The organism is Hymenobacter nivis (assembly GCF_003149515.1).
GTDB classification, from domain to species: domain Bacteria; phylum Bacteroidota; class Bacteroidia; order Cytophagales; family Hymenobacteraceae; genus Hymenobacter; species Hymenobacter nivis.
On the sequence record NZ_CP029145.1, the window covers coordinates 4,272,966 to 4,330,636 of the forward strand.

48 protein-coding genes and 1 pseudogene (2 of these 49 cut by a window edge) are annotated in these 57,671 nt (G+C 61.3%); 37 read left to right on the forward strand and 12 right to left on the reverse strand.

All coding sequences use genetic code 11. The annotated features are described in order from the left end of the window. From ccsA to DDQ68_RS19045, 7 genes are all read left to right on the forward strand, one after another. Positions 1–2,370, forward strand: the 3' portion of a protein-coding gene (ccsA, locus tag DDQ68_RS19015; RefSeq protein WP_109658519.1) for a cytochrome c biogenesis protein CcsA. It extends 222 nt beyond the left edge of the window; 2,370 of the gene's 2,592 nt are visible here — the last part of the coding sequence; its start codon lies off the left edge, out of view; the stop codon is at positions 2,368–2,370. A 98-nt stretch (positions 2,371–2,468) separates the two neighbouring features. Further along, complete coding sequence (locus tag DDQ68_RS19020) at positions 2,469–3,314, forward strand: Rossmann-like and DUF2520 domain-containing protein (RefSeq protein WP_109657714.1); 846 nt, start codon at positions 2,469–2,471, stop codon at positions 3,312–3,314. A gap of 173 nt (positions 3,315–3,487) precedes the next feature. Beyond that, positions 3,488–3,817, forward strand: coding sequence for a 2Fe-2S iron-sulfur cluster-binding protein (locus DDQ68_RS19025; RefSeq protein WP_245897114.1), 330 nt, complete (start codon positions 3,488–3,490; stop codon positions 3,815–3,817). A gap of 111 nt (positions 3,818–3,928) precedes the next feature. Then, positions 3,929–4,165, forward strand: a complete 237-nt coding sequence (gene iscX / locus DDQ68_RS19030) for a Fe-S cluster assembly protein IscX (RefSeq protein ID WP_245897115.1) — start codon at positions 3,929–3,931, stop codon at positions 4,163–4,165. A gap of 131 nt (positions 4,166–4,296) precedes the next feature. Next, on the forward strand, positions 4,297–4,491 hold the full coding sequence (locus DDQ68_RS19035) for a cold-shock protein (protein WP_068228568.1): 195 nt from the start codon (positions 4,297–4,299) through the stop codon (positions 4,489–4,491). Between the two features lie 116 nt (positions 4,492–4,607). After that, complete coding sequence (locus DDQ68_RS19040; protein WP_109658522.1) at positions 4,608–5,540, forward strand: geranylgeranylglycerol-phosphate geranylgeranyltransferase; 933 nt, start codon at positions 4,608–4,610, stop codon at positions 5,538–5,540. A gap of 76 nt (positions 5,541–5,616) precedes the next feature. Next, positions 5,617–6,816 (forward strand): BamA/TamA family outer membrane protein, encoded by a 1,200-nt coding sequence (locus tag DDQ68_RS19045; protein ID WP_109657715.1) that lies wholly within the window; start codon positions 5,617–5,619, stop codon positions 6,814–6,816. Positions 6,817–7,082: 266 nt separating this feature from the next. Here the strand turns inward: DDQ68_RS19045 and DDQ68_RS19050 are convergent, their stop codons facing one another. Both DDQ68_RS19050 and DDQ68_RS19055 read right to left on the reverse strand, forming a co-directional pair. Continuing rightward, positions 7,083–7,352 (reverse strand): hypothetical protein, encoded by a 270-nt coding sequence (locus DDQ68_RS19050; RefSeq protein WP_109657716.1) that lies wholly within the window; start codon positions 7,350–7,352, stop codon positions 7,083–7,085. Positions 7,353–7,489: 137 nt separating this feature from the next. Beyond that, positions 7,490–7,738 carry a hypothetical protein gene (locus DDQ68_RS19055; protein WP_109657717.1) on the reverse strand — a complete coding sequence of 83 codons (249 nt, stop codon included), beginning with the start codon at positions 7,736–7,738 and terminating at the stop codon, positions 7,490–7,492. Positions 7,739–7,911: 173 nt separating this feature from the next. Here DDQ68_RS19055 and purH point away from each other — a divergent pair, with 173 nt between their 5' ends. From purH to DDQ68_RS19085, 7 genes are all read left to right on the forward strand, one after another. Then, complete coding sequence (gene purH, locus DDQ68_RS19060; RefSeq protein WP_109657718.1) at positions 7,912–9,459, forward strand: bifunctional phosphoribosylaminoimidazolecarboxamide formyltransferase/IMP cyclohydrolase; 1,548 nt, start codon at positions 7,912–7,914, stop codon at positions 9,457–9,459. A 158-nt stretch (positions 9,460–9,617) separates the two neighbouring features. Then, on the forward strand, positions 9,618–9,779 hold the full coding sequence (locus DDQ68_RS23090) for a hypothetical protein (protein ID WP_162550252.1): 162 nt from the start codon (positions 9,618–9,620) through the stop codon (positions 9,777–9,779). A 179-nt stretch (positions 9,780–9,958) separates the two neighbouring features. After that, positions 9,959–10,984: a rod shape-determining protein gene (locus DDQ68_RS19065; protein ID WP_068228591.1), complete on the forward strand. Its 1,026-nt coding sequence runs from the start codon at positions 9,959–9,961 to the stop codon at positions 10,982–10,984. 102 nt (positions 10,985–11,086) lie between these two features. After that, positions 11,087–12,025 (forward strand): rod shape-determining protein MreC, encoded by a 939-nt coding sequence (gene mreC / locus DDQ68_RS19070; RefSeq protein WP_109657719.1) that lies wholly within the window; start codon positions 11,087–11,089, stop codon positions 12,023–12,025. Further along, entirely contained in the window at positions 12,022–12,549 is a 528-nt protein-coding gene (locus DDQ68_RS19075) for a hypothetical protein (RefSeq protein WP_109657720.1), read from the forward strand. The genes mreC and DDQ68_RS19075 overlap by 4 nt, the downstream gene beginning before the upstream one ends. Positions 12,550–12,605: 56 nt before the next feature. Continuing rightward, positions 12,606–14,441, forward strand: coding sequence for a penicillin-binding transpeptidase domain-containing protein (locus DDQ68_RS19080; protein ID WP_109657721.1), 1,836 nt, complete (start codon positions 12,606–12,608; stop codon positions 14,439–14,441). 244 nt (positions 14,442–14,685) lie between these two features. Further along, positions 14,686–14,853, forward strand: coding sequence for a type II toxin-antitoxin system YoeB family toxin (locus DDQ68_RS19085; protein ID WP_109657722.1), 168 nt, complete (start codon positions 14,686–14,688; stop codon positions 14,851–14,853). A 188-nt stretch (positions 14,854–15,041) separates the two neighbouring features. On the opposite strand, the gene DDQ68_RS19090 is transcribed toward DDQ68_RS19085, so the two are convergent. Both DDQ68_RS19090 and DDQ68_RS19095 read right to left on the reverse strand, forming a co-directional pair. Further along, complete coding sequence (locus DDQ68_RS19090; RefSeq protein ID WP_109657723.1) at positions 15,042–16,445, reverse strand: NADH-quinone oxidoreductase subunit N; 1,404 nt, start codon at positions 16,443–16,445, stop codon at positions 15,042–15,044. 99 nt (positions 16,446–16,544) lie between these two features. Continuing rightward, entirely contained in the window at positions 16,545–18,011 is a 1,467-nt protein-coding gene (locus tag DDQ68_RS19095) for a complex I subunit 4 family protein (RefSeq protein WP_109657724.1), read from the reverse strand. Positions 18,012–18,189: 178 nt separating this feature from the next. Here DDQ68_RS19095 and mnmH point away from each other — a divergent pair, with 178 nt between their 5' ends. The 5 genes and pseudogenes from mnmH to DDQ68_RS23095 all read left to right on the forward strand — a co-directional run bounded on the left by mnmH (position 18,190) and on the right by DDQ68_RS23095 (position 21,634). Then, complete coding sequence (gene mnmH / locus DDQ68_RS19100; protein WP_109657725.1) at positions 18,190–19,230, forward strand: tRNA 2-selenouridine(34) synthase MnmH; 1,041 nt, start codon at positions 18,190–18,192, stop codon at positions 19,228–19,230. Between the two features lie 2 nt (positions 19,231–19,232). Next, positions 19,233–19,319: pseudogene (locus DDQ68_RS25040) on the forward strand (hypothetical protein); the annotation flags it as partial. 101 nt (positions 19,320–19,420) lie between these two features. Beyond that, the gene (locus tag DDQ68_RS23555) at positions 19,421–19,624 is read left to right on the forward strand and encodes a VOC family protein (protein ID WP_211320177.1); all 204 of its coding nucleotides are present in this window, start codon (positions 19,421–19,423) and stop codon (positions 19,622–19,624) included. A gap of 58 nt (positions 19,625–19,682) precedes the next feature. After that, a complete protein-coding gene (gene selD, locus DDQ68_RS23560; RefSeq protein ID WP_109657726.1) occupies positions 19,683–20,747 on the forward strand; it encodes a selenide, water dikinase SelD in 1,065 nt (354 codons plus the stop codon). Further along, complete coding sequence (locus DDQ68_RS23095) at positions 20,729–21,634, forward strand: glutamate--tRNA ligase family protein (protein ID WP_211320178.1); 906 nt, start codon at positions 20,729–20,731, stop codon at positions 21,632–21,634. The genes selD and DDQ68_RS23095 overlap by 19 nt, the downstream gene beginning before the upstream one ends. An 11-nt stretch (positions 21,635–21,645) precedes the next feature. On the opposite strand, the gene nfi is transcribed toward DDQ68_RS23095, so the two are convergent. After that, positions 21,646–22,335 carry a deoxyribonuclease V gene (nfi, locus tag DDQ68_RS19120; protein ID WP_109657727.1) on the reverse strand — a complete coding sequence of 230 codons (690 nt, stop codon included), beginning with the start codon at positions 22,333–22,335 and terminating at the stop codon, positions 21,646–21,648. A 263-nt stretch (positions 22,336–22,598) separates the two neighbouring features. Between nfi and DDQ68_RS19125 the strand changes: the two genes are divergently transcribed. The 3 genes from DDQ68_RS19125 (at position 22,599) to DDQ68_RS19135 (ending at position 24,874) form a co-directional block, all read left to right on the forward strand. After that, a complete protein-coding gene (locus DDQ68_RS19125; protein ID WP_109657728.1) occupies positions 22,599–22,979 on the forward strand; it encodes a hypothetical protein in 381 nt (126 codons plus the stop codon). An 85-nt stretch (positions 22,980–23,064) separates the two neighbouring features. After that, complete coding sequence (locus DDQ68_RS19130) at positions 23,065–23,754, forward strand: DUF1990 family protein (RefSeq protein WP_109657729.1); 690 nt, start codon at positions 23,065–23,067, stop codon at positions 23,752–23,754. A 70-nt stretch (positions 23,755–23,824) separates the two neighbouring features. Continuing rightward, the gene (locus DDQ68_RS19135; RefSeq protein WP_109657730.1) at positions 23,825–24,874 is read left to right on the forward strand and encodes an NAD(P)-dependent alcohol dehydrogenase; all 1,050 of its coding nucleotides are present in this window, start codon (positions 23,825–23,827) and stop codon (positions 24,872–24,874) included. A gap of 100 nt (positions 24,875–24,974) precedes the next feature. Here the strand turns inward: DDQ68_RS19135 and DDQ68_RS19140 are convergent, their stop codons facing one another. From DDQ68_RS19140 to DDQ68_RS19150, 3 genes are all read right to left on the reverse strand, one after another. Then, complete coding sequence (locus DDQ68_RS19140; RefSeq protein WP_109657731.1) at positions 24,975–26,528, reverse strand: serine hydrolase; 1,554 nt, start codon at positions 26,526–26,528, stop codon at positions 24,975–24,977. Between the two features lie 162 nt (positions 26,529–26,690). Further along, the gene (locus DDQ68_RS19145; protein ID WP_211320179.1) at positions 26,691–28,781 is read right to left on the reverse strand and encodes a T9SS type A sorting domain-containing protein; all 2,091 of its coding nucleotides are present in this window, start codon (positions 28,779–28,781) and stop codon (positions 26,691–26,693) included. A gap of 474 nt (positions 28,782–29,255) precedes the next feature. After that, entirely contained in the window at positions 29,256–30,278 is a 1,023-nt protein-coding gene (locus DDQ68_RS19150; protein ID WP_109657733.1) for a T9SS type A sorting domain-containing protein, read from the reverse strand. A 1,018-nt stretch (positions 30,279–31,296) separates the two neighbouring features. Between DDQ68_RS19150 and DDQ68_RS19155 the strand changes: the two genes are divergently transcribed. Together DDQ68_RS19155 and DDQ68_RS19160 are read left to right on the forward strand one after the other, a co-directional pair. Then, positions 31,297–32,580 (forward strand): helix-turn-helix domain-containing protein, encoded by a 1,284-nt coding sequence (locus DDQ68_RS19155; protein ID WP_109657734.1) that lies wholly within the window; start codon positions 31,297–31,299, stop codon positions 32,578–32,580. Between the two features lie 284 nt (positions 32,581–32,864). Further along, the gene (locus DDQ68_RS19160) at positions 32,865–35,381 is read left to right on the forward strand and encodes a TonB-dependent receptor (protein WP_109657735.1); all 2,517 of its coding nucleotides are present in this window, start codon (positions 32,865–32,867) and stop codon (positions 35,379–35,381) included. A gap of 13 nt (positions 35,382–35,394) precedes the next feature. Here DDQ68_RS19160 and DDQ68_RS19165 read toward each other — a convergent pair whose 3' ends face one another. Further along, positions 35,395–35,901 (reverse strand): carboxypeptidase regulatory-like domain-containing protein, encoded by a 507-nt coding sequence (locus DDQ68_RS19165; protein WP_109657736.1) that lies wholly within the window; start codon positions 35,899–35,901, stop codon positions 35,395–35,397. Between the two features lie 397 nt (positions 35,902–36,298). On the opposite strand from DDQ68_RS19165, the gene DDQ68_RS19170 reads away from it, so the two are divergent. The 4 genes from DDQ68_RS19170 to DDQ68_RS19185 all read left to right on the forward strand — a co-directional run bounded on the left by DDQ68_RS19170 (position 36,299) and on the right by DDQ68_RS19185 (position 42,477). Continuing rightward, positions 36,299–36,634 carry a hypothetical protein gene (locus tag DDQ68_RS19170; protein ID WP_109657737.1) on the forward strand — a complete coding sequence of 112 codons (336 nt, stop codon included), beginning with the start codon at positions 36,299–36,301 and terminating at the stop codon, positions 36,632–36,634. Between the two features lie 97 nt (positions 36,635–36,731). Continuing rightward, complete coding sequence (locus DDQ68_RS19175) at positions 36,732–37,607, forward strand: zinc metalloprotease (RefSeq protein WP_109657738.1); 876 nt, start codon at positions 36,732–36,734, stop codon at positions 37,605–37,607. Positions 37,608–37,777: 170 nt separating this feature from the next. Beyond that, the gene (locus tag DDQ68_RS19180) at positions 37,778–38,683 is read left to right on the forward strand and encodes an ABC transporter ATP-binding protein (RefSeq protein ID WP_109657739.1); all 906 of its coding nucleotides are present in this window, start codon (positions 37,778–37,780) and stop codon (positions 38,681–38,683) included. A gap of 140 nt (positions 38,684–38,823) precedes the next feature. Continuing rightward, the gene (locus tag DDQ68_RS19185; RefSeq protein ID WP_109657740.1) at positions 38,824–42,477 is read left to right on the forward strand and encodes a M1 family aminopeptidase; all 3,654 of its coding nucleotides are present in this window, start codon (positions 38,824–38,826) and stop codon (positions 42,475–42,477) included. A gap of 257 nt (positions 42,478–42,734) precedes the next feature. Here the strand turns inward: DDQ68_RS19185 and DDQ68_RS19190 are convergent, their stop codons facing one another. Continuing rightward, complete coding sequence (locus tag DDQ68_RS19190; protein ID WP_109657741.1) at positions 42,735–43,109, reverse strand: hypothetical protein; 375 nt, start codon at positions 43,107–43,109, stop codon at positions 42,735–42,737. Positions 43,110–43,166: 57 nt separating this feature from the next. Beyond that, positions 43,167–43,778, reverse strand: a complete 612-nt coding sequence (locus DDQ68_RS19195) for an RNA polymerase sigma factor (protein WP_109657742.1) — start codon at positions 43,776–43,778, stop codon at positions 43,167–43,169. Positions 43,779–43,905: 127 nt separating this feature from the next. Between DDQ68_RS19195 and nuoK the strand changes: the two genes are divergently transcribed. The 5 genes from nuoK to DDQ68_RS24480 all read left to right on the forward strand — a co-directional run bounded on the left by nuoK (position 43,906) and on the right by DDQ68_RS24480 (position 49,251). Continuing rightward, positions 43,906–44,238 (forward strand): NADH-quinone oxidoreductase subunit NuoK, encoded by a 333-nt coding sequence (gene nuoK / locus DDQ68_RS19200; protein WP_109657743.1) that lies wholly within the window; start codon positions 43,906–43,908, stop codon positions 44,236–44,238. A gap of 95 nt (positions 44,239–44,333) precedes the next feature. After that, entirely contained in the window at positions 44,334–46,322 is a 1,989-nt protein-coding gene (gene nuoL / locus DDQ68_RS19205; protein ID WP_109657744.1) for an NADH-quinone oxidoreductase subunit L, read from the forward strand. Positions 46,323–46,425: 103 nt separating this feature from the next. Further along, on the forward strand, positions 46,426–48,024 hold the full coding sequence (locus tag DDQ68_RS24320) for an OmpA family protein (RefSeq protein WP_109657745.1): 1,599 nt from the start codon (positions 46,426–46,428) through the stop codon (positions 48,022–48,024). Positions 48,025–48,225: 201 nt separating this feature from the next. Further along, the gene (locus tag DDQ68_RS24475; RefSeq protein ID WP_342767416.1) at positions 48,226–48,471 is read left to right on the forward strand and encodes a hypothetical protein; all 246 of its coding nucleotides are present in this window, start codon (positions 48,226–48,228) and stop codon (positions 48,469–48,471) included. 159 nt (positions 48,472–48,630) lie between these two features. Next, complete coding sequence (locus tag DDQ68_RS24480) at positions 48,631–49,251, forward strand: PQQ-dependent sugar dehydrogenase (RefSeq protein WP_342767455.1); 621 nt, start codon at positions 48,631–48,633, stop codon at positions 49,249–49,251. Between the two features lie 216 nt (positions 49,252–49,467). Here the strand turns inward: DDQ68_RS24480 and DDQ68_RS19220 are convergent, their stop codons facing one another. After that, positions 49,468–51,168 (reverse strand): DUF6600 domain-containing protein, encoded by a 1,701-nt coding sequence (locus tag DDQ68_RS19220; RefSeq protein WP_162550254.1) that lies wholly within the window; start codon positions 51,166–51,168, stop codon positions 49,468–49,470. A 263-nt stretch (positions 51,169–51,431) separates the two neighbouring features. Here DDQ68_RS19220 and DDQ68_RS19225 point away from each other — a divergent pair, with 263 nt between their 5' ends. The 4 genes from DDQ68_RS19225 to clpB all read left to right on the forward strand — a co-directional run. After that, a complete protein-coding gene (locus tag DDQ68_RS19225; protein WP_109657747.1) occupies positions 51,432–52,877 on the forward strand; it encodes an amidohydrolase family protein in 1,446 nt (481 codons plus the stop codon). Between the two features lie 357 nt (positions 52,878–53,234). Beyond that, positions 53,235–54,170 (forward strand): NmrA family NAD(P)-binding protein, encoded by a 936-nt coding sequence (locus DDQ68_RS19230; RefSeq protein ID WP_109657748.1) that lies wholly within the window; start codon positions 53,235–53,237, stop codon positions 54,168–54,170. Positions 54,171–54,337: 167 nt separating this feature from the next. Beyond that, the gene (locus DDQ68_RS19235) at positions 54,338–56,965 is read left to right on the forward strand and encodes an N-6 DNA methylase (protein ID WP_109657749.1); all 2,628 of its coding nucleotides are present in this window, start codon (positions 54,338–54,340) and stop codon (positions 56,963–56,965) included. A 147-nt stretch (positions 56,966–57,112) separates the two neighbouring features. After that, positions 57,113–57,671 carry the 5' end (the start) of an ATP-dependent chaperone ClpB gene (clpB, locus tag DDQ68_RS19240; RefSeq protein WP_109657750.1) on the forward strand. It continues 2,051 nt past the right edge of the window, so 559 of the gene's 2,610 nt are visible here — the first part of the coding sequence; the start codon lies at positions 57,113–57,115; its stop codon lies off the right edge, out of view.

Genomic DNA, 57,671 nt, shown 5'->3' on the forward strand with positions numbered 1-57,671 from the left:
GAATACTACTACGCTTGGAGCCACAGCTCCAACCACTTGCCCCTCAAGTACATGATATCGTGCTTCTGGGCCGGGCAGGAGGGTAGCTTCCTGCTTTGGATTTTCTGGCAAGTGGTGCTGGGCGGCTGCATCATGCTCTTTAACAAGAAGTGGGAGGCGCCGGTGCTGGCCGTGTTCAGCGCCGTGCAGGCCTTTTTGGTGAGCATGATTGTGGGCGTGGTGGCCGGGGGCCTCAAAATTGGCTCCTCGCCGTTCATGTTGCTACGCGACTTCCTCACCGACCTGCCGGTGTGGAAGACCAACCCCAACTTCGTGCCCAAGGATGGCACTGGCCTCAATGCCCTGCTCCAGAACTACTGGATGGTGATTCACCCACCTACGCTGTTTCTGGGCTTTGCCCTTACGCTGGTGCCGTTTGCCTTCGCCATCGCAGCACTCTGGAAAAAAGAGCTAACGGCTTGGGTGAAACCTGCCATCCCGTGGAGCCTGGTGGGTGGCGGCGTACTGGGCGTGGGCGTGGTGATGGGGGCCTATTGGGCCTACGAAACCCTGAACTTCGGCGGCTACTGGAACTGGGACCCGGTTGAAAACGCCGTGTACATTCCGTGGCTGGTGCTGGTGGCGGGCCTGCACGGGCTGGTGCTGTGGCAGCGCCGCCGCACGGGCCTGCGCACGGCCTACGCCTTGGTTATCACCACGTTTATTCTAGTGCTCTACGCCACATTCCTCACCCGGAGCGGTGTGCTGGGCAACGCTTCGGTGCACTCGTTTACCGATTTGGGCCTGTCGGGCCAGCTGCTGATCTACCTGGGCTTCTTCACCGTGCTAGCCGTGGGCCTGCTGGTGTGGCGCTGGAAAGACATTCCGGTGTCGCCCAAAGAACTGAGCATGTACAGCCCCGAGTTGTGGGTGTTCGTGGGCGCGACGGTGCTGTGTCTGGGGGCCTTCCAGGTGCTGTTCACCACCAGCATTCCGGTATATAATGCCTTCATGGGCTTCATCGGCGTCAAAACCAACGTGGCCCTGCCCGTCGACCAAGTGGCTCACTATTCCAAGCTGCAACTGTGGATGGGTGTGGGTGTGGGCCTGCTTTCGGGCGTGGGCCAGGTGATGTGGTGGCAGCGCAACGACAAGGAAACCGTGCTGAATGCCCTCACGCCATCGGTGCTGTTGGCCCTGCTGGGTACGGCCTTAGCGGTGCTGCTCATTCGCTATAATGGTCTTACGATTTCGCCTGCTTACGTGGCGTTGTTCCTGGCCGGGTTGTTCGGGGTATTGGCCAATTTGGGCACGCTCTTCACGCTGGCGCGGCGCGGCATCAAGCTCTCGGGTGGGGCCCTGGCTCACCTCGGCGTAGCGCTGATGCTGCTGGGTGTGCTGGCCTCGTCGGGCTACTCGAGCATCATCTCGCGCAACGTGTCGGGCCTGCTCTACTCGCGCGATTTTTCGGAGGATATCAACCGCGATAACGTGTTGCTGTACCGCAACGAGGCCGCGCCCATGCACGGCTACCAGCTCACGTATGCGGGCCAGTATTTTGAGGTGCCCGGCGTTCCCGGTTACGTGAACAAGCAGATGCTGTTCCGCACCGACGACGACTACAAAACCCTGGCCCGCGCCGACATTAAAGTGGGTAATAAGCTGTATTACAAGACCGGCGACACGGTAACTATCGTCCCCGAAAACACTTTTTACCGCGTCGATTACGCCAAAAAGGCCACCGGCGAGAAATTCACGCTCTACCCCCGGGCCCAAATTAACGAGGAGATGGGCGGCATTTTGGCTTCGCCGGACATCAAGCACTTCTGGGGCCACGACATTTATACCCATATTGGCGGGGCCCCCGACACACGCAAGGACAAGCAGTGGAGCGAGCCCAAGGAACACACGCTCAGCGTGGGCGATACGATCTTCCTGAACGACTACTTCGCCGTGTTCCGCGCTATCGAGCCGGCCCGCGAAACGGTGGGCTTGGACCTGAAAAAAGGCGACTTGGCCTTGCAGGCCGACATGATTGTATCGGGCGAGCAGCGGCAGTACCACGCCCACCCGCTGTTTATTGTGCGCAACCGCTCGGTGGGCCGCGTGCCTGATGAGGTAGATGACCTCGGCATTCGCCTCAGCCTCAACAGTGTTGACCCGCAGAAAGGTAAGTTCACCTTTGGCGTGAGCACGGCCCAGAAGGATTACATCATCCTGAAAGCGATGGAGAAACCTTTCATCAACCTGCTTTGGAGCGGCACGCTTCTCATGGCCTTGGGCTTCGCCCTGAGCCTTCGCCAGCGCAACACCAAACGCAACGCGGCCCCCGAGGCCCCGGAAACCGACGCTTTGCCCACGCCCCGCACCCGCCTGGCGCCGGTAGCCTGATGAATTAAAAATTAAAAGTGAAGAATTAAAAATGCGCCGAGGGACACTTCGCAGCACTTTTAGTTCTTCACTTTTAATTTTTAATTAAATCCCAACGCATGGCCGTCGCGCACCTTACTGATACTACCGCCCCAGCCTATTCGCTGCGCGTGGGCCTGTTCGGAGCCGGGCGCGTGGCCGGGCAGTTGGGCCCCGCCCTGGTGGCTGCCGGCCACGCCGTAGCCTTCGTGTGGAGCCGCCACGCCGCCACAGCCGGGGCCCTGGCCGCGGCGCTGCCGGGCGCGGCCGTGCTGCCCGGCCTGGAGGCCCCGTTGCCGCCCGCCGATGTGTACCTCCTAGCTGTGCCCGATGCGGCCGTGGCCCCGGTGCTGGCGGCGGTGGCCTGGCCGACTGGGGCCGTGGTGGCCCACTTGGCGGGGGCCCTGCCGCTGGGCATATTCGAAGCCCAGCCGGAAGTATTGGGCGGGGTGCTATACCCGCTGCAAACGTTCAGCGCTGGCCGGGCCGTGGACTGGGCCTCCGTGCCACTGTGCGTGGAAGCCGCCGACGCCGGGGCCCTAAATATGCTGCTGGTCCTGGCCCGTAGCCTGAGTGACGATGTGCGCCTGCTGGCATCGGCTGACCGGCTGCGGCTGCATGTGGCAGCGGTGTTTGCCAACAACTTCACTAACCACCTGCTGGGCGTGGCCGACGCGCTCATGACCGAGGCGGGCTTGCCGGCCGCCCTGCTGGCCCCGCTGGTGCGCGAAACCGTGGCCAAGGCCCTGGCTACCGGCTCGCCCTTTACGGTGCAGACGGGGCCCGCCGCCCGCCGCGACGTGCCCACGCTGGGGGCCCACCAGGCAGTGCTGGCGGCGCACCCGGCCTGGTTGGGAATTTATAATCAGTTGACCGCTAGTATTCAGGAAGTATTGCCCCCAGCGCCCGGGCCGGCCGGCAAGTAGCCGCGGCTTTGACGCCGGGCCGGGTAGCCCTACCTTTGCGGCCGCGTTGGGGCCCGGCGTCGTATAAAAAAAATATGGGCCCGCTGCCCAACCCTGGCCCGGGCCGGGCGGTTGAACCCCAACGGCTTGCTGGTTTCCCGGCAGCTTTTTCCTTTACCAAAGACCCCAAATTCGTGCCCGCCACCACCATTACGTTTCAGTTCAAGGACGGCCAACCGGCCCAGACCCACGTGGCGGCCGCCGGCGAGTCGGTGCTCGACGTGGCCCTGAACAACGCCATCCAACTCCAACACAACTGCGGCGGCGTGTGCGGGTGCAGCACCTGCCACGTGTACGTGGACCGCGGCGGCGACGACCTGCCCGAAATCAGCGATAAGGAGGAAGACTTCATTGACCGCGCTGAGAACCCGCGCATCAACTCGCGCCTGGCCTGCCAGTGTGTGGTAGAGGCCGGCATGGAGCTCACCGTCACCGTCCCGCCGCAGCACTTCCTGGGGCACTAATTTTATTGATGTGAAAATTGAAAAATGTGAGAAATGACAATGGGCAACCGTGCTTTAACCTCGCTCACTTTTTCACACCTTCGCATCGCTCACATTTTCACATTAATTCCTGTGAACCACTTTGAACCCCCCATCCAGTGGGCCGACCACGAGGACGTAGCTATGGCGCTGTACGAGAAATTCGGCGAAGAATACCCGGAGCCCCGTATCTACCGTATCCGCTTCACCGACCTGATTGACTGGGTGCTGACGCTGCCCAACTTTGCCGGTACCCGCGAGCAAGCCACCGAAGGCCACTTGGAGCAAATCCAGGCCAAGTGGGTGTACGAGTGGCGCGATAACCAATAACGGTGGAGGTGGCTGGGGTCCTCAACCCGCCGCCCGGCCCCGCCGTATGGAAGGAGGTGCCCGGCTGCGTTGGTGGGGCAAGGCAATCCGGCCGCCTGTTTAGGCCCCTTCCACATTTTTCTTTTATTGCGATGAACACCGGGACCGTAAAATTTTTTAACGAAGAGAAAGGCTACGGCTTTATCACCGACGAGGCCACCCGCGAAGATTTCTTCGTCCACATCACCGGCCTGAACGGGGGCCAGATTCAGCAAAACGACCGGGTGGAATTTGAAACCCAGGAAGGCCGCAAGGGCGTGAACGCCGTGAACGTACGCAAAATCTGAGGCAACGCCCCGCGCGCTATCTTACTAGCTTAGAGAGGCTTTTCGGCACTGTCGGGAAGCCTTCGCTATGTCTGGCGGGGTTGGTGCCGCCGCTGGGCCCCACCTTTGCGGGCCCTATGCCCGCCCTCGATTTTTCTGTACCGCTGCCCGCCGGGCTGCCGGGCCCCGGCGGGGCGGTGGGCGGGGCGCGCGGCCGGCTGCTGGCCGGTTTGGTGCGCTGGCCCAACCTGCTCATCATGCTGCTGAGCCTGGCACTGGTGCGGGCGGGGCTGCTGCTGCCGGGGCAGGCGGGGGCCCTACTGGCCCCGCGCTTCGGCCTGCTGGTGCTGAGTGCTCTACTAGTGGCGGCGGCCGGCTACATCATCAACGACTACTACGACGTGAAGATTGATGCCATCAACCGGCCCAGCCGGCTGGTGGTGGGGCGCGTGGTGCGGCGGCGCACTGCCATGCTGGCCCATCTGGTGCTGAGCGGCACGGGCGTGGCGCTGGCCGCTTTTCTGTCGCCGCTGCTGGGGGGCGTCACGCTGGGGGCGGCGCTGCTGCTGTGGGGCTACTCGGCCCGCTTCAAGCGGGTGGCGCTGGTGGGCAACGTCAGCATCGGGACGCTCACGGCGGCGCTGGTGCTGCTGCCCGAACTGCAGCTGCGCACCGGCAACGAGGTGGTGTGGCGCTACGCGCTGGCGGCGTTTTTGCTCACGGTGGTGCGCGAAATAGTGAAGGACGTGGAGGACATGCGCGGCGACGACCAGCACGGCTGCCGCACGCTGCCGCTGGTGCTAGGCGTGGCCCGCACCAAGTGGGTGGCGGGGTTTTTCCTGGCTTGCCTGGTCGTGCTTACGGGCGGGGCGGTGGCCTGGCTGGCGGTGCACGGGCCCTGGCCGCTGGCCGCGTGGCTGGGGGCCCTGGTGCTGCTGCCGCTGGGGGCCCTGGCGCGCCTGCTGGTGCTGGCCGACCGCCGCCGCCACTTCCGCCAGCTCAGCACGTGGTGCAAAGGCATCATGCTGGCGGGCGTGCTCAGCATGGCCCTGGCGGGCGGGTTGGGGTAGGGCCCCGGGGCCAATACCAACCGCGGAGGCCATAAATCCGTTAGTGCGCCTGAACAATTCATATTTTATTCAGCTGATGCATTTTTTACCCCTTGCCGCCTTGCTGGCCGGCCTCTCCTTTACCGCTTTAGCGCAGTCCACGGCTCCGGCTGATACCACACAAGTACCCCTCGTCGTGAAGCCGGCCCCGCGGGCCCCCGCCCTCGGCAAGCCCACGAAAAACATCACCATCCTGCCCATTCCGGTACTGTTTTACCAGGCCGAAACCGGCGTTGGCTACGGGCTGGGTGGCCTTTTGAGCGGCCGTTTTGGGCAGGATACCACCGTGCGCTCGTCCAACGCCCGCATCCAGTACTGGCAAACGGCCAAAAAGCAGTCGCTCATCCAGTTGGTGCACACCATCTACACGCCGGGCGAGAAGTATTACCTCAACGGCGAAATCAGCGCCTACGACCAACTGCTGTACTACTACGGCAAGGGCAATAACTCGTCGATGGGCGACCAGTCGAACGTGGCCTACAAGCTGCTCATTGTGAACCAGCGCGTGCAAAAGGCCATCGCGCCGAAGCTGTTCTTCGGGGCCCAGTACCGCCTCACCGACATGAGCCAGATCCAGGCCGAAGGGGCCGCGGACAATGGCAGCACCAACTATTTCTACCGCGACCCGCGCCTGAGCAACCGGGAGCGGATGGGCACCACAGTGTCGGGCCTGGGCCCGGTCATTACGCTCGACACGCGCGACGTGGCGCTGGCCGCTTTCCACGGCGACTTGCTCGACGCCAGCGTGATGTTTAATGGCAAGGGCCTGGGGTCGGACTACAAATTCATCCGCTACCAGATCGATGCCCGCCACTTTCAGCCCATTTTCTCCGATAAAACCATTTTGGCGATGCAGTTCCTGGGGCAGTTTCATACCGGCGACGTGCCGTTTCGGGAGTTGGCCGGCATCGGGGCCAACCTGGGCGGCACGCTGTACAACAACGCCAACTTGCTGCGCGGCATTTACGAGCAGCGCTACCGCGACCGCCAGATGATGATGTTCCAGGCCGAGCTGCGCCAGCACTTGTTCTGGCGCATCGACGGCGCGGCATTTGCCGGCGTGGGCGAAGTGGCCAACGGCGCCAGCGATTTTTCACTCAACCAGGTACGCGGTGCGGGCGGCGCCGGCATACGCTTCAACTTCATTCGCCGCGACCGGGTGAACCTGCGCCTCGATTACGCGGTGGGCGCCGGGTCGCAGTCGGGGTTTCTGTTCGCCATCGGCGAAGCCTTCTAGCGCCGGCCGGCAACGGCTGAGCTATTACCAGGGGCCCCGGTCCTGCTGTGCAGGGCCTTGTCCTTACCCAAAACTCAAAATCCCTTTCGGCCATGCGGCCGAAAGGGATTTTTGGCGATGGTCCAAAGCGAGATGATTTCGGTATTTCACTCAATTTATGATGTCTGAATATTCGTCCTTCCAGCTTTCCTGACGTGTTTTTAAGCTGACTTAATTAACAAACTAAAGGTCCGGTATCATCCTGCTTTGGACCACCGCCGGATTTTTTAGGCGAGTGCTTGCCCAGATTGTGGCTTTTCGAGTGGTGTTAGCCAGCGAAAAAAGGCGCGCACGCTACTTCCAAGAAGCCAGCAAAAGATTTGGATAAGGACAAGGGCATCACCGGTGAACACGCCAGGTGCCACCTGCGAGCGGTGCGCGGCAATGGCGGCCAGCTTTTGGGGCAGCACCTCGCCAATGGCCAAGCGAAACCCCGCCACGTAGTCGGCGGGCTGGGGCAGGCCGGCGGGGGCGGCGCGCTGCCAGGCCCACACCACGTGTTCGAGTTGGCGCGGCGCGGCCAGGGTCGCCTACGCCATTGTGCCAAACAACTGCATGAGCAGCAGTGCATTGGTATGGCCTTCGTAGAGCCGGCCCACCACCAAATTACCCCGCCCGACGTGGCGCAGCACGGTCAGCAGCTCCTCGGTGGCGGCGGGGGCCCCAGGCCGGCGGCGCCCGCCGCGGTGAGCAGCCCGGCAGCCCGCAGCCAGTCAAATTCCTGGGCGGGAAACGTGGCGGCTGCATCGGTGGCGGTGGCCTGGGCAAACAGGCGGGGTACTAGGGCCCGGGCGACCTGCACGGCTGCGGCGGGCATGGTTAGCAAGGGCAAATCAGGGTTGGTAATGGCGGGAGAATTGGCAGGTATAAAATCAGCAACCATCTGCGCGCGGGTGAAAAGCGAATGAGTAAACTACACTCCAAAACGGCTCCCCCTTGTTCCTGCTGCGCTTATGCAGCATCGGCGCTAAATTCAATCACGGCCGGCTTTGGCCCCCGGCGAAGGGGCGGCGTACCTTTGCGGCGGTAATTCCGCCATAGCTTTTTCCGCCGTTTATGTCGTCCCGTCCCGTTCGCGCCGCACTGTTGTCCGTCTACCACAAAGACCGATTAGGGCCCCTGGTGCAGGTGCTCCGTCAGCACGGCGTCACGCTGTACTCGACCGGCGGCACCCAGCAATTCCTCGAAAGCGAAGGCGCCGCCGTCACGGCCGTGGAGGACCTCACGGGCTTCCCCGAAGTATTCGGCGGCCGCGTGAAAACGCTGCATCCCAAGGTGTTCGGCGGCATCCTGCACCGCCGCCACGAGCCCGGCGACCTAGCCCAGGCCGAGCAGCACGGCATCCCGCCCATCGACTTGGTGGTGGTCGATTTGTACCCGTTTGAAGAAACCGTGGCCAGTGGGGCCCCCGAGGCCGACGTCATTGAGAAGATTGACATCGGCGGCATTGCCCTGTTGCGCGCCGCCGCCAAAAACTACCGCGACGTGCTGGTAGTCAGCAGCCGCGAGCAGTACGCCGCCGTGGCCGAGCTGCTGGCCGCCAAGAACGGCGCTACCGACCTGGAGGACCGCCGCCACTACGCCGCCGCTGCCTTCGCCACCACCAGCCACTACGACACCGAAATCTTCAAGTACGTGAGCCAAGGCACCGACCTGGCCGCGAACGACGCCGCCGCCGCTCCGGCCAACCCCCAGGGCCCCGCCACGGCGCTGCGCTACGGCGAGAACCCCCACCAGGCCGGCACGTTCTACGGCGACCTGGGGGCCCTGTTCGATCAACTGCACGGCAAACAGCTGAGCTACAATAACCTGGTAGACGTGGACGCCGCCGTGCAGCTCATGCGTGAGTTTGCCGATGGGCCCCCGGCCTGCGCCATTCTCAAGCACACCAACGCCTGCGGCGTGGCCCTGGCCGGTACCCTGCATGCCGCCTACGTGCAGGCCCTGGCCTGCGACCCCGTATCAGCGTTCGGCGGGGTCATCATCGTAAACAAGGAAGTGGACGCGGCCACCGCCGCCGAGCTGGGCCAGCTCTTTTTTGAAGTGCTGATTGCGCCCGGCTTCGCCCCCGACGCCCTGCTGCTGCTGCAAAGCAAGAAAAACCGCATCCTGCTGCGCCAGAAGCCGGTCGAGTTTCCCGCCAAGCAAATCAAAACTTTGCTCAACGGCCTCATCGAGCAAGACGCGGACCGCCAGAGCGAAACCGCTGCTGATTTCCGCGTCGTCACGCAGTCGGCCCCCACGGCCGAGGAAACGGCGGCCCTGGAATTTGCCGGCAAAATCTGCAAGCACACCAAGAGCAATACCATCGTGCTGGCCCGTGCCGGCCAGCTGCTGGCCTCGGGCGTAGGCCAAACCTCGCGCGTGGACGCTCTGCGCCAGGCCATCGAAAAAGCCCACGCCTTCGGCTTCGACCTGCAAGGTGCGGTGATGGCCTCCGACGCCTTTTTTCCCTTCCCCGACTGCGTGGAAATTGCCGGCGCGGCTGGCATCCGGGCCGTGGTGCAGCCCGGCGGCTCCATCAAGGATGCCGACAGCATCCGCGCCTGCGACGAGCGCGGCATGGCCATGGTGCTCACCGGCGTGCGCCACTTCAAGCATTAATTCTGGGGCCCCCGGGCCGCGCGAATTTTCTTGTATTGAAGCTTTCTGAGAAGTACAATTGAACGTTCTATTAATTGAACGTCATGCGGAGTGTAGCGAAGCATGATGTTCTTTTTTGTGCGGTTTTATTCGGTAACAACGTCCTAATTTTCTCCTTTATGAAATACGCCACCATTGTGGGGTACGCCCTGCTGGTTATTGGCATTTCGCTGCGCTTGCTGGCGCCCGGGCTGGGCATTGTGGGCACGGTGCTGACGGCCGTGGGCGGGCTCACGGTGGCCGCCGCCACGGTAGTGGGCGCCCGCAAGGGGCGGCGGTAGGCATACTAGCCGGCCGGTTCGGGCGTTTAGGGTCCTGCCCGGTACGGGGGAGCGCCCGGTATTTTGCAAAGGAAAATCAGGGCGGAACCCAGGTTTCGGATCCCCTCATTCCTTCCGTACCTTTGCCCACTTATTGCCGCGTGGCCCCGGTCGTTGCGCCGCTATTCTGATATAACTCAATGGGTTTCTTTAACTTCCTGACCAGCGATATTGCCATCGACCTGGGCACGGCTAATACGCTCATCATCCACAACGACAAAATCGTAGTGGACGAGCCGAGCATCATCGCCAAAGACCGCACTACGAATAAGATTATCGCTGTTGGCCGCCAGGCCCAGCAAATGCACGAGAAGACCCACGACAACATCAAAACCATTCGCCCGCTGAAGGACGGCGTGATTGCCGATTTCCACGCGGCGGAGGAGATGATTAAGGGCCTGATTAAGATGATTGACACGCGCAAGCGGCTGTTTCAGCCCTCGCACCGCATGGTCATCTGCATCCCGTCGGGCATCACGGAAGTCGAAAAACGCGCCGTGCGCGACTCCGCTGAGCACGCCGGGGCCAAGGAAGTCTGGATGATTCAGGAGCCGATGGCCGCGGCCATCGGCATTGGTATTGACGTGCACCAACCCGTGGGTTCGATGATTATCGACATCGGGGGCGGCACGTCGGAAATTGCCCTGATTGCTCTCTCGGGCATTGTGTGCGACCAAAGTATCAAGACGGCCGGCGACGTGTTCAACCAGGACATCCTGGATTACATGCGCCGCCAGCACAACCTGCTCATCGGCGAGCGGTCGGCCGAGCGCATCAAGATCGAGGTTGGCGCCGCGCTTACCGAGCTGGACAATCCGCCACCGGACCACGAGGTGCGCGGCCGCGACCTGATGACGGGCATTCCTAAAGTCATCAAGGTCACGTTCTCGGAAATCGCCATTGCGCTCGACAAGTCCGTGGCCAAAATCGAGGAGGCCGTGCTGAAGGCCCTGGAGATTTCGCCGCCCGAGCTGTCGGCCGACATCTACGAGCACGGCATCCACCTCACCGGCGGCGGGGCCCTGCTGCGCGGCCTCGACAAGCGCTTGGCCGCTAAAACCAAGCTGCCCATCCACATTGCCGAAGACCCGCTGCGCGCCGTGGTGCGCGGCACTGGCCGGGCCATCAAGGACATCCAGGCCTTCAAGGGCGTGCTGCTGACCTAATGCATTTAACACGTATCAATTAACATTTAACAGACAGTCCCAACTACTTGGCTGCCTGGTTATAATCCGGGTGTTAAATGATAAATGATAATTGTTAAATGAATGAAAAACCTGTTTTTGTTTCTGGCGCGGTTTCAGGGGCTGTTGGCGTTTGGAGTGCTGGAAGTAATTAGCTTGTACTTATTCGTAACCAGCAGCTCGTACCAGCGGGCGGCTTTCTTCAACTCGGCCAATGCCTACGCGGGCGTGGTGCTGGCCCGCCGCACCGAGGTACTCGACTATTTCCACCTGGGGGCCCTGAACCAGCAGTTGCTGGCCGAAAACGCCCGCCTGCGCCAGCAGCTTTATCCGCCCGACGTGAGCCGGCGCGAGGCCGACTCGCTGGCCCTACCGCCAGCCCCTGGCGATACGCTGCGCCGCGTGCGCTACGTGCGCCCCGCCCAGCGGCCCGATACCCTGTTGCTGGCCCAGCAGCGCCTGGCCGCCCGCGACCCCAACTACCCACTCGTCCCGGCCCGGGTGATTAACAACACGTTGCGCAGCGTAGACAACTACTTTACGCTGAACGTGGGCCTGGCCGACGGCGTGCGGCCCGGCCTGGGCGTGCTGGCCGCCGCCGGCGTGGTGGGCCGCATCAAGACCGCCTCTGCCCACTACGCCACCGCCACCAGCCTGCTGCATTCCAAAACCAGCGTGTCCGCCAAAATCAAGCGTGACAATGCGTTTGGGAGCGTGCATTGGCCCGGCGACGATCCTACGCAGGCACTGCTCGACGACATTCCGCGCCAAAACAAGCTGGTGGTGGGCGATACGGTGGTGACGAGTGGCTACAACGCCATCTTCCCGGAGGGCATCTTTATTGGTACCGTTGCCTCGTTTGTGAAGGAGCCGGACAAGAACTTCTGGACCGTGCACCTGCGCCTGGGCGCCGATTTCAGCAACCTGACCTACGTGTACGTAGTGACGAACCGCACGCGCCCCGAGCGCGACACCGTGGAGGCCCGCGCCCTGCCACCGGTCGGAAAGGGGAAACGGCCATGAAAATAGTAGGTCTTTTGCTGAAGCAGGTGCTGCGCTACGCCGTCTACACGCTGGTGCACGTGCTCATCATCAGCCGGTTGGTGCTGTTTGATGCGGGCTGGTGTTTTCTTTACCTGGGGTTTGTGCTGTTTCTGCCGCTGGGCACGCCGGTGGTGGTGCAACTGCTGCTGGCTTTCGGCATAGGCCTGACGATGGATATTTTTTACGACACCGGGGGCCTGCACGCGGCGGCGGCAGTGCTGCTGGCTTTTGTGCGGCCGGCGGTGCTGCGCCTGCTACGCCCGCGCGACGGCTACGATGCCGTTGATGCTGTGAACGTGCACTTTATGGGCCCCGCATGGTTCCTGACCTACCTGGGTGTGCTAGTGCTGGTGCATCACCTAGCGTTTTTCCTGCTGGAGCTAGGTAGCTTCCGCCACTTCGGTTTCACGCTGGAGAAGGTGGGGGTCAGCTGGGCCTTCACGTGCGTGGCGCTGCTGATTGTGCAGCTGCTGTTTTTCCCGGTACGGCGCAGCCGGCAGTAGGCCGGGGCCCTGAATTAAGCTGGGTAGGGGCCCCGGTTCGGTTGTAACTTTATATTATGCAATACCTGGAAGGCCGGCGCTACGTGGTGCAAGGCATATTTCTACTCGTGGGGCTGGTGTTTGCCACGCGGCTCTTTTTCATGCAGGTGCTTGATAGTACTTACAAGCTGGCGGCCGACCGGAACACTTTGCAGCGCCTGGTGCAAGTGCCCTACCGGGGCCTGATTTACGACCGCAAAAACCAGCTGCTCGTCACCAACACGCCCGTGTACGACCTGCTGGTGGTGCCCCGCGAGGTTAAGGGCCTCGACTCGGCCCGTTTCTGCCAACTGCTGCAAATTCCGATTGAAAGCCTGCGCGAGGGCCTCAAGGCCGCTCGGAAGTATTCGGGCACCAAGCCCTCGCCGCTAGTTCAAAACCTGAGCCTGGCCGAGCGGGCCGCCATTCAGGACAACCTGATTGACTTCCCGGGCTTCTACACTCAGGCGCGCATGGCGCGGGCCTACCGCACGCCCAACCTGGCCCACGCCCTGGGCTACGTGGGCCCCATCACGCCCAAATTGCTGGAGCTGCCCAAGTACGGGCGCTACGGCGCGGGCGAAAACGTGGGCATCGCCGGCCTCGAATCGTACTACGAGCCCACGCTGATGGGCCGCCGCGGCGTGCAGTTCAAGATGGTGAACGTGCGCGGGGTGGAGAAGGGGGCGTTCCGGGGCGGTGAGTTCGACACGCTCTCGGTGGCCGGACAGGACCTGCACTTGAGCATTGACGCCGAACTACAGGCCTACGGCGAGGAGCTGCTGGCCGGGCGGCGCGGCTCCATCGTGGCCATCGACCCCAAAACGGGCGAGATTCTGTGCTTCGTGTCGGCGCCGCACTACACGCCCGAAACCCTCACCGGCAAGGGCATGGGCAACCGCTACATGGACCTGCTGCGTAACCCCGACCGGCCACTGTTTGACCGACCCCTGATGGCTACGTACCCGCCCGGCTCAGTTTTTAAACTCGTGAACGAGTTGGTGGCCTTGCAGTTGGGCGTTGTGACGCCTAGCACTGGCTTTCCGTGCAACCAGAAGCTGGTGCGCTGCACGCACAATCATGAGTACCCGTCCAACGTCAGCATCGCCATCAAAAACAGCTGCAATCCCTACTTCTACCAAGTAATGCGGGCGGCGGTGCTGCGCGGCAAGTCGCCCAACCGCTTTGAGGATGCCCGCCTGGGCCTGGGCCAATGGCAGAAAATGGTGAAATCGTTCGGCCTCGGCGAGAAGCTGGGCGTGGATATGAGCCAGGAAAAGCGCGGCCTCATCCCGTCGCCCGAGTACTACGATAAGCGTTTGGGCTACCACCGTTGGAACTTTAAAACCGTGTACTCGCTATCCATTGGCCAGGGCGAAATTGGCATCACGGGCCTCCAAATGGCCAACGTGCTCGCAACCATTGCCAACCATGGCTACTACTATACGCCGCATTTTGTGAAAGGTATCGGCAACGCGGGGCCCCTGGCCAAGTACCGCGAGCGGCACTACACGGCCGTGGACACGGCGTATTTCAAGTATGTCATCCCCGGGATGCAGGAGGTAGTGGACGGCCGCGGCGGCACCGGCAGCCTGGCTTCGCTGCGTGAATTCGGTATTTCGGTGGCCGGCAAAACCGGCACCGTGCAAAACCCCCACGGCTACGACCACGCCACCTTCGCCGCCTTCGCCCCGGCCGAAAACCCCAAAATTGCCATCGCCGTGTTCATTGAGAACAGCGGATTCGGCGGTAGTAGCGCCGCCCCCGCCGCTGGCCTAATGATTGAAAAGTACCTGCGGGGCCACGTGGTAGGCTACCACAAGCGCATGGAGGAGTGGATTAAGTATGGAAATTTGACGGCACACCTGCATTAGTAGTTCGCATATATTTACTACCCACGAAAATTACATTAGAGATACCCGAGAGCCGCGCCGACTTCCCGCTAGAGTTGCTGCGTAACCTTACCTTAGTCAAGTTGCCCGGCCAGGTTGCTAAAACCCCGGCTCTGGACGAAATCGCTCACTTATTTTCTTCACCCTCTAATGCCACCCGGCTGTACATGGCCTTAGAGCGCGACAGGCGTGGCGAGCGCGAAACCCACGAGTTACTGACGGCGCTGTGACGTTGAGTTGGGACACCGCCGCCTGGGAAGATTTTCAGTACTGGCTCGATACTGATAAAGCTACGGCTCGCAAAATCCGGGCATTACTCAAAGAATGTATGCGTATCCTTACCACGGGCACGGGCAAAACAGAACTCCTCAAACACGATTTTGCCGGATTCTAGTCGCGCCGCATTGGTGGGGAGTACCGGCTCACCTATCGCTTCGAGGCCGACCTTGGTACATGTGTTGCAATACCGTTTCTATTACGCGGCCAAATAGGGCCCCAAGGGCTCGGTAAATTGCCACTACGTTGGTAATAAAGAAGGCCACCCAATCCGGGTGGCCTTCTTTATTATATGAAAGCGACGTACTACAAAATTCCGCTTAGCAAGCCCGGCAGGATGCCTAGCGCGATGGTGAGCAGCGCCAGCAAGCCCAGGGTGAAGGATTGCAAGCCATCGACGGGTACGGCGTCGGCCGTGGGGCCCTCGGCGGGGCGCAGGTACATGGCTATGATGGGGCGCAGGTAGTAGTAGATGCCCACCATGCTCATGATGACGGCGAAGACGACGAGGCCGATGTGGCCCTGTCCGACGGCGGCGGTGAGTAGGAATAATTTGCCGAAGAAGCCGCCCGTGAGCGGAATGCCGGCCAGCGAAAGCATGGCTACGGTCATCACAAAGGCTAGTAGGGGGTTAGTTTTGCCCAGGCCATTTAGGCCGGCGTAGTCATCGCGCTGGCGGTGGTCGGCCACTAGCTTCAGCACGCCGAAGGCTGCCACGGTGGCTATCGAGTAGGCGAGGGAGTAGAAGAAAATGCCGTTGGCGGCGGGGCCCGTGAGGCTGCCATTGCCGGCTACCAAGCCGATGAGCAGGTAGCCGGCGTGGCTCACGCTGGAGTAGGCCAGCATGCGCTTGGTGGTAGTTTGGACGGCGGCGCCCACGTTGCCGAGCAGCAGCGTGAGGGCGCACATGGCCTGGATGGTGGGGGCCCAAAAGCCCTGCGCGGCCGGTAGGGCCACGGCCAGCAGCTTGAGAAACGCCGCGAAGCCGGCCGTTTTCACCACCGTGCTCATGAAGGCGGTGAAGAACGTGGGCGTGCCCTCGTACACGTCGGGCGTCCAGAAGTGGAAGGGCGCGGCCGATACCTTGAAGCCGATGCCGATGATCATCAGCAAGATGCCAATGTAGAGCATGGGCAGCAGGCTGGCGTTGGCGGGGGCGGCCACGGCGGCGGCAATTTGTGAGAGGGCGAACGTGCCAGTGGCGCCGTAGAGCAGCGCAATGCCGAAGAGCAGGATGCCGGTGGCGAAGGCCCCCATCAGGAAATACTTAAGGGCGGCCTCGTTCGAGCGGGAGTCGCGCTTGCTGGCGCCGGCCAGCACATACATGCTGATGCTCAGGATTTCAATGCCCACAAACAGCATCAGTAAGTGGTCGTAGCCAATCATCATGATGGCCCCCACGAGCGAGAACAGCAGCAGCGCGTAGTACTCGGCCAGGTTGGGCTCGTGGGCCACCACGTAGCTGCGCGAGAAGGGCAGCAGCAGCAGCGCCGTGAGCACCACGATGCCAGTGAAGGCCACTGTGTAGTGGTCCACGGTCAGCATCTGGTTGAAGAACGACTGTGGCGCTTGGTTCCAGTCGGCCAGGTTGGCCCCGAACACGGCCAGCAGCACCAGCATCACGCCGGGCAGCAGCACCTTGTTCGAGCGCAAAAAGCCCAGAAACAACTGGACGATGCCGAAGATGGAAAGGAGGATGATGGAGGTCATAGGGTAGGAAACGTCATTCCGAACGCAGTGAGGAATCTGGGCAAACTGCTAGCAGTGCCGAACCCAGATTCCTCACTGCGTTCGGAATGACAGGAAGATTTACCGCCCAACGGCGGACAAAATGCTGCTGACGGCCGGCTCGGATATGTGCAGGAAGGTGCCGGGGAACAAGCCCAGCCAGAACACCAGCACAATCAGTGGCACGAACACGGCCAGTTCGCCGCCGGTGAGGTCGGTGATGGTGGCTGAGAACGACGAGTCGGGGCCCAGCATGGTGCGCTGGAACAAGCGCAGCAGGTACACCGCCGAGAAAATGATGGTAAGGCCGGCCACCGCGCCCACCCAGGCTGAGTACTCGTAGATGCCGGCTAGTAGCAGGAACTCGCCCACGAAGCCGCCGGTGAGGGGCAGAGCCACAGTGCTGAGTAACATCACCAAAAAACAGACCGACAGCAGCGGCGTGCGGCGGGTGAGGCCCCCCAGGTCGGGCAGCAGGCGGGTGCCGGTGCGGCGCTCGATGGCGTCGGCCACGAAGAACATGCCCACCACGTTCACGCCGTGGGCCAGCATCTGAATCACGGCGCCTTGCAGGCCGATTTGGGTAAGCGAGAATACGCCGGCCGCCATCAGGCCCACGTGCGAGAGCGACGAGTAGGCGATGAGGCGCTTCATGTCGCGCTGCCGGATGGCGATGAGGGCCCCGTAGATAACCCCGATGACGGCCAGGATGATGACCGGCTTTTGCCACTGGCTGACGCCGAGCGGCACGATGGGCAGCAGCCAGCGCAGGGTACCGTAAATGCCCATTTTCAGCATGATGCCCGCGAGCAGCATGGTGGCCGGCGCGGGGGCCTCGGTGTAGGTATCGGGCTGCCAGGTGTGGAAGGGGAAAATGGGCATCTTCACGGCGAAGGCGGCGAAAATCAGCCAGAACAGCCACGACTGCTCGCCGGCGCTCAGCCTCAGCTTATAGAACGCCGACAGCTCGGAGGAGTGGGCGGCGAGGCTGCCGGCGGCGGGGCCGGTTTGTAGGTACAGGTACACGAAGCCGGCCAGCATCAGCAGCGAGCCGACGACGGTGTAGAGGAAAAACTTGAGCGTGACGGCAATGCGCCGCTCGCCGCCCCAGGCCCCGGCCAGGAAATAAATCGGGATGAGCGCCACTTCCCAGAAGAAGTAGAATAGAAAGGCATCCAGCGACATAAACACGCCGAGCAGCCCGGTTTGCATGAACAGCACCAGCGCGTAGAAGGCCGAGGGATTCTCGTAGTTGCCCCGGAACGCGGCCAGCAAAATGAGCGGCACCAGGAAGGTGGTGAGCAGCACCAGCAGCAGGCTGAGGCCGTCAAGCCCGATGTGGAAGTTGATGCCGGCCGACTGCACCCAGGCATAGTCGAGGTTGTAGGCCGATGAGCCGTGGCGGGTGAAATCGATGGCTATAAAAGCGGCCAGGGCAAATTCGACTAGGGTAGCCCCCAGGGCCAGGGCCCGGGTGGTGGCCCCTTTGGTGAAGTGGAGCAGCAGCGCGGCGGCCAGGGGGAGAAAAAGCAGTACAGCAGTCAGCATCGGCAAAGCAGAAGGGCGGCGGCGGCTCCCGAACCGGGCCGCGAATTGCGTGCAAACTTACGCATTGCCAGATAAGAGCGCACGCCTATAAAGTTTCGAAGACCAACTTTGTGCGGGGGCGGGAGTAATTTCGCCCCATTGGCCCCACCCGTTGGCGGGGCCCCTTGCCCGAACCCGTATGGCCCGCAGCCCCATTGCCGATTTTTTGACGGCCCCGGCCACCGTGCCCATCTTGGATGTGCGGGCCCCGGCCGAGTACGCCCAGGGCCACATCCCGGGGGCCCTCAGCCTGCCGCTGTTCTCCGATGACGAGCGCGCCCGCATCGGCACCACCTATAAGCAGGTGAACCCCGACAAGGCCGTGCTGCTGGGCCTCGATTTTTTTGGGCCGAAAATGCGGACGATGGTGGAGCAGGCCAAGCAGCTGGCCCCCAGCCAGGAAGTGCGCCTGCACTGCTGGCGCGGCGGCATGCGCAGCGGCGCCGTGCAGTGGCTGCTGGAGCTGGCCGGCTTCGAGGTGAACCTGCTCGACCACGGCTACAAGGACTACCGCCGCTGGGCCGGGGCCGAGTTTGCCCGGCCGCGGCCCTTGTACATCGTGGGCGGCTACACGGGCAGCGGCAAAACCGAGGTGCTGCACGCACTGGCCGCCCAGGGCCAGCTGGTGCTCGACCTGGAGGGCCTGGCGCACCACAAGGGCTCGTCGTTCGGCAGCCTGGGGCAGCCGGCCCAGCCCACGCAGGAGCAGTTCGAGAACAACCTGGCCGCCGCCCTGGGGGCCCTGCCCACCGGCCAGCCGGTGTGGGTGGAGGATGAAAGCCGCTCCATCGGCAGCCTGCACATCCCCACGCCGCTCTTCGACCAGATGCAGGCCGCCCCGCTGCTGGCCCTCGACGTGCCCCGCGCTGCCCGGGTGCCCAAGCTGGCCCTAGAGTACGGCCGCCACGACGCGGGGGCCCTGGCCAGCGCCATCCTGCGCCTGCGCAAGCGCCTCGGCGGCCTCGTCACCAAGGAGGCCCTGGCCGCCATCGCCGACAACGACATGGCGACGATGGTGGACCTCGTGCTGACATATTACGACAAGACCTACGCCTACACCATGACCAGCGCCCCCACCGGCCGCCGAACCGTGCCCGTGCCAGCCGTGGATACCGACGGGGCTACGAATGCGGCGCTGGTGCTGGCCGCGGCGGCCGAGCTCCCGCCAACGGCTTCATAATAATGCTAATTCCCAAGCTGCGCGTGGCCCGGCTCACCAACGACCTGGCCGCGCTGGCGCATTTCTACTGCGAAGGCCTGGGCCTTGAGCGCCTGGCGGGCTTCACCGCGCACCACGGCTTCGACGGCGTGATGCTGGGCCACCCCGGGCCCCCTACCACCTGGAATTCATCCGCGAAGACGGGTAACTGGTGGCGCCCGCGCCCACGGCCGAGCACCTGCTCGTGTTTTATTACCCCGATGCCGCGGCGTGGCAGGCAGCCACGGCCCGGCTCGAAGCGGCCGGCTACGCCGCCGTGCCGGCCCACAATCCGTACTGGGAAGCGCAGGGCCGCACTTTTGCTGACCCCGACGGCTACCGCGTGGTGTTGCAGCAAGCCGCCTGGGCCCTGTAATTAATAGTTATTCACATTGCGTTGTTAACCCTGGTTGATAACTAACACTTTGCTACTGATGTCCGCCACCCCTCAATCCGACGAACCCATTCGCCTCACCCAGTATAGCCACGGGGCGGGCTGCGGCTGCAAAATAGCGCCGGCTGTGCTCGATAAAATCCTGCACAGCAGCCTGCCCCAGCCCAACTACCCCGACCTGCTGGTGGGCAACGGCAGCCGCGACGACGCCGCCGTGTACCGCCTGCCGGGTCAGGACGGCCAGTGCGTCATCAGCACCACCGATTTCTTCATGCCCATCGTGGACGATGCCTACGATTTTGGGCGCATCGCCTCGGCCAACGCCATTTCCGACGTGTACGCCATGGGCGGCCGTCCCATTCTGGCCATCGCCGTGCTGGGCTGGCCCATCGGCAAGCTCGCGCCCGAAGTAGCGGCCCGCGTCATCGAAGGGGCCCGGGCTATTTGTGCCGAGGCTGGTATCCCGCTGGCCGGGGGCCACAGCATTGATGCGCCGGAGCCCATTTTTGGGCTGGCCGTAACGGGCCTGGTGGCCGAAAAAGACCTCAAGCGCAATGACACGGCACAGCCTGGATGCCGCCTCTACCTCACCAAGCCGCTGGGCGTGGGCATGTTGACGACGGCCCAGAAGCAAGGCATCCTGCGCCCCGAAGACGCTGACGTGGCCCCCGCCCAAATGCGCCAGCTCAACAAAATCGGCGCCGACCTCAGCCCGCTGTCCCAGGTGCAGGCCCTCACCGACGTCACGGGCTTCGGTCTGCTCGGCCACCTGGTCGAAGTCTGCGAAGGCAGCGGTGTGCAAGCCGTGCTCAATTTTGCCAAAGTGCCGCGCCTGGCCGCCGCCGAAACCTACCGCCGCCAGGGCGCCGTACCCGGCGGCACGGCCCGCAACTATGCTAGCTACGGCCACAAAATAGGGCCCCTCACCGACGAGCAGCAGCAGTGGCTCTGCGACCCGCAAACCTCGGGCGGCCTGCTCGTATGCGTCACGCCCGAAGGGGAAGCCGCCGCCCAGGCTATTTTCCAGCAGTACGGCCTGGCCCTGGAAAGCTTCGGCGAATTGGTAGCGCACCGCGCCGGCGAGCCGTGGATAGTGGTGCAGTAGGGGCCCCAGGGCCGGTGGTGGCGCGCCTGGCCCCCACGCCCAGCGGCTGCCTGCACCTGGGTAACGCGGTGAATTTCGTGCTGACCTGGCTGCTCACGCGGCGGGCCGGCGGTACGCTACACCTGCGCATCGATGACCTTGACCGGGCCCGCTTGCGCCGGCCGTATTTGGACAATATTTTTCGAGTAATCGATTGGCTGGGAATTGACTACGACCAGGGCCCCCGCGGGCCCGACGATTTCTTGCGCCACTACTCGCAGCTGCTGCACCTGCCCGAATATAATGCCGTGCTGCGCCGCTTGGCCCAGCAGCCCGGGCTGGTGCAGGCCAGCCACCGCAGCCGCACCGGGCTCCCCGGGGCCCTAGTTCCACTAGATACGCCCGGCGCGGCGTGGCGGGCGCACGTTCCGGCGGGTACCGAAATCGACTTTCTGGACGCTTGGCAGGGCCAAACTAAAGTCCAGCTCGATACGCTGATGCCGGGCTTTGTTGTTTGCAAAAAAGACGGCGTGGCGGCCTACCAGGTAGCGTCGGTTGTGGACGACTTACGCCTCGGCACCAATCTGATTGTGCGCGGATTGGACTTGCAAGCCAGCACCGCCGCGCAGCTTTGGCTGGCTGTGCAGCTCTCCGAGACGGCCGCTTTTAATACGGCGCGGGTTCAATTTTTTCACCATCCGGTGTTGACGGATGCGGCGGGGCAAAAACTGTCCAAGTCGCAGCAGCAGCCGCTAGATGCGGGCGTACTGGGGAGTAGCAAAGGGCCAGCAATAGTTTTTGAAGCAATAACTGATTTATGGGGACTACCACACGGCAATTCTGGGTCGCTGGAAGAAATACAATTTTGGTTGCCGGAAGACTGGAGCCATTTACATCCCAACCCCTAGTTTCGAAGAGGTCAGCGCACTTCTTTTTTGAACTCCTCGGCCCAATAATCGGCCAGGCGGGTGGGCTCGGGTAGCTTGTAGCCGCGCAGGCAGGCCAGGGTGAGGCGGGTGGCGGTGGCCTGGTCGCAGCGGTGGCCGGGGCTCACGAACAGCGGCAGCACCTTGTCTTTGCTGCGGATGACTTGGCCAATCAGCTCGCCGGTTTTGGCATCTATGAGGGGTGTAATATTTCCTTTTTCGGGCCCCGGCTCCGTGAAACTGCCGGTGAGTTTCTGCTTGGCCACGCCGAAGGTGGGCACGTCGAGCAGCACGCCCAGGTGCGCGGCAATGCCCACGCGGCGCGGGTGCGCAATGCCGTGGCCGTCCACCATAATCACGTCGGGCTGGTTTTCGAGCTTGGCGAAGGCTTGCACCACGTTGTCGGCTTCGCGGAAGGAGAGGAAGCCGGGCACGTAGGGCATCGTCACGGGGGCGTAGCTGTATACCTTTTCGACCAGTTCCAGCGACGGGAATTTCAGCACCACGAACACCGACAGGATGGTTTCGGGCGTGGGAAACGACGAGTCGCAGCCCCCGATCAGGCGGGGCTCTTGGGCCAGGGGCTCGGCGCGTACGCGCTGGCGCATGTCATGCTGTTGCGCAGTGAGGCTGCGCACCAGGGCTGGGTCGGGCGGAGGCCCCGGGGGGCGGAAGTAGGCCATGCGGTTGGGGCTGGGGGAGAAGGACGGAGGGAGCGCGCCGGTATCGGAGGCAGGCCCCGCCAGGGGCCCCACCTTCGGCTGCGGGAGGCCGTATACGCGAGCTGGAGGCCTGGCCTCCGTTTTGTAACGCACAATTTCACCCCGCCCCCCGCCGTGGCCGCTACCACTAAACCCGGACAGCCCGCCGCTCAGGGCTCGGGGCCCCAGCTAGTCCGGCGCTACTACATCGACGGGTACGGCCGCGCCTGGGGCCCGCCCCGCTCATGGCTCCCGTGCAGGCCGATTTGCCCCGGTTTTCGCCCGCCTTGCTGGCTGATTTTGAGCGCACGGACGGCGAAGCCGGGGCGTTGCGGGTGGGCGACGAGTTCCACATCAAAATCCTGGGGCCCTGGAACGGCAGCGTGCGCGTGACCGGAGTCGGCGCCACGTTCTTCGAGTTCACCACCCTCGAAGGCTACCCCGAAGCGGGGCGCATCCGCCTCGAAACCCATACCCTCGACGGCCGGCCCGACGCGCTGCGGTTCGAAATTCATTCGGTAGCCCGCTCGCGCGACGGGCTGGTGGCCTTCGCCTACAACACCAGCGGGGGTGGCAAATCGATGCAGGAAGCCACGTGGGTCGAGTTTTACTGGTGCGTGGCCTAGGCCAGCGGCGGCCAGGCCCTGGGGCCCGTCATGGTCAAAACCACCCGCCACGCCGCCGATGGTACCGCTGAATACACCGTTGCCCATGCCTAGCCCCGCCGCCCCGCCCGCCTGGGAGCCGTACCGCGCCCGCCTCGCCGCCTACGCCGATGCCCGCGTCAACTACGACTACGTGAGCCAGACTGAGTATACTTCGGCCGCCGGCTGGCGCATTGATAACTATTCCGTTGACTTGCCCGCCGAAGCCCCCGGGGCCCCCGCGCCCGCCGGTGCCTTTGCTGCGGCGCAGGACGTGTTGCGGCGCTACGCCTTCCCGCCGCCCAACCTGATTACGGGCTACTTCGACCCCCGCCAGCCGCTCGAAAAGCGCATCATGGTGCTGCGGGCGCACTCTTTGGTGTTTAACTTCTACTTCGGCGTGCGGGTGGCCGACGTGGTGGACGAGGCTGCTGAATTTATCCCAAGTCCTAGCGGTGCCCCAGGCCCAGGCTCTGAGCGGGTTTGGGGCTACGGCTACCGTACGCTCGAAGGCCATTTTGAGCGCGGCCAGATTAATTTTTCGGTTCACAAAAACCTGCGCACTGGCGCAGTAGATTTTCGAATTAGCGCCGTGTCGCAGTCGGGGCACATCCGTAACCCGTTTTATTGGCTGGGCTTCAAATTGTTTGGCCGGATGCTGCAACGCCGGTTTGCGCACGAGTCGCTGGCCCGCATGCGCCGCCTGGTGGCCGAAGCCCTGGCGCGGCCGCAACCTTTGGGAGGGGCGGCTGGTTAAAGGAGCCTTGTGCAGGATCAAAATCGGTTGTGCGCAATTAATCCGACTCTTTTTTCTAAACCCAATTTTAATGAGTACCACCAAAGCCTACGCGGCCCCCGCCGCCAGCATTCCCCTTGAGCCCTTCACGCTGGAGCGCCGCACCCCGGGGCCCCACGACGTGCAGATTGATATCTTGTTCTGCGGCGTGTGCCACTCCGACCTGCACCAAATCCGCGACGAGTGGGGCGGTTCCATCTTCCCGATGGTGCCTGGCCACGAAATTGTGGGCCGCGTAGCCGCTGTGGGCGACCATGTCAAAAACTTCAAAGTGGGCGACTTGGCTGGCGTGGGCTGCATGGTCGACTCGTGCCGCACCTGCCCCAGCTGCCAGGAGGGCCTGGAGCAGTACTGTGAAACCACCGGCATGGTGGGCACCTACAACGCCCGCGAAATCGGCAGCGGCCAGCCCACCTACGGCGGCTACTCGCAGCAAATCGTGGTCGACGAAAAGTATACTTTGAAGGTGAGCGAGAAGCTCGATCCGGCCCGCGTGGCCCCGCTGCTGTGCGCTGGCATCACTACCTACTCGCCCCTGCGCCAGTGGAAAGTAGGCCCCGGCCATAAAGTAGGCGTGATGGGCCTCGGCGGCCTCGGCCACATGGCCGTAAAATTTGCCGCTGCCCTGGGTGCCGAAGTAACCGTGCTCAGTACCTCGGCCAATAAAGAAGCTGACGCCCGCGCCCTGGGGGCCCACAAGTTCGTGGTGACCAAGGACGAAGCGCAGCTGCAGTCGGTGAACAACTACTTCGACTTCATCATCAACACCGTATCGGCCCAGCTCGACCTGGCCACCTACGTGAACCTGTTGCGCCGCGACGGCACTATGATTCTACTGGGTGTGCCTACCGAAGCGCCCCACATCCACGCCTTCAACCTGATTGCCAAGCGCCGCCGCATCGCCGGCTCGCTCATCGGCGGTATCGCCGAAACCCAGGAAATGCTGGACTTCTGCGCCGAGCACAACATCATGTCCGACATCGAGATGATTGATATTCAGCACATTAATGAAGCTTACGAGCGCATGCTGAAAGGCGACGTGAAGTACCGCTTCGTAATCGACGTAGCCTCGTTGAACTAACTGGTTCCAGGGCCCCAAGGGCCCCATGCAAAACGGCCGGCTTTCCGCAAGGGAGGCCGGCCGTTTTATTGCTGCTCAAACCTACTTTTAGGGCCCCGGCTCACTGCTTGCTGAACACGTAAGAATCCTGTTCCAGGAATGGGTTGACGCGCAGCTCCATGGTGCGCACGCGGGCCCCTTCGGCCCGGAACAAAGCCGGAAAAATGCCGTAGGCGGGGTTAGAATACGTGGTGCGAAACTGCTCGCCGTCCATGTAGTCGAGCTTTGCCACCAAGCCGGGGTGGTTGGAAAAGTGCACTTGCAGTTGCCGCCCCTGGGCCTCCACCGTTACGGCGCCGTACACCGAATTACGGTACACGCCGGCGTAGGTGCGGAGGTCGCGGGTGGGGCGGTTCTTGCGCTGCACGCGGGTAGCTAGTTCGGCCACGTTGCGTTGAACTTCCTCGCGGCCGGGCCGGGCCAGCGTGTACAGTTGACGGCTGCGATCCACGTAGGGCACGCCCAGGTAGGCGTCGAGCAATTGGTAGCGCAAGGCCTCAAAAAAGCTTTGGTTGTCTTGGTTGGTGAGCACGGCGATGCCCAGGCCTTCCTCGGGCACAAAACACACGTTGGTAACGAACCCGTTGGCCCCGCCCGTGTGCCAGTATACTTGCCGCCCGTTGTAGTCGCCAATGAATATGCCCAAGCCGTACATAGAAAAATGGCTGGGCAAAATCGACGATTTTGCGTCCGAAACCAGCGTGTTGGCGGTTCGGGTGCGGCGCAGCGTGGCCCAGGGCAGCACCTGCCGTCCGGCATAGCGCCCGCTGTCAAGCTGGAACTTGAGCCAGTGTGCCAGGTCACTGGCGCACGACACGAGGCCGGCGGCTGGTGCCAGGTTGTCGAGGTGGTCGAACGGCAGCGGAATAAGGGGCCCAAACGCGTCGGAGTACGGCCGCGCAATGTTGGGCCGCTGCGCGTACCCGGCCGTGAGCGGGTAGGTGTGGGCCATGCCCAGCGGCGTGAGTAGGCGCTGCTGCACCCAGTCTTCCCAGCGCTTGCCGTCCAGCACCTGCGGAATGATTTCGCCCGCCGCCAGGAAGCCCGAGTTGCAGTAGCCGTAGGTTTGGCGGAAGGGATTGACGGGCCGTAGGTTGCGCATCTTGTCCACAATCTCGGCCCGGCTCAGGTCGGAGTTCCAAAACGTGAAATCGCCCTGGAACGTCCGGGTGCCCAGGTGGTGCCCCAGCAAGTCACGGATGCTCACCAGCTTGGTGCTGGTTGAGTCATATAACCGGTACGCGGGTAAATACCGGCGCACCGGGTCGTTCAAGTTCAGGCGCCTTTCTTCCTCCAGCTGCGCCAGGGCCGTTCCCGTGAACAGTTTCGTGTTGGAGGCAATCATGAACAAGGTATTGGCGTCAACCGGCTCCGGCGCGCCCATCGTCCGCACGCCGAAGCCCTGCGTGGCCACTACTTGCCCATCCTTCACCACCACTACGGCCAAGCCCGGAATATCCCACAGGCGCAGGCCGCGCTGCACGTAGGCCGCCAAACTATCGCGCACAAACCTGGCCCCATAGGCGCGGGGCTGCGCGGCGCTGGGCAGGGCCCCCAGCAGCAACGCCACCAACCCCAGCAGCAGGCCGCGGCAAAACGCGAAATAAAAGAACATGAAAAAGCAAAAAGGCCGGATGGAATGCGAAAAATAAGCACGCCACCGGTAAGGCCGCGGGTTTCTTTTGCGAAACGACTAGGACGAGCCCAAAGGCTACCGGCTAGCCCACAAAAAAGCCCTGCGGATCACGCAGGGCTTTTTTGTGGGCTAGAAAAAAGTCTATTGCTTCACCACTTTGAGGCGCTGGGTCTGGCCGTCGTTGTAGCGCACTTGCACTACGTACAGGCCGTAGGGCAGGCTGGCCAGATCCGACAGGACCAGGTTGGAGGCCCCGGCGGCCAGCGTGGGCTGCCAGCTGCGCACCTGGCGGCCTACACCGTCGAGGACACTCACCGTGGCTTGGCCAGCAACTGCCGTTTGCAGCGACAAGTTGATCTCCGATACAAATGGGTTGGGGTAGCCATTTACCGAAGTAGCCAGGGCCCCGCCAAACGAGAGGGACTGCGGGGCAAACAGGTTTTCCTTGCCGTCCACATCGAGCTGGCGCAGGCGGTAGTAGCGCGTGCCCTGCTTGTTGGCCGTCACGTCGCGGTACTGGTACGTGCGGGCCGCCGAGCTATTCGGCGAAACAGCGGCCACAAAGCCCAGCTTGCTGAACGTCGTGCCGTCCGTCGAAACCTGCACTTCAAACCCCGAGTTGTTCAACTCCTGCGCAGTGGTCCAAGTCAATAAGGCGTTGGGGCCCTGGGCCACGGCGGCAAAGCTGGTTAAGGTTACGGGCAGCGGGTTGGTGCGGTCGCCGAGGGTAAATGTAGCTGCTATTGCTCCTGTAATGCCATTTCTGGTGAGGGTTTTAGCATCGGAGGAGCTGCTGGTTTTGTATAGGGGCTGGAAAGGAACGTCGCCGCTCTCCGAACGAAATAGTAATAAGTTGGCTGCTTGGATGCCATTCAGGTCAGCATTTAAGTAGCCAAAGTTTAAATTGAAATTTTGCAGGGTAGCAACACTTGCCGTGAAAGAGAAGCTGCGGCGGATGCTGACGCTAGTACCGGCCCCGTAATAAATAGCACTGTTACGGGTAGCCACCGTAGTGCCGGGATTGCCACTGTTTGCAGTTAATCCTACGCCAATACCACCAAAATCACTACTGCCACCCTCACCTATCAATTGGGAAGAACGCAGTTCCCCTAATACATAACCGTCCTCTGATTCACCTACTATTCGGGCAGTAGGTTGCAGGATAACACAGTACAGGTCAGCATTTTCAGTGCGGGTGACTAATATGCCTTTCTTACCACTGAATGTAATGCTGTTCTGAATCGTGAGCGCACCAGTCAATGATTTTGTGCCACCTCCATCAATCACAACATTATCGATTAGGGTCGAAGCATCAATTACTTGGTCTTGCCCAAAGAGATAGAGGGTTCCCTTTATTGGCTTAAGTCCCGCATTTATGTCCTGGTAGTTTCCGTATATGAACAACGTTGAATTAGTTAGGTATAATCTACCCCGCGCCTGCCCAGCAGTTCCCTGAATAATGATGTTATGTACCTGAGCTTGGGCATTGTTGATTGCTGGGTAACCCGAACCCGTACCTTGTCTAAAAGGAATGGTAACGTCTGAATTGGAGTTGGGAATACCATTAGGCGCCCAGTTGTCGGCATTGAACCAGTTTCCATCGTTTGCTGACTTCCAAGCCTTTGGCTGATAGATGCTACCGTTCACAGTCACTATGAAAGTGGCAGCGTAAAAGTCACCATTGTTAGCATCCAATACAATGCTTGTGATACCATTGTTGGTGATAGTGGTTTGAAAATACAGCTGAAGGGTGTAAGTACCCGGTGTACTAGCGAAGCTCACCAAATTAGGCTGGGCCCCAGTGTTGGTCCACTTCAAGGCGTTGCCATTGGAACTTGTTTGCTGCAACGGGAGTGGAATAAAACTACCCACATCATCTAAATTATCTGCACGGTATATTCTGTACAGTAACTGCGTCGTTTGAACGTTGTCACCAGGATTGGTGATAATATTCGCCTCGGCGCTAAGAGCTAGTACATCAAGGTTGCTTCCGCTGCGGTCAAATGTACCAAGGCTTCTGCCCTGAAATGTGCCAGGGGCTCCGTTGGTAGAATATGGCGTGCCGTTAGCGATAACAAAGTTGGTAGCAAAGCCTCCAGCCTTTACTGATGTGGTGAATCCGGCAAGCATGAGCAAGGTCAGGCAGGCCATTAGCCCCGCTTTGCCATTCAATAATGCCCGCTGTACTAGTGAATAAGGCATGGGAGTATGCGTGTTTAAAATTTTTTGCATGATGTCAATAAATAACATGAGTAAACGACAGACAAATATACGTTGATCTGCATGATTGGGTGGTTTTATACAAGAAAATATTGATTATCTCCATTTTGTGCAAAACGTTTCTCGCCAATAGCGGTGTAGATTCAATTTGATGCCGTGAATATGCTATAGGTAGCACGAGCGCTTTGCAGTCAGTATTAGGCACCCAGTATTACTTTTTAGTTACGGCTTGGATAGTTAGGGAGGCAATGGCTAAAAAAACAAAAAAAGGCCCCTCCTGAATGGAGGGGCCCTCGCCTAGTAATAGTAGATACCCGGCCTAGATAACAATAAGTGGCCGGCTTAAATAAGACACGTATTAGTGGAGGTATATCGCTGATTATTAAATTGAAGCACGTTGATAGGAAATAGTGGCGGTAGAATCGCCATAGCAGTGCAATGGATAAATTTTAAGCGGAGTAGCGTTTTCAATTTGAATATTACAATTTAATTAGACACAACAATGCGTTTTTGAATGGGGCTGCCAAAGCCCGTTAATGTGATGAGGTAAGTGCCAGGTGCTAGCCCTTGGGGTAGAGCCAACGGGGCGAGGTATTGCGCTTCGGCCGGCGTGAGCGCTTGGGCCATTACAGGGCGGCCCATGGCATCGGATAATTGAATAGTGAGGCTTTTGCCACCGAAGCCCTGCAAATGCAATTGCAGCGGCTGTCCCGCGCTGGGATTGGGATATACTTCGATGTGCTGAGCCTCCGGTAGCGTAGGAGATAGGGTTATTACGTTGCTGTAATGAACTGCGCCGTCATTGTCGGCTTGCAGTAAGCGGTAGTGGGTAGGTACAGTCAGCTTCCGGGGGTCAGGCCACTTGTATGCTAAAAGTTGCGTGCTAGTGCCTGCTGCCGTTACCCGATCGGCTTCGGTAAATAATATCCCGTCGGTCGAGCGTTCAAGAGCAAAGTAGCTCGTGTTACGCTCAGTAGCTGTAGCCCAACGCAATTGAACCATGTCGCGGGTATCTACCGTACCAGCAAATGCTGTCAACTCAACGGGCAGGGGCCCCGGAGCAGCAGAGGCAATGCGGGTAGACGTTGCCATGCTGCTGCCACGGGTATTATAAGCAATAGCGGTTCCATCGGTGTTATACTCTGCATTAGTAATGTAGTAGTATGTATTAGGCTGCAAATCTGTAACAGTAAGGGTATGACCCGTGCCGCTGTATAGCACGTAGCCTGTACCTAGAGGGGCACCCTGGCCGAATGCAGTAGCGGCATTGTAAAAGCGGCCGTCGGTAGCAGCCAGCGGAACTGGCATCCCCCCTTGAGTGGCGGCAATGGCAACCATACGGCCTTGACCGTTGCCACTGTTGCCAAAACTCAACTCCATAGTAGTAGCCGTGACGTGAATGACACTGACTTCACCGCCCTGGCTCGGGGCCACCACCTGCGCCAACGCCTGGTGGCTAACCAGCCCAGCCACCAGGCCTACCACAAGGGTTAAGAAGCGGAAATTCATATAAAAGCTAGTAGAGAGTGGAACCAAATATAAAATCTGATAGGAGGAATAGGGGTTTATAAAATTATAAATATTCCAATAATAAACAACAGCTTATAATTTAGGTGCAACTCGCTGGCCAGCTGTTTTGCGATAGACAAATATAGGACTAAAAATCAAATTGTAGACTTATTTCTCTTTTTATGCCATAAAAAATAAAATATTATTGTACTTAAAAAAGAAAAATAATTTATTAAACATTAAGAGAAATCATAATTCTATAAAAAATAATAAATGTACAAATAGTATTAACTAAAGCTAGTTGCCTGGGGCTCGTTTTAAGGGTGCTGCGCGTAGGCACGAAAAAGGGTAGCCTGCTGGGCTACCCGGGTCTGGCTATTGTTATATAAGGTATAGAAGGCGGCTACGCGGTAGGGGCGGGCCCCGCGGTGGGGCCCCAGGGCAAGCGGGTGGGCTGCACAGCGCCCCAGAGGGTTTGCTGGTGGGTGTAGTGCAGGAGTGTGCGGGCCGTGGTTTCGACGTCTTTCTGGCAATACCGGACGATGCTGGCCAGGTCTTTTTCGGCCTAGCAGGCGTGGTCCACTTGCGAGCCGTCGCGGTAGTCTTTAGGCGGGGGAATACCAAACACGTCCGCCAGTAGCGGCAGCGAAAGGGTACCCTTGTGGTCGCCGAACTTCTACCGATCCATGGCGTCGAGCAAGTGGGGCAGGCCCCAGGGCTTGTGGCCGGCCGCGTCGAGCATGCGCCGGCCCAGTAGCGTGGGCAAATGCGCGCCCGTTGTGGGCGCAGGGGAAAAACGGGTCGTTGCGGTGGTTAACCTTGCCACAGTCGCGAACGATAGCGGTGGTGGCGCTGTACAGCGCCGCTAATTTCATTCAACGACGGGTGGGGACGAGCACAGCCCATACTACGTGGTGCAACGGTACGCGAACTCCGAAACCGTTCTAGCCAACTCAAACTGCTCTAAGAGTGGAATTGCCAACAGGAACCGGGGCCCCGGAGGCGTATTTTTATCGCTATGTTCTTCCAGTTTGGCCCCCGCAGCGCGTTGCTATTGCCCTTTGTGGTGCCGGGGGCGGTGGCTGCGCTGTGGCTGCTGGGCCGGGCCCTGCGGCGTGGGGCCCCCGCCGACGCCTTGCTGGCGCTGCTCATTGCGCTGCCTACTATCAGCGTGACGCAGTGGATGCTGGGCTACGCGGGCTGGTTCGATAGCCACGACGGGCACTCGACGGTGATGTTTTACGTGCCCTGGCACCTGGGTACGGCGCTGGGCGTGGGCTACTACCTGTATTTTCGCAGCCTCACCAACCAGGAATTCCGCTGGCGGCCGCTGGCCGCGCACTGGCTGCCGGCGCTGCTGGAGCTGGGCCTGTTTGCAGCGGCGGCGGCTTACGACCTGGGGTGGTGGCGCGGGATGCAGGGCCGGCCGCTGCCCGATTTTTTTGGTACAAAGGGCGCAGCGGCCACGGCCCTCGACGCACTGGCCTTGCCGCTGGCGCTGCTCAGCCACGGGCTGCTGCTGGGCTACGGGCTGCGGATGTGGGCGGAGTACCGCCGCTACCGCCGCTACCTCGACGACAACTTCTCAGACCCCGAGCGCCTGCGCTTTGCCGGGCTGCGGCAGCTGCTGCTGCTGCAACTGCTGGTTCTGACGCTGGGCCTGCTGTATACGGCCCTGAATACGGCGTTCGAGTTTAGCTACGACGCGGCCTGGAATTTTTTCGCCCTGCGCGGCATCCTTATATACGGGCTGATTGTGGTAGGCATCCAGGCAAACTACGCGGCCGCCACAAGCCCGCTCCGCTTTGGGGCCCCGGCGGTGCCCGCGGTGGCGGATGCAGCCGCGCCGCTGCCCGGTAGCGGCGCTGGCTTTGAGCCCCGGGGACCGAGGGCCCTGGTGGCGGCCGGCCGCCCGGCTGCCGCTGCGGGGGGGGCGCTGCCCGCCGCGCCGCTGCCGCCCGAACTTGGGCCCTGGCGCGATAAACTGCTGGCCCTGATGGCCGACGAGCAGCCGTGGCTGGAGCCCGAATTGACCCTCGCCGAGCTGGCCCACCGCCTGCGCACGCATCCGGCGCTGCTCTCCAAGGTCATCAACGCGGGCTGCGGGCAAAACTTCAACGACTTTGTGAATACCTACCGGGTGCAGGAGGCGCGCCGCAAGCTGGCCGACCCGCGCTTCGGGCACTACTCGCTGGTGGGAGTGGCGCTGGAGAGCGGATTTAACTTAAAATCAACGTTTAACCGCGTGTTCAAGAAGCTGCTGGACCAGGCTCCCAGCGAGGTAATGCGGCCCAAATCATAAGTTGGGACGGGCCAGATTATGGCTTGGAGCGCCGGCCGTGGGGCAGGGGAGGACTTTTGCCTTCGTCCTCACCAACCCTCGCTTCGGCCGTGAAAAACGCTGCAACCTGCCCCCTGGCCCCCATACCCGGCCCCGCTGGCTACGCACTTTCTGAGAACCGTGGTAACATTTGGCCCGGGGCCCCGGTAGCTGCCGTGCGGTGCCAGGTTGGCAGCGCGGCAAGCAACCATCCGGGGCCCGCCCGCATCTGTGTGGGCAGTTCCCTTTCCTTCTACCCACAACTCATGAGATTTTTTACCCGTTGCGCGACGGGTGGGCTGCTGGGCCTGCTCTTCGCAATAGCCACTGCTTTGCCGGCCGCGGCCCAGGGCCCCGCGGCCAGTACCGGCGCGCTCACCGGCACGGTGCTCGACTCGGCCAGCCGCCAGCCGGTGCCCTATGCCACGGTGGTATTGCTGCCGCCGGCGCCCAATGACAAGCCCATTACTGGCGTGGCGGCCGATGACCAGGGCAAGTTCAGCCTCACTAAGCTGGCGGCCGGCGCTTTTCGGCTGCGGGCCAGCTACGTGGGCTACGGCACCCGCACCCGCGCCGTGGTGGTGGGCGCGGGCCTCACCGACGTGGGGGCCCTGCGCCTGCGGGCCACAGCCCAGGCGTTAGGCGAAGCCGTCATTATTGGCTCTAAGCCAGTGGTGGAGGTGCGCCCCGACCGCCTCGTGTACAACGCCGACCAGGACGTGAGCAACGCCGGCGGCACCGCGGCCGACGTGCTGCGCAAGGCCCCGCTGCTGGCCGTGGACGGCGACGGCAACGTGAAAATGCGCGGCTCGGCCAACTTCAAAGTGCTCGTGAACAACAAGCCCTCGCCCACACTGGCCCGCAACCTGGCCGAGGCGCTGAAAAGCATTCCGGCCGACCAGATCAAAAGCGTCGAGATCATCACCACGCCGCCGGCCAAGTACGACGGCGAGGGTACGGCCGGCATCATCAATATCGTGCTGAAAAAAGGGGTGGAGCAGGGCCTGAACGGCCGCGTGGGCCTCAGCAGCGGCAACCGCAATACCAACTTCAACTCGGTGCTGAACTTCAGGAAGGGTAAAGTTGGGTTTTCGTCGTCGCTCAACGCGGGGGCCTGGTACAATCCCGGCCAATCGAGCACCGAGCGGCTGGGCTACGCGGGCACCGGGGCCCCCGACACGCTGCGCCAAAGTAGCGCCAACCGCAACCGCGGCGGCTGGGGGTACGGCACGGTGGGCCTCGACTACGACCCCGCCGAGCACCACAGCTTTTCGCTGGCCGGCTCGGTGAACGGCTACGGCGGCTACACCACCCACGACCTGGTGAACCGCTACACCGCGCCCGACGCCGGCCAAAACCAGCTCTTCACCCGCGCCACCAAAAACGTGTTCAGCGGGCTGAACGTGGAGGGCACCGGCACCTACACCCGCACCTTTGCCCAGGCCCGCAAGGAATGGAGCGTGCTGGCCCAGTACGCCTACAACCCCGGCACGTTTGGCTACGATTTCGACCAGTTTACTAACTCGGGCGTGGCGCTGGACGGTAGCCGGGCCGACTACCGCGAGCGGAACCGGGGCCGCACGCCGGGCCACGAGTTCACGGCCCAAACCGATTTCACCCAGCCGCTGGGCGATAAGAAAACGTTGGAAGTGGGCCTGAAAGCCATTTTCCGGCGCACGGGCTCGGTGGCTAGTGTCGACACGCTGTTTCCGGCCCGCGCCCCCGGTTTTGCTCAGTCGCTGCGCCGCGCCACCGACTTCAGCTACGCTCAGAACGTGCAGGCGGTGTACGGCATCTACTCGTTCGGGCTGGGGCCCAAGCTCACGGCCAGCCTCGGCGGCCGGGTGGAGCGCACGGCCCTGACGGCCGACTTCCGCACCAGTAGCTCAGGCTTCGAGCGAAGCTACAACACGTTGCTGCCCAACGGTAACGCCCGCTACGCCTTCAGCGACGCCACCAGCCTGCGCCTGGCCTACAGCCGCCGTATCACCCGGCCGTTTATCGATTACCTCAACCCGTTTGTGGACCGCTCCGACGCCAAAAACATTTCCTACGGCAACCCCGCCCTCGATCCCGAGCTGACCGACTCGTACGAGCTGAGCTACAACACGACCGTGAAAGCGGTGACGCTCAACGCCTCGGCTTCGGTGCGGCACACGGGTAACGCCATCGAGTCGGTGCGCTTCTCAACCCTGAACCCCACCGCGCCGCTGCCCATCGGGGTGCTGCCCGACGCTAGCGTAACGGTGCAAACCTTCGCCAACGTGGCGGCCAATACGTTCTACCAGTTCAACCTCTACGGCTCGGCCAAGCCCCTGGCGCAGTGGGACCTGAGCGGGGGCCCCGACGTGCAGTACATCGTGCGCCGCAGCCCGGCCCTGAACACCGAGCGCCGCGGCTTCACGGCCGGCCTCAACCTGAACACGGCCTATAAGTTCGACAAGGGCCTGACGGTGCAGTCGTTCGTCAACGGGTCGCTGGCCTCGGTCGAAATTCAGGGCCGGGGCCCCGCCAGCCTCTATTATTCGTTCGGGGTGAAGAAAGACCTCTGGGATAAAAAGGCCGACCTGACGCTGAACGTGGCCAACCCATTCAACGATTACTGGACCTTCCGCAGCAACACCACCACGACTTTTTTCGATGAGCGCAGCGATTACCGCGCCTACCAACGGTCTTTCCGCCTGAGCTTTGGCTACCGCTTTGGGCAGGCGCAGCAGGGGCGCCAGCGTAAGAGCATCAACAACGACGACACCAAGGGCGGCGCCAGCAAGCAGGGCGGCTAGGGCCCCGGGGCCCCTACCTGATCTGGCGCAGGTCGTGCTTCACCGCGCGGTGGGCGTTTTTCAGGTAGGTCTTGAGCTGCTGCTGCTTGGTGAGCGAAATGCTGACCGGCGTGAGCAGCTGCACCACGGCCAGCGTGGTGCCGGGCTGGAAGGCCGCCGTCACATCGGCAAAGCCGGCGTACGCTACCACCACGGCCTCGGGGCCCGTGCCGGCAGGGAGGGTGAAGCGGAAGTTGCCTTGCGCATCGGTCACGCACGACTGGCCGAAGCGCGGTAGGCGCACCACGGCCCCGGGCAGGGCCCCGGCCGTCGTTTCGACGCGGCCGGCCAGCGCTACCGGCGCGGCTACTGGCGCGGCTACCGGCGCGGCCGGTGCGGCGGCTGGCACTATCGGAGCCGGGCGTGGCGCGTTGGCGGCCAGCAGCCTGGGGCGCGGCAGCCTGGCCTGGGCCTGGGCGGGGCTAAGCCCGGCCGCGAAGGTTAAGAACAGGAATAGGCAGGAGTGGTAATATCTTTTCACAGGAGGGCAATGGGGTAGCGGCAGGATTAATTTTTTGCTTGAATAATTCAAAACTATGGGGCCCTCGGGGCCCCCCGGGCAGCATTTCGGCCGGCGCGCCGCTACGCCCGGCCAACGGTCCTTTCCGGCCTACGGCGCACCCAGAACGAATTTCTATACTTTGGTATAGACCCGGTGTAATGAATTGCTTACGTCACCGATTCAGTGGTCGTTCATTTACTGCCCTGCCCGCTCCTTATTTACTGTCCACGGGCCCCAGGATTGCCAACTGTCTATTTGCCGTGGCGCTGAAACCAGTGCAAAGGTCACCTTTGGCACTGCTGGGGATAAAACCTGCCCCGGCTGCGTGCCCGGTGCCGGCGGCGCAGCCGCTCAGCACTTGCCTTCCTTCCCATCCATGAAAAAATTGCCCAAGTACCTTCGTTTCGTTCTGTTCGCCGGCCTTGGCGCTGTGATCGGGCACTTGATCGGCAAGTATGGCCCGCAGCTGCCGCCCCATGCGGCCTGGAGCCGGGGGCAGGTGGCCGGCTTGCTGGCGCTGCTGCCGGTGGCCTGGTTACTGGCCGTGCTGCTGCACGAGCTAGGCCACGTGCTGGCGGGGCAGGCGCAGCGCTTCCAGTTCCGCTGGCTGGTGGTGGGGCCCCTGCTGTGGAAGCGTGAAGCGGGCCGGCTGCGCTTTGCCTGGAATAAGAATTTGGGCGGTGGTCCAAAGCGGGGTGATTCCAGCATTTAATTCTGCTTCTTGACACACTGTTTTCCGCTTTTCTGACTCTATTCAAGTGGTTCCCATTAGAATGTGCCAATAACTGAAAATAGAATATCACCCCGCTTTGGACCACTGCCAGAATTTGAACCTGGCCGGTGGCATGGCCCTGTGCCTGCCGCTCAACGAGGGCGACCTGCGCCGGCGGTTTATGGTCTTTGCCGCGGGTGGGCCGCTGGGCAGTGTGGCGTGGGCAGCCGTGGCGCTGGGCACCTATGCCCTGCTGCCCGCCGCTGCCTCGGCCGTGGGCCAGGTGCTGGCGGCGGCGCTGGCCGTGAGCGGCGTTATTTCGGCGCTGCTGGCGGTGCTGACGCTGGTGCCCATGCACCTGGGCGGCTTTTACAGCGATGGCGGCCGGCTGCTGCACTTGTGGCGGGGCGACGCGGCTGGCCAGCTCGACCTGGCCCTGATTACGGCCACGGCCCGCTCCATGGCCGGCACCCGGCCCCGCCACTTGCCGCAGGCCCTGCTCACGGCCGCGGCCGCCTTGCCCCAGGAGCTGCCCTTCAAGTTCTACGCGCACTACTACCTCTACCTGGCAGCGCTCGATGCCCAGCAAATTGAGCAAGCCGGCCAGCACCTGGCCGCCTACCGGGTGCAACTGCCCCAGCAGCCGGCGGCCATGCAAGCCGGTGGCTGGCTGGAATCGGCGTTTTTCGCGGCCGCTTACCAGCACGATTTGCCCGCCGCCCGCGCCTTTCGGGCGCAGGCGCAGGCGCAGCCCAGCGTCTTGGTCACGGCCGATGTAACGGCCCGCGTGGAAGCCGCCCTGGCCCGCCTGGCCGGCGACCCCGCGCAGGCCCTGGCCCTGGCCCAAACCGCCTTGCAGGCGCTGCCCCGCAGCATCGGCCAGGGCAGCGCCCACTTCTACGCCGAGTGGCTGGCCGCTACCGTTCGCTGGGCCGGCGGGCCGGTGCAACAGCCGCTGCTACCCGCTGCCTAGCCCGCCGCACCCGCCCTGCGGCCATTTAGCGCTGCTTAACAACAGTTTGCTGGCCCGTTGGCCGCACTTTGGGCAACCATTCGCCTACTTTCGGCATCCATAGGCAGCCGCTGCAATGGCGCCGGTGCCGCCACAAGTTATTTTCCACCCCCTCTGCCTTTTTTCTGCCCATGTCCCTCACTATTACCAACCTTTCCAAAACGTACCCCAACGGCACCCAGGCGCTTAAAAACGTCAGCCTCGACATTCCCAACGGTATGTTTGGCCTGCTGGGGCCCAACGGGGCGGGCAAAAGCAGCCTGATGCGCACCATTGCCACGCTGCAAGACGCCGACACGGGCAGCATCGTGCTCGACGGCATCGACGTGCTGCACGATAAGGAGGCCGTGCGCCGCGTACTGGGCTATTTGCCGCAGGAATTCGGCGTGTACCCCAGCGTGAGCGCCGAGGATTTGCTCGACCACTTCGCCACCCTCAAGGGCATTGCCAGCCGCAAGGAGCGCCAGGAAATGGTGGCCGCCCTGCTGCACCAAACCAACCTCTACGACGTGCGCAAAAAGTACGTGGGCGGCTACTCGGGCGGCATGAAGCAGCGCTTCGGCATTGCGCAGGCGCTGCTGGGCAACCCGCGCCTCATCATCGTGGACGAGCCCACGGCCGGCCTCGACCCCGCCGAGCGCAACCGCTTCCACAACCTGCTGAGCGAGATCGGCGAGAACCTGGTGGTGATTCTTAGCACGCACATCGTCAGCGACGTGAGCGACTTGTGCCGGCACATGGCCATCATTAACAAGGGCGAAGTGCTGCTCACCGGCGACCCGCTCACGGTGATGAACAACCTGAAGGGTAAAATCTGGAAGAAGCTGATTGAGAAGGCCGAGCTGCCGGCGCTGCAAGCCAGCCACCAAGTCATCAGCTCGCGCCTGTTTGCGGGCAAAACCGTGGTGCACGTCCTGGCCGATGGGGCCCCCGACAGCGGCTTCGAAGCCGTGAGCCCGGACTTAGAGGACGTGTACTTCGCGGAGATTCAGCGGTACGAAGTGCGGAGTAAAAGCGGGGCAATAATGGCTGCCTAAGCTGCTAACTGAACGTCATACTGAGCCTGTCGAATCATCTCTACTGCGCTAATAATCAATGATTGCTGCTGCGGTAGAGGTGCTTCGACAGGCTCAGCATGACGGCCTCGTCTTCCTCTCTGATTTTAAAGCGAACCATCATGTTCCTTCCCATTTTTCTTTTTGAACTGAAGTACCGGCTCAAGCGGCCGGCTACCTGGATTTATTTCTTCCTGCTGTTTCTAATGGCCTTTTTGCTGGTCACGGCCTCGGGCGGCGGCTTTGGTACGGGCGTGAACATCTCCCTGGGCGGCGACGGCCAAACAGTGAAGATTAACTCGCCGTTCTCGCTCAACATCATCACCATGATTTTGAGCGTGTTCGGCGTCATCATCGCCTCCTCGCTGATGGGCAACCCGGTGTACCGCGACTTCGAGTACCGCACGCACCCGCTGTTCTATACCACGCCCATCAGCAAGTGGGGCTACCTGGGCGGGCGCTTTTTTGGCTCGTATTTCATTGCCGTGCTGGTGTTCAGCGGCATTGGGGTTGGGGCGGCACTGGCCGGCGTAATGCCCTGGGTGGAGGCCGACCGCTTCCTGGCCCACGCGCCGCCCGGCACCTACCTGTGGCCCTACCTGGTGCTGGTGCTGCCCAACCTGCTGTTTTCGGGGGCCGTGTTTTTTACGCTGGCCACCCTTTCGCGCAATATCCTAAGCACTTACCTGGGCTCCATTTTGCTGCTGATTACCTACCTGGTGGCCAATTCGTACCTCCAGGACCTCAAAAACGAGCACCTCGTGGCGGCCCTCGACACGTTCGGCATCGCGGCCGTCGATTTCACGACCCGCTACTGGACCTCGGCCGAGAAAAACCGCCTCCTGCTGCCCCTCTCCAGCTACGTGCTGCTGAACCGCGCAGTGTGGCTGGCCGTGGCCGGGGCCCTGCTGGGCCTGTGCTACGCGCGCTTCCGCTTCTCGGCCTTCGCCTCGGAGAAGGTGTCGAAGAAAACGCGCCGCGCCGCCGGGGCCCCCGCGGCCGAGTTGGCCCCGGTGCCGGCCGGCGGCCTGCACCTGCCGCGCGTGGCGCAGGTATTTTCGGGCGCCATGCACCGGCAGCAGTGGTGGAGCCTCACCAAGCTGGAGTTTCGGGGCATTGTGCGCAGCCGCTACTTCGCGGCCATTGCCGGGGCGGGGGTCATTTTTCTGCTGGCCACGTCGGCGCAGGTGGGCAAAACCTTCGACACGCCCACGTACCCCGTCACAAGCGAAATTATCGACTTCTCGCTGGGCTCGTTTTTCCTGTTCTTTCTAGCCATCATCATCTTCTACAGCGGCGAGCTTGTCTGGCGCGAGCGCCAGGCCGGCGTGGCCCAGATTACCGACGCCGTGCCAGTGCCCAGCTGGGTGCCGTTTTTGAGCAAGCTGGCCGCCCTGGGCCTGGTGCAGGTGGTGCTACTGGCCGTGGTGATGGCCTGCGGTCTGGTGGTGCAAACCGCGAAAGGGTATTTCCACTACGAAATCGGCCTGTACGTGCAGGCGCTCTTCGGCTACGAGCTGCCGTTTCTGCTGCTGATGTGCGTGCTGGCGATGGTAACGCAGGTGGTGGTGAACAACAAGTACCTGGGCTTCTTCGTGGTGGTGGCCTACTACGTGGCCAACCTGTTCCGGAGCCAGCTTGGCCTTGGGCACCGCCTGTTCAGCTACGCCGGGGGCCCCACGCCGGGGCCCTACTCGGCCATGAACGGCTACGGCCACTTCCTGCCCGCCTTCTGGTGGACGAAGCTGCTGTGGGCCGGCGTGGCCCTGCTGCTGGTGCTGGCCGCCAACCTGCTCTGGGTGCGCGGCACCGACGCCGCCCGCCTGCGCGAAGCCCGCCGCCGCTGGGGCCCCGGCAGCACCGCCACCCTGGCCCTGGGCCTGCTCATCAGCCTGGGCGCGGGCGGCTACATCTTTTACAACACCAACGTGTTGAATAAGTACCTGACGCCCAAGGAACGCGAGAAAGGCCAGGTGGCCTACGAGAAGCAGTACCGTCGCCTCAAAGACGTGGCCCAGCCGCGCATCGTGGCCGTGGACCTGAACACGGAGATTTTCCCGAGCACCCGCGCCGTGCGCTTCCGGGGCCGGTTCACGCTGGTGAACAAGCAGACACGCGCCCTCGATACCGTCATCGTGAGCATTCCCGTGGAGCAAAACCCCCGCGTACGCTCCCTCACGCTGGGCCAGCCCGGCCAGGCCACCCTGGCCCTGAACGACACCACCTACGGCGTGCGCCTCTACCGCCTGGCCCGGCCCCTGGCCCCCGGCGACTCGCTGGCGCTCGGCATGGACATCCTGTACCAGGAGCGCGGCTTCCCCAGCGCGGGTTCGAATACCGACATTGTGTACAACGGCACCTTCCTCAGCAGCGGCTACCTGCCCGGCCTGGGCTACCGCGAGGGCGCCGAGCTGAGCGGCGACCAGGACCGTAAAAGCTACGGCCTGAAGCCCAAGCCCCGCATGGCCAAGGTGAACGACCTGAAGGCCCGCCAGAACACCTACATCAGCCAGGACGCCGACTGGATTCGCTTCCGCACCACCGTCAGCACCGAGGCCGACCAAACGGCCGTGGCCCCCGGCTACCTCCAGAAGGAGTGGGTGAAGGACGGCCGCCGCTACTTCACCTACGTGATGGACCGGCCGATGCTCAACTTCTACACCTTTCTCTCGGCCCGCTACCAGGAGTACAAGAGCCAGTGGGTGGATTCGGTGGGGCACCGCACCGTGCCCATCACCATCTACTACCAGCCGGGCCACGAGTACAACTTGCAGCGCATGGCCGCCGGGGCCCGCGACGCGCTGGCGTACTGCTCCAAGAATTTCTCGCCCTACCAGCACCGGCAGCTGCGCATCCTGGAGTTTCCGCGCTACCAGGCCTTCGCCCAGAGCTTCGCCAACACGGTGCCGTTTTCGGAGGCCATCGGCTTCATTGCCAACGTGAACGACAAAGACCCCGAGGACCTGAACTATCCCTACTACGTGACGGCCCACGAGGTGGCGCACCAGTGGTGGGCCCACCAGGTCATCGGGGGCAACGTGCAGGGCAGCACGCTGATGGCCGAAGCCATGGCTGAGTATTCGGCCCTGATGGTGCTGCGCCGCCACAACGGCCCGGCCGCCATGCAGCGCTTCCTGAAGTTCGACATGAACCGCTACCTTACCGGCCGCGCCTTCGAGCGCAAGAAGGAAGTGCCGCTGGCCCTGGTCGAAAACCAGCAGTACATCCACTACGCTAAGGGCTCGGTGGTGATGTATGGCTTGCAGGATGCCATGGGCGAAGCCGTGCTGAACGGGGCCTTGAAGAAGTACGTGGCCGCCGTGGCCTTCCAGGGCCCGCCCTACACCAACTCGCCCGAGTTCATCGGCTACCTGCGCCGGGCCGCGCCCGACTCGCTCCAGCCCTACATCACCGACCAGTTCGAGCGCATCACCTTGTTCGATAACCGCGTGACGGCTGCCAGCGCCAAGAAGCTGCCCGACGGCCGCTACCAGGTCGATTTCACGGTGAAGTCGGCCAAATTTTACGCCGACAGCCTGGGCAACCAGCACCCCGCCGACCAAACCCGCGACGCCCTGCCCGTGGCCATTTTCCCCGCCCTGGGGCCCGACAAAAAGCCCGTGGCGCCAATGCTGCTCGTGAAGCGCCACCTCCACGCCGGCGACAACCAGCTCCGCTTCGTGGTGCGCCAGAAGCCCGCCTCCGTCGCCATCGACCCCAACCACCTCGTCATCGACCGCCAACTCGACGACAACACCAAGGACCTCAAGCTGTAGGGCCCCGATATAGCCGAGACAGATCGTTTAAAACTCGTTAGCGGGTCATGCTGAGCGCAGCCGAAGCATCTCTCCCACTGACTAAATGATTTGATTAGTTGAGGAGTAGAGATACTTCGGCTGCGCCCAGCATGACGTTCTAAAACGCTACCACTTACGCTCGAAATAATACATCCACAGAGAAGGCGCAGCCCCATCGGAGCTGCGCCTTCTCTGTGGCCGATTGTTGCCGGCGAATAAATCAGGGCCCCGGGGCCCTACGCGGGCTGTTGCGCTGGCTCAGCGGCTTCGGGCCGGCGCATCCAGCCCATGCCGCCGCACTTGGCCTGCATTTGCTGGCGGAATTTCTCGCGGGCTTCGGGGCTGAGGTTTTCCAGGCGGCCGGCCATGCGCTGCTGCCAGGCGCGGCGCTTCTGGGCCCAGTTGCCGCGGCGCCCGCCCCAGCTGCCAAATAGCAAACGGCTGAGCAGCAGCAGCCCAAAGGTTTGTCCGAGGGTAATTAGGGGCCCGTGGAAGAGCACCGGCACCAGCCAGTTCCACAAATACTGGGTGAGGAAGAGCACAGCCGTGACGAACAGGCTGGCAAAAATAATGAATTTGAGGCCGCGCAGCAGCCAGAATTGACGGTTCATGATAGGGTAATAATTAAGTTGAGTCGGTAAAATGCAGGAGGGCCCCGGGGGCCCCGGCTAGTCCGTGAACAGCTCGGTATAGAGCTTTTGCAGGCGTTTGCGCAGGTGCAGAACGGCGTAGTGCTTGCGCGAAATCAGGGTTTTGAGCGGCACGCCGGTTTCGGCTTCCATGTCCTTGAAGCTCTTGTCCTCCAGTTCGTGCCACACGAATACCTCGCGCTGGGCCACTGGCAGCTCGGCCAGGGCATCGGCCAGGGCCTCCATCAGGGTTTCGCGCAGCAGGCGGTTTTCGGGCGAATCGTCGGGGGCCGGCAGCAAGTCGGCCAGCAGCAGGCCCTCGCCGTCGGGGTCGGCCTCGGCGGCCCCAAACGCCGCTTCGAGCGACACCGGCCGCTGGCGCCGGTACAGGTCGATGATGCGGTTACGGGCCACCCGGAAGAGCCAGGCGGCCGCCTGCTCCACGGGTTTGAGCAGGCGGTAGCTTTCCACCAGCTCGGCAAACACGTCTTGCAGCAGGTCTTCGGCCTCCGCCTCATCAGGAATGCGGCGGCGGATGAATTGCAGCAGCCGGGGCCGCTGCTGGCGCACGGCGTCGGCAATTTGCCGGTCTTGCTGCGATGCCGTCATCGGGAGGATAGGACTGGGGAGCGAAAAAGCCAGGTTTTCCATGGTGGGCAAGCAGACGGGCCCCCGGCCTCAATACTTTAACCGGCGGGGGTTTTGCTTTTTCAGGATACCTTTGCCTGCCCAAAATACGGCCCAAACCCGGTCCAATTCTCCGCACGTTCCGCCCCGCATGGAAGCCAACATTCCCGAAGTTATCCGTACTGTTCCGCTACAGTACTACATTTTTTTCGCCACGGCCCTGTTTTCCATCGGCGTGGTGGGCGTGCTCACCCGGCGCAACGCCATCATTATTTTCATGTGCATCGAGCTGATGCTGAACGCCGTGAACGTGCTGCTGACGGCCTTCTCGGCCTACCGCTCCGACCCCAATGGGCAGGTATTCGTGTTCTTCATCATGGCCGTTGCGGCCGCCGAAGTGGCCGTGGGCCTGGGCATTATCGTCATGATCTACCGCAATTTCCAAACCACCGACGTCAACCTGCTGAGCCGGCTCAAGTGGTGAGTGAGCGTAGGGGTGAGTGAATGTGCCAAAGCCATTCGCTCCACATCCTGCTCGTCCCACTTCATTCACTCCTCCGCTCCTTCCCCCATTCACCGATGGAAACCGTCATCCCCGGCCCCAACGCGCCGTATACCACCCTTCTCTACGTCCTCATTCCGCTGCTGCCCTTCCTGGGGTTCCTGCTGAATGGCCTGCTTAACAAACGCTTGCCGGCCACAGTAGCCGGGCTTATCGGCAGCGTCACGGTGCTGGGCTCGTTTCTGATTTCCGCGTTCCTGTTCTGGAGCTTTTTGCACCCGGCGGCGGGTTGGGCCCTGCCCGGCACCACGGTGCACCGCGCCTACACCGTCGAGCTATTCGACTGGATATCCGTGGCTTCGCTGCAAATCCCATTTGGCTACCAGATCGACCAGCTCAGCCTGATTATGCTGCTGCTCGTGACCGGCGTGGGCTTCCTCATCCACGTCTACAGCATCAGCTACATGGCGCATGACGAGAACGTGGGCAAGTTCTTTAGCTTCCTGAACCTGTTTATTTTCAGCATGTTGGTGCTGGTGCTGGGCTCCAACTTCGTCATCCTCTTCATCGGTTGGGAAGGCGTGGGGCTGTGCTCGTACCTGCTCATCGGCTTCTGGAATACCAACACCAGCTACAACAACGCCGCCAAGAAAGCTTTCATCATCAACCGCATCGGCGACTTAGGTTTCCTGCTGGGTATCTTCCTCATCTACCTCGCCTTCAACTCGGTGCAGTACGGCGAAGTATTCCAAAAAGCCTCGCTGATGGAATTTGGGCCCTACACCGTGGGTATTTGCACGGCCATCACACTACTGCTGTTTGTAGGCGCCATGGGCAAGTCGGCCCAGCTGCCGCTCTACACCTGGCTGCCCGACGCTATGGCGGGCCCCACGCCGGTGTCGGCCCTCATCCACGCCGCCACCATGGTCACGGCCGGCATCTACATGGTGCTGCGGGCCAACGTACTCTTCACGCTCGCGCCCCAAACGCTGGAGGTGGTGGGTATCATTGGCCTGGCTACGGCTTTTTTCGCCGCTACCATTGGCCTGGCCCAGAACGACATCAAGAAAGTGCTGGCCTACTCCACGGTATCGCAGCTCGGCTACATGTTTCTGGCCTTGGGCGTGATGGGCTACTCGTCGTCGCTGTTCCATGTGCTCACCCACGCCTTCTTCAAGGCCCTTCTGTTCCTCGGGGCCGGCTCCGTCATCCACGCCATGAGCAACGAGCAGGACCTGCGCCGCATGGGCGGCCTGCGCAAAGCCTTGCCCATCACGTTCTTCACCTTCCTCATTGGCTGCCTGGCCATTTCGGGCATCCCGCCGTTCTCGGGCTTTTTCTCCAAGGATGAAATCCTGAGCCACGTCTATGAGCACAACAAGCTGATGTGGGCCGTGGGCCTGTTCACGTCGTTCCTCACGGCGTTCTACATGTTCCGCCTGCTGTTCCTGGCCTTCTTCGGCGAGTTCCGCGGCACTGACGAGCAGAAGCACCACCTGCACGAGTCGCCGGCCAGCATGACCTTGCCGCTCATTGTGCTCGCCATTCTGGCCGCCGTGGGCGGCTTCATGGGGGCCCCCATGCTGGTGGGCAAGCACTACCTGGCCGATTTCCTAGCCCCGATTTTCACTTACTCGCGCCGCCTCAACCCGGCCGCCTTTGCCCTTGAGCCCGACCACGGTACTGAGCTGATGCTCATTGGCTTGTCGGTGGCGGCCGGCGTGCTCGGCATCGTGCTGGCCTACGTGCTGTACGTGGCCCGCGCCGAGCGCCCGGTGGCCGATGACGCCCCGCGCTCGGCCCCCGAAAACCTGGTGTACCACAAGTACTACATCGACGAGCTGTACGATGCGCTGTTTGTGAAGCCCACCATGGCCCTGTCGCGCGGCCTCTATAAGTTCGTGGAGAACGGCGTCATCAACCCCATTACCAACGGCTTTGGGCGGGCGGTGCAGGGTAGCGGCTACCTGTTGCGCTACGTGCAAACCGGCGCCGTTGAAACCTACCTCATTCTCATGGTCATTGGTATTGTGCTGATTTTGGGACTCAATTACGGCCGGATGTAAGGCATTAGGGCCCCAAGGCTGCTACAAAGGGCAACTTTTTACGGGTAAAAAAGTATAGGGCCTTAACATTATTAAGAAACTGTTACTCTTTCTTTCACCCCGTATGAAATTAAACCTCTTCTCTACCCGGACCCTGGCGTCCGGTGCCGTGCTTGCTGCGGCATCGCTAGGGGCTTCGTTTGGCGCGCACGCGCAAACGGCCGACCACAAAACTGCCATCAGCGGCAACGTCAGCGTGCTGCAATACCGCGGCGAAATCGGCACCGACTGGTGGAACCTGGGCCGCGAGGGCCTGCGCTTTGGCGGCGGCGCTGCCATCACGCGCTACCTCTCGCCCTCGTTCGACCTGGGCCTGATGGGCAACTACCAGCTCTACCGCTTCCCCAAAAACCAGCCTTACGGACAGGCCTCGGGCTACGACGTGAAGTCGGGCCTCGTGGACTTGTTTCTGAAGCTGAAGCTCAACAACGGGCGTATCCTGAAAGAAGACGCGTTCATTCAGCCGGCTATTTTCGGTGGCGTGGGCATGTACTTGGCACACAGCGTGGGCAACAACGGTACGAATAACTTCGACAACGCTATCGGCCGGCCCGACTTCATGGGTGGGGCCCTGCTGCGCTTCCGCCTGTCGCCGGCCTTGTTCCTCGACTTGCAAACGGCCTACCACTACCCACTGACCGAGCGCACGGACAACGTGTACAGCGCGACCGATAACCGCTACGACGACTTCCTGGTGCACTCAGTAGGCCTGACGCTGGCCCTGGGCAAAGCCAAGGACACCGATGGCGACGGCGTGCCCGACCGCAAAGACAAGTGCCCCGATACGCCCACCGGCGTGAAAGTGGACCCCACCGGCTGCCCCATCGACACGGATGGCGACGGCGTGCCCGACTACCAGGACAAGTGCCCCGACGTTAAGGGCTTGGCTGCCCTGCAAGGCTGCCCGGATGCGGATGGTGACGGCGTGGCCGACGGCGACGACAAGTGCCCCAACACCCCCGCCGGCACTAAAGTGGACGCCACCGGCTGCCCGCTTGATACCGACGGCGATGGCGTATCAGACGACAAGGACAAGTGCCCCGGCACCCCGGCTGGCGTGAAAGTGGACGCCACCGGCTGCCCCATTGATTCGGACGGCGACGGCGTGGCTGATGCCCAGGACAAGTGCCCCAACACCCCGGCCGGCACGAAGGTGAACGCCAACGGCTGCCCCGAAATGTCGCCCGAGCAGAAGGCCACCAAGTTCATTCAGTTTGAGTACAACCGGGCGCGCTTGCTGCCAGTATCAAACGAACGGCTCGATCAGATAGCGCAAACGCTGGGTGAATTCCCCGACTACAGCCTCAGCCTGGCCGGCCACACCGACAGCAAGGGCAGTGAAGCCTATAATCTGCGCCTCTCGTACGACCGTGCTACGTCGGCCCGCAACTACCTGCTCAAGAAGGGTGTATCGGCCGAGCGCATCGAAGCCCGTGGCTACGGTAAGCTCAAGCCGCTCGATACCAGCAAGACCGCTGCCGGCCGCGCCAAAAACCGCCGCGTAGAATTTGACCCCTACCTGACTGGCGAAACTAACCCGGCCGAAGCCAAGTACGGTCCGGCTCCAACCATCGCCCAGCTGAAAGCGGAGGGCAAGACGGCCCCCAACGGTGCTACCCCGGCTCGCAAAAAAGCCCGCACTAAAAAAGCATCACGCAAATAGGCACTTCGCCTAATAACTGATGCTACCAGAACGGCCCGCTGCGAAGCGGGCCGTTTTTGTTTGGGGGCTCCAAGGCAACCAAGCATGAAGGAAAGGTGTAAAACGCCGGACCGCCAGTTGCGCTTTAGTGGGTCCGGGGCCCCATCAGCTACCATATATTTCCGTACTCATGCACTTTAAACATGCCCTGCCGGTTTCGTCGTGACGGAATTTGCCGGCAACCTGCAAAGCCCGTGCTGGGCCTACGTGGCCCCCAATGGCGACGTACTCTTTGCCGGGGCTACTACGCTGCCTAAAGGCACCAAAAAGGAGATTGCCGCCGCGTTGCACCTGGATAAGTCGCGCTCGCTGCAAGCCACCAGCGCCAACCGCATCACGCTGCTGCGTGATACCGACCACGACGGCAAGCCCGACGTCCGCACCGTGTTCCTGAGCGGCCTCAACTAGCCGTTTGGTATGCTGGTAATGGGCAACTCGTTCTACGTGGCCAACACCAACGGTGTTCTGCGCTACCCGTAGCTGGGGGCCACCAAAATCAGCGGCGCGGGCCAAAAAATCCTGAGCCTGCCCGAAGGTGACCATGACAACCACTGGACCCGCAACCTGCTGGCCAGCAAGGACGGCAAAACGATTTTCGTAACCGTGGGTTCGGGCTCGAACGTGCAGGAGCACGGCCCCGAGAACGAGGTGCGCCGGGCCAATATTCTGGAAATTAACTCCGACGGCTCGGGTGAGAAAATATTTGCCAGCAGCCTGCGCAATCCCATCGGCCTGGCTTACTACCCCGGCACGTCCACGCTGTGGGCGGCCGTGAACGAGCGCTACGAGCTGGGCGACGAGCTGGTGCCGGATTACATCACGAGCGTGCAGCAGGGCGGCTTTTACGGCCGGCCCTACTCGTACTACGGCCAGAACGTGGACCCCCACCGCAAGGATGAGCACCCCGAGCTGGCGCAGAAAGCCCTGGTGCCCGACGTGCCCATGGGGCCCCACGTAGCGGCCCTGGGTCTTACGTTCTACGATCAGAAAGCCTTACCCGCCAGGTACCGCAACGAGGCCTTCGTGGGTGAGCACGGCTCCTGGAACCGCGCCGCTTACTCAGGCTACAAAGTGGCATCCGTACCCTTCAAAGATGGCAAACCGGCCGGCAAGCCTGAGGATTTCCTTATCGGCTCCCTCGTCGGCGGTGGCTCCGACAAGGCCTACGGCCGCCCGTGGGCGTGGTAACCTTGCCCGATGGTGCCCTGCTGGTAATGGACGATGCCGGCAACAGAGTGTGGCGCGTGGCTGCTGCTGGCACCCCCGCGCCCCAGAGCTAGCCAGCCAGCCAGCTAGCCAGCCGGCGGGTCCCGCAAGCGGGCCGCTCTACCCCTCCTCGTGGCCTTCTTCAAAGAAAACGGCCCCCGAACCTGGCGTAGGTTCGGGGGCCGTTGTGCGTCAAGGCTAACGGTGTTCGTGCTCGCCCTCGCCCGGGTGCGGCGCGGCGGGGCGCGGAGCCGGGGCCCGCGCGGGCCCCGGGCGCGGGGCCGCCTGCGGCCGGGCCGTCGCCGGGGGGCGCTGCTGGTTGGCCGGCCGCAGAGCCAGCTGGCCCGTTGGCGGTTGTTGATTGGGCTGCGGGGCCGGGCGCTGGGCCCGGTTGGTCGGAGGCGCGTTGTTGGGCGCGAGGCCGCCGTTGGGGATGCTTGGCTGGTTGCCGCGGCCGGGCGGGCCTAGCTGCGGGTTGGCGGCGTGGTCCGGCGGGGCGTTGTGGGGGCGCGGGTTAGCCGGTACGGCCTGCGGCTGCCGGGGAGCGGGGGGGACCGGGCTACCATTGCCATTGCCTGGGCTGGGGTTGCCGTCGGGCTGGCCGTCCAATCGGGCCGGGCGGTTGGGCCGGGCGTTAAGGTTAGAATTTGCTGGGTTGGGGGCCCCAGTTAGGCTAGGAGCCCCGGCTGGGTTGGGGCTTGCGGTGGCGTTGGGGCTCGCGGTGGCATCGGGCGCGGGGTTGCCTTTGGCGGGCGCTTTGCCGTTTGGCACCGGGCCCGGCGTGCCGGGGGCAGCGGCCTGCCCTGGCGGCCGGGTTGCCGCCTGCCGGGCCCGGGCGTCCTGGATGGGGTTGGGGTCGGTGCTGCTGAGGTGCTGCACGGCGTTGTCGCGCATCAGGCCCCGGTTGGCATTGCTGGCGCGGTGGGCCTGGGTGGCGGCCTCGGCCAGGGGCATTACTTTTTGCGGCGCGGGGGCCGGCGCGGCCACTGGGCCTGCGCCACTGCCCCGGTCGGGGCGGCGGGGCGGGGCGGCTACCTGGGGCCGGTACAGGGCCAGCGACTGCCCTTGAAAGCCCGTGCCCGGAGTGGTGCGGTTAGTCACGGCCAGGGGCTTGATGGCTTGGCCGGTGGCTTTTTCCACTTCGGCTCGGGCTGGGCCCGCTGGGTAGGCCGGCTGGCCCAGGCCGCCCCGGGCTGCGCCCGTCCGCCGGTCATCATCGGAGTGGCCAGGGCCGCCGTTGTTCACCACCGTCGTGTTATTTGTGTTGTTAACATTCACGTTGTTATTTACATACGTATTGTGGATAACTGTCGTGTTGTTGTACACCACCGTGGTTTGGGCGGGGAGCACGTAGTAGGTGGCGATGCGCGGACTGGCCACGTAGGCCGCCGGTACGAAGCACCACCGGTCGGGTACGGCCGGGGCATCGCCAAACGAAAACGAGAAGCCAATGTTGATGTGCACGCCGTTGCGCACCGGCGGGGGCCCCAGCGGGGCCCAGCCGTAGTAGCCCGCACTCTGGCGCCACGCCACCCAGGCGGGCCCCCAGGTGTAGCCCGGCACCCACAGCCAGCCGTAGCCGTCAGAGTAGCGCCAGCGCCCGTAGTGGAACGGGGCCCAGCCCCACTGGTAGTCCGATACCCAGGTCCAGCCGTAGTCCGTGTACACCCAGTGGCCGTTGGTGCGGTAGGGCTGGAAATCGGGCCCCGCGCCGGGCACCCAGGCGTAGCCGTAGTCGGGGTCGTTCACCCAAATGCCGTAGGGGCTCAGGGCATCGTAGAAGGTCTGGTAGCTGACGGCATCGGTGGGCGGGGGGGCCTGGGCGCGGGCCGGGCCCGTGAGCAAGCTGCCCGCGGCCAGCAGCAACGCAATGGCGGCAAATTTGAGACGAGGAAGCATGGTTGTGCGGGTATTTTAAACACCGCTTAGACCCTGAATTAAGGCGACGTTTAATGCTAAAGATGAATAAATTAGCTTCATCAAACCCCCATTTAAAATTGCGGTAAATAATAAAGCGGCTGCTTCGTTTATATCATTGAATCACAATGCGTGGCTGTCGAATTACTTTGCTCCGGGCCTCGTGCAGGCTCGCCACTGCCAACCATTTGGCTTCCATACTTGGTAAGTATTTTTCCTCCACAAACTTCCGTCCATTATAAATCATGAAAAAAGTGTACCAGCTTCGCCTCGTGCTCGGGGCCCTCCTCGGCCTGGCCGCCGCCGCGCCCGGCCGGGCGCAGGTCCCGCCGGCCTTCACGCCGCAAGTGCAGGCCTTCATCAAGGTGAACGCGCCCGTGGTGGCCCTCACCGACGCCAAGGTCATCGATGGTACCGGCCGGCCGGCGCTGCTGCACCAAACCGTGCTGTTGCGCGGCGGCCGCATCGCGCAGGTGGGGCCCACCAAAAAAGTAAAGGTGCCGCCCGGGGCCCAGGTTATCAGCTGTACGGGCAAAACGCTGATTCCCGGGCTGGTGATGCTGCACGAGCACCTATATTACACCATGCCGGCGGGCGGGCTTTTCAACATTGCCCAGATGCCGTACTCGTTTCCGCGCCTGTACCTGGCCGGCGGGGCCACCACCATCCGCACGGCCGGCAGCATCGAGCCGCAAACCGACCTTGCCATCCAGCGCCTTATCGGCGAAGGCAAGTTCATCGGCCCCGATATGGACGTGACCGCGCCCTACATGGAGGAACCGGGCATGGATATTCCGGCCCTGAACACCATTAAGGGCCCCGCCGATGCCGCCGCCAGCACCAAGTTTTGGGCCGACAAGGGCTGCACGTCGTTCAAAATGTATATGCACGCCACCCGCGCCGACCTGGCCGCCGTGGTGGCCGAAGCCCACCCGCGCCACCTCAAAATCACGGGCCACCTCTGCGCCCTCACCTACCGCGAGGCGGCCGAAATTGGCATCGACAACCTGGAGCACGGCTTCATGGCCAGCTCCGATTTCGTGCCCGGCAAAGCCGCTGATGCCTGCGACTATCCCGCCGCCCACCAGGCCCTGCAACGCCTGCCCGCCGACAGCCCGGCCATGGCGGACCTCATCAAGTTCTTGATTAGCAAAAACGTGGCCCTCACCTCCACGCTGCCCGTATTCGAGCCCTACACCGGCCGCGAAGTGGTGCTGGGTGGCGGTCTCGACGCCCTGATTCCGCAGCTGCAAGAGCGCGAAACCGCGGTCTGGCAGCAAAACCAGGGCAAGGACTCGGCCAGCGTGGCGCTGTTCAAAAAGGAGCAGGGCTGGGAAAAACAGTTCTCCGACGCCGGGGGCCTGCTCGTGGCCGGCACCGACCCCACCGGCGCGGGCCGCACCATCGCCGGCTATGCCAATCGCCGCGAAGTTGAACTGCTCGTCGAGGGCGGCTTCACCCCGCGCGAGGCCATTAAAATCTGCACCCTGAACGGGGCCCGCTACCTGGGCCGCGACAAAGAAATCGGTACCATCGAAGCCGGCAAGCAAGCCGACCTCGTGCTGATAAACGGCGACCCCGAGCAGGATATCCACCAGCTCCGCCAAATGGAAATTGTGTTCAAGTACGGCGTCGGCTTCGATTCGCCCAAGCTGTTCGAGTCGATGAAAGGCAAGGTGGGGCTGAATTAGCGCCGCTTCGGAGCCAGAGTATGTTCCGGCAATCAGCAGCGTGAATTACAAAATTCGCGCTGCTGATTGCCGGTCCCGCGACTGCTCCAACGGCCGCGTGGGCAGCCGAAGCCGCCCAGGAATTTGTTTGCTATGCGCTCCCGTTCACCGCCGCGATGTGCGCAAGGGTTTGCTTACTTTTTTAATCTTTATTTGGTAGTAGTCGAAAACGGGGTGGTCCGGCGACTTTTTCCGCTGTCGGACCACTCTTACGATGACCTGGAGTTGCTGTTTTTCAGTGAGGGTGGTCCGGCGAATTGCCCGAAGGGCTTCGGCGGACCACCCCGTTTTAAACCACCGCCCTTTATTTTATTATTCATGACTGAACCTGAATTGGTTACGCAAATCCACCCGCTCGCCCAACCCGCCCTCATCGTGCTGGCCGGCGCCACCGGCGACCTCGGCCACCGCATCGCGCAGCACCTCCTGCAACGCGGTGCCCGCGTGCGGGCCCTGGTGCGCCCCGGTAACACCAAGCCCGCAGTCGAAACCCTGCGCCAACAAGGCGCCACCATCGTGGAAGTCGATTTCAACGACGTGGGGGCCCTAACCTACGCCTGCGTTGATGCAGCTTGCGTGGTGTCGGCCGTATCGGGCCTGCGCGACGTGATTGTGGACTTGCAAACGCGGCTGCTCGACGCGGCCGTGGCCGCTGGCGTGCCCCGCTTCATCCCGTCCGACTACTCCATCGACTTCACCAAGCTCCCCACCGGCTCCAACCGCAACCTCGATCTGCGCCGCGAGTTCGGCCAGCGGCTCGATGGGGCCCCCATCGCCGCCACGTCCATCCTCAACGGCATGTTCATGGACCTGCTGACCGAGCAGGCGCCGATGGTCCTATTCGGCGTCCGGCGGGTGCTGTACTGGGGCAGCGCCGACCAGCCGCTCGACTTCACCACCATCGCCAACACCGCCGCCTTCACGGCTGCCGCCGCCCTCGACGCCACCACGCCCCGCTACCTGCGCGTGGCCGGCGAAGTTGCCACCGTCCGCGGCCTCCAGGCCGCCGCCACTACCGTCACGGGCCGCCGCTTCGGCCGCCTGCGGGCCGGCAGCCTGTGGCTCCTGAAGCTGATGATTCAGGCAACGCGCCGGCTCGCCCCGGCCCCCGACGAGGTATTCCCGCCCTGGCAGGGCATGCAGTACCTGCACAACATGTTCACCGGGGCCCCCAAACTCGCGCCCCTCGACAACGCCCGCTACCCCGAAATCCGGTGGACGCCACTGCGCGAAGTGCTGGCCACAGTACCCTAGCTTCCCCGGCAGCAAAAGCCCCGCCCGGCCCGCGCCAAAGCTGCTGAAGAAACGGAAGCTTCTGTTGGGCTGGTATTCAGCCCGCCGCCCCGCGCCCGGCGGGTGCCGCTGAGCGAAACGTGGGCTTTCGGGTAACTTTACCTCGGATAACTAAATACAGAGCCAAGATGAAAACCGTCAAAAAAGTCCAATCCGTAGAACCAAATATTACCGAACTCGGCAATGGGTGGCTGAAGCTTCATAAATTAAAGTATAAGCTGGAGCAGGAGTCGCTAAATTTTGAAATAGATAAAGCACTCTCGGATTACTTCACCAAAAACGGCGGATCTGGGTCTAATCGTCCCGATACAAAACTCTTGTTACAGGACAAGGACCTGAGTTTTTACCCTATTCTCATCGAATACAAGGGTTACAAGGAAAAGCTAGTAAAGCTCGATAGTGATGGGAGGGTAGAAAATAAAACCGCTAAAAATGAACCTCATTTTAACAATATAAACGGTTTTGCTGTAAACGGCGCGATACATTACGCAAATGGTTTGCTTCACCACACTAGTTACACTGATATAATTGCAATCGGTATGACTGGCTACAAAAGTGAAACAGGTGAATTAAAATTCGACATTGGCGTATATTATGTTTCCAAAACCAACTTTGGCGCTGGTCAATACGTGGGAGAATTTACGGATTTTTCCTTTCTAGCACCCAAGAATTTCGATTGGTTTGTTGGGAAAATAGGCGACTTGCACCTTTCCCCGGAGGAGATTGAAAATTTAAAGGAACAACGGGAAAAAGAGATTGATTCAAGTCTATTAAAGCTAAATAATGACATATATGAAAGTGAAAGCGGCCTGGCCGAAAGCGACCGTGTTTATCTGGTTGCAGCTTCCATAATTGCTACGCTGGGTGTTCCTGGCAAAGTAGCTCCCCTCGAAAAGACAGACCTTAAATCTTCCAGCGAAAGCGGCAACAGAGACGGGGACATAATTGTGAGGAAAATTAAATCTTTTTTGGACGAGAAAGCACTTCCTAAAGAAAAACAAGACCTTATCGTAAGAACACTACAAAACACGCTCACTACGGAGAACATCAATAAAATAGTAGATGGTGAAACGCAACTAAAAAGGGTCTTTTCTAAAATCGTCGATGATTTAGGAATTTACTATAAAATTGGTTTAACAACTGATTTTACTGGTAAGCTTTTCAACGAGATGTACGGCTGGCTTGGCTTTACCCAAGACAAGCTGAATGATGTGGTTCTGACACCTTCTCATGTAGCCAATCTTCTGGTTAAATTGGCTAGGGTCAACAAAGACTCTTACGTATGGGATTTTGCTACGGGTTCGGCTGGTCTCTTAGTTGCGGCAATGAACGAAATGCTTGTAGATGCTAAGAATACTATTAGCTCACGGGATGAACTCACCCAGAAAGAACTAAGCATAAAAGCTGAACAGTTATTAGGTTTAGAGCTTTTATCGAGCATTTATATGCTGGCGATACTAAACATGATTTTGATGGGCGACGGGAGTTCAAATATCCTAAATATAGACTCAATCAAGGATTTTGACGGAAAGTATAGTTTTGGTAAAACAAATACGCTATTTCCGGCTGACGCTTTGGTGCTGAATCCCCCATACTCCGCTCAAGGCAACGGAATGAATTTCGTTGAGAAGGCATTGGGTATGATGAATAAAGGCTATGCAGCCATTATCATTCAAAATTCTGCGGGGTCGGGAAAAGCAGTAGCTTATAATAAAAGGATTTTGGAGAAAAATACACTTTTGGCAAGTATAAAAATGCCAGTAGACATTTTTATTGGTAAGTCCAGTGTGCAAACCAATATTTATGTTTTTAAGGTAAATGAAAAACATCATCGGGATGAAATGGTGAAGTTTATCAATTTCTCCAATGATGGTTACACCAGAACCAGCCGTAAGAAAGCCAGTAACAATTTGAAAGATTCAGACCGGGCGAAGCAACGGTATGATGAGATTGTAAACTTAGTCCGTTTCGGGCGAAGCAAGCTTGATATTTTCACGAACAAAGAATATTATGAAGGTAAGATTGACCCAACTAGCGGTGTGGATTGGAATCAAAGCGCACCAACTGATACCAAGACAATACTTCGGGATTTTCAGAAAACACTAAGTGACCATATGTTGTGGGATATTTCTGGTATTATTAAACAAACGAACACAGAAGCAGAGGTACTGGCGAAATTAAATAATAAACTGCAAGAAAATAATTGGGTAGAGTTTAAACTGGATGATTTATTCAAAAAGGCTAAAATAAAATCCTTGAAGTATAAAGCTTCGGAACTGCCTAGCGAAGCGACAGAAGATTTCGCTCTGGCTGCCTTGACCGCTGGTATCCAAAATCAGGGTTTAAATAATTTCGTGCCGAGCCATGGTGCAACTATTTTAAAAAATGTTATATCAATTTCTGCAAATGGTGCAAATACAGGAGCCACTTTTTTCCAGAGCAAAGAGTTTACAGTTTTGCAGGATGCTTATGTTATAGAATGGAATTATAACAATGAAGAACTATCCAATAATCAATACCTTTTTCTGACCGCTGCTATCTCCAAAACAATTTATGGTAACTACGAGTGGACTAACAAAGCCTCTTGGGAAAGAATAAAATCCCAAAAAATTCAATTGCCTACCAAGGGTCAAAAAATAGATTTTGAGTTCATGGAAGCCTTTGTGGCTGAACTCGAAGCTGAACGTATAGGGGTCATTGAATCATATTTAAACAAATACAAAAAGGCAACAAAAGAGCAAGTTGAGCATCGTTAATACAAGCGAAACGCCGCTTTGTCTGGTTCTAATATTTTTTGCCCAAATTCAAACCGCCAAAAAGTCCGCTTTCTGCCTCTCGCACCCCATTTGCTATCCTTCTCGTACAACTTCCTAACCCGAAGCACCTACTAGAACCTAGCACTCATGGACTTTAAAAACTTTACCATTAAGGCGCAGGAGGCCGTGCAGAAGGCCACCGAAATTGCTGGGGCCAACCAGCAGCAGGCCATCGAAACGGGTCATTTGCTGAAGGCCCTGCTCCAGAACGACGAGAACACCCTGGCGTTTCTGGGTAAGAAGCTGGGCGCCAACATGGCCAACCTCGGCCAGCGCCTCGACGCCATTGTGGCCGCCTACCCCAAAGTGAGCGGCGGCTCGCCCTACCTCGCCAACGACACGGCCAACGCCGTGCAGCGCGCCAACACCCAGATGAAGGAGATGGGCGACGAGTTCGTCTCCGTCGAGCACCTGCTGCTGGGTATCCTCGGCGGCAAGGACAGCGCTGCTACCCTGCTCAAAGACAACGGCTTCAGCGAGAAAGACCTGAAAGCCGCTATCCAGGAGTTGCGCGGGGGCCGCAAGGTCACGAGCCAAACTGCCGAAGAGCAATACCAGAGCCTGAACCGCTACGCCGTCAACCTGAACGAGCGGGTGCGCCAGGGCAAGATGGACCCCGTAATCGGGCGCGACGATGAAATCCGCC

Bases quoted from the DNA above. Each gene is read 5' to 3' on its own strand.
- DDQ68_RS19065 (WP_068228591.1), top strand. From the start codon at position 9,959: ATGGGTTTCTTTAACTTCCTGACCAGCGATATTGCCATCGACCTGGGC.
- DDQ68_RS19160 (WP_109657735.1), top strand. From the start codon at position 32,865: ATGAGATTTTTTACCCGTTGCGCGACGGGTGGGCTGCTGGGCCTGCTC.
- nfi (WP_109657727.1), bottom strand. From the start codon at position 22,335: ATGGCCTACTTCCGCCCCCCGGGGCCTCCGCCCGACCCAGCCCTGGTG.
- DDQ68_RS19170 (WP_109657737.1), top strand. From the start codon at position 36,299: ATGAAAAAATTGCCCAAGTACCTTCGTTTCGTTCTGTTCGCCGGCCTT.
- DDQ68_RS19045 (WP_109657715.1), top strand. From the start codon at position 5,617: ATGCATTTTTTACCCCTTGCCGCCTTGCTGGCCGGCCTCTCCTTTACC.
- DDQ68_RS19185 (WP_109657740.1), top strand. From the start codon at position 38,824: ATGTTCCTTCCCATTTTTCTTTTTGAACTGAAGTACCGGCTCAAGCGG.
- nuoK (WP_109657743.1), top strand. From the start codon at position 43,906: ATGGAAGCCAACATTCCCGAAGTTATCCGTACTGTTCCGCTACAGTAC.
- selD (WP_109657726.1), top strand. From the start codon at position 19,683: ATGTCCGCCACCCCTCAATCCGACGAACCCATTCGCCTCACCCAGTAT.
- DDQ68_RS19075 (WP_109657720.1), top strand. From the start codon at position 12,022: ATGAAAATAGTAGGTCTTTTGCTGAAGCAGGTGCTGCGCTACGCCGTC.
- mreC (WP_109657719.1), top strand. From the start codon at position 11,087: ATGAAAAACCTGTTTTTGTTTCTGGCGCGGTTTCAGGGGCTGTTGGCG.
- DDQ68_RS23090 (WP_162550252.1), top strand. From the start codon at position 9,618: ATGAAATACGCCACCATTGTGGGGTACGCCCTGCTGGTTATTGGCATT.
- DDQ68_RS19090 (WP_109657723.1), bottom strand. From the start codon at position 16,445: ATGACCTCCATCATCCTCCTTTCCATCTTCGGCATCGTCCAGTTGTTT.
- DDQ68_RS19235 (WP_109657749.1), top strand. From the start codon at position 54,338: ATGAAAACCGTCAAAAAAGTCCAATCCGTAGAACCAAATATTACCGAA.
- DDQ68_RS19195 (WP_109657742.1), bottom strand. From the start codon at position 43,778: ATGGAAAACCTGGCTTTTTCGCTCCCCAGTCCTATCCTCCCGATGACG.
- nuoL (WP_109657744.1), top strand. From the start codon at position 44,334: ATGGAAACCGTCATCCCCGGCCCCAACGCGCCGTATACCACCCTTCTC.
- DDQ68_RS19055 (WP_109657717.1), bottom strand. From the start codon at position 7,738: ATGGTTGCTGATTTTATACCTGCCAATTCTCCCGCCATTACCAACCCT.
- DDQ68_RS19140 (WP_109657731.1), bottom strand. From the start codon at position 26,528: ATGTTCTTTTATTTCGCGTTTTGCCGCGGCCTGCTGCTGGGGTTGGTG.
- DDQ68_RS19155 (WP_109657734.1), top strand. From the start codon at position 31,297: ATGTTCTTCCAGTTTGGCCCCCGCAGCGCGTTGCTATTGCCCTTTGTG.
- DDQ68_RS19095 (WP_109657724.1), bottom strand. From the start codon at position 18,011: ATGCTGACTGCTGTACTGCTTTTTCTCCCCCTGGCCGCCGCGCTGCTG.
- DDQ68_RS19230 (WP_109657748.1), top strand. From the start codon at position 53,235: ATGACTGAACCTGAATTGGTTACGCAAATCCACCCGCTCGCCCAACCC.
- DDQ68_RS19190 (WP_109657741.1), bottom strand. From the start codon at position 43,109: ATGAACCGTCAATTCTGGCTGCTGCGCGGCCTCAAATTCATTATTTTT.
- DDQ68_RS19225 (WP_109657747.1), top strand. From the start codon at position 51,432: ATGAAAAAAGTGTACCAGCTTCGCCTCGTGCTCGGGGCCCTCCTCGGC.
- DDQ68_RS19035 (WP_068228568.1), top strand. From the start codon at position 4,297: ATGAACACCGGGACCGTAAAATTTTTTAACGAAGAGAAAGGCTACGGC.
- DDQ68_RS19040 (WP_109658522.1), top strand. From the start codon at position 4,608: ATGCCCGCCCTCGATTTTTCTGTACCGCTGCCCGCCGGGCTGCCGGGC.
- DDQ68_RS19135 (WP_109657730.1), top strand. From the start codon at position 23,825: ATGAGTACCACCAAAGCCTACGCGGCCCCCGCCGCCAGCATTCCCCTT.
- DDQ68_RS19125 (WP_109657728.1), top strand. From the start codon at position 22,599: ATGGCTCCCGTGCAGGCCGATTTGCCCCGGTTTTCGCCCGCCTTGCTG.
- DDQ68_RS19130 (WP_109657729.1), top strand. From the start codon at position 23,065: ATGCCTAGCCCCGCCGCCCCGCCCGCCTGGGAGCCGTACCGCGCCCGC.
- DDQ68_RS19080 (WP_109657721.1), top strand. From the start codon at position 12,606: ATGCAATACCTGGAAGGCCGGCGCTACGTGGTGCAAGGCATATTTCTA.
- DDQ68_RS19150 (WP_109657733.1), bottom strand. From the start codon at position 30,278: ATGAATTTCCGCTTCTTAACCCTTGTGGTAGGCCTGGTGGCTGGGCTG.
- DDQ68_RS19145 (WP_211320179.1), bottom strand. From the start codon at position 28,781: ATGCAAAAAATTTTAAACACGCATACTCCCATGCCTTATTCACTAGTA.
- DDQ68_RS19020 (WP_109657714.1), top strand. From the start codon at position 2,469: ATGGCCGTCGCGCACCTTACTGATACTACCGCCCCAGCCTATTCGCTG.
- DDQ68_RS24320 (WP_109657745.1), top strand. From the start codon at position 46,426: ATGAAATTAAACCTCTTCTCTACCCGGACCCTGGCGTCCGGTGCCGTG.
- DDQ68_RS19180 (WP_109657739.1), top strand. From the start codon at position 37,778: ATGTCCCTCACTATTACCAACCTTTCCAAAACGTACCCCAACGGCACC.
- purH (WP_109657718.1), top strand. From the start codon at position 7,912: ATGTCGTCCCGTCCCGTTCGCGCCGCACTGTTGTCCGTCTACCACAAA.
- DDQ68_RS19220 (WP_162550254.1), bottom strand. From the start codon at position 51,168: ATGCTTCCTCGTCTCAAATTTGCCGCCATTGCGTTGCTGCTGGCCGCG.
- mnmH (WP_109657725.1), top strand. From the start codon at position 18,190: ATGGCCCGCAGCCCCATTGCCGATTTTTTGACGGCCCCGGCCACCGTG.